This is a genomic window from Corallococcus sp. CA047B (assembly GCF_003612065.1).
Classification (GTDB): domain Bacteria; phylum Myxococcota; class Myxococcia; order Myxococcales; family Myxococcaceae; genus Corallococcus; species Corallococcus praedator.
Genome location: NZ_RAWD01000020.1, coordinates 1 through 54,616, shown reverse-complemented (window position 1 = coordinate 54,616; position 54,616 = coordinate 1). Strand labels below are relative to the sequence as shown.

The 54,616-nt window shown below is 68.3% G+C and carries 40 protein-coding genes and 1 pseudogene; 18 read left to right on the top strand and 23 right to left on the bottom strand.

Annotation, left to right across the window (positions count from 1 at the left end):
- Nucleotides 1-126, bottom strand: a pseudogene (locus D7X74_RS05835) (DUF2652 domain-containing protein); the annotation flags it as partial.
- Nucleotides 127-134: 8 nt separating this feature from the next.
- Between D7X74_RS05835 and D7X74_RS05830 the strand changes: the two are divergent.
- On the top strand, nt 135-908 hold the full coding sequence (locus tag D7X74_RS05830; RefSeq protein WP_233601987.1) for a sigma factor-like helix-turn-helix DNA-binding protein: 774 nt from the start codon (nt 135-137) through the stop codon (nt 906-908).
- A 284-nt stretch (nt 909-1,192) separates the two neighbouring features.
- On the opposite strand, the gene D7X74_RS05825 is transcribed toward D7X74_RS05830, so the two are convergent.
- The gene (locus tag D7X74_RS05825) at nt 1,193-1,918 is read right to left on the bottom strand and encodes a DUF2652 domain-containing protein (RefSeq protein ID WP_120531916.1); all 726 of its coding nucleotides are present in this window, start codon (nt 1,916-1,918) and stop codon (nt 1,193-1,195) included.
- An 18-nt stretch (nt 1,919-1,936) separates the two neighbouring features.
- Nucleotides 1,937-2,671: a TetR/AcrR family transcriptional regulator gene (locus D7X74_RS05820; protein ID WP_120531915.1), complete on the bottom strand. Its 735-nt coding sequence runs from the start codon at nt 2,669-2,671 to the stop codon at nt 1,937-1,939.
- 96 nt (nt 2,672-2,767) lie between these two features.
- Between D7X74_RS05820 and D7X74_RS05815 the strand changes: the two genes are divergently transcribed.
- The 3 genes from D7X74_RS05815 to D7X74_RS05805 all read left to right on the top strand — a co-directional run bounded on the left by D7X74_RS05815 (nt 2,768) and on the right by D7X74_RS05805 (nt 6,144).
- Nucleotides 2,768-4,324, top strand: coding sequence for an FAD-dependent oxidoreductase (locus tag D7X74_RS05815; RefSeq protein WP_199741774.1), 1,557 nt, complete (start codon nt 2,768-2,770; stop codon nt 4,322-4,324).
- A gap of 194 nt (nt 4,325-4,518) precedes the next feature.
- On the top strand, nt 4,519-5,913 hold the full coding sequence (locus D7X74_RS05810) for a hypothetical protein (protein WP_120531913.1): 1,395 nt from the start codon (nt 4,519-4,521) through the stop codon (nt 5,911-5,913).
- A gap of 45 nt (nt 5,914-5,958) precedes the next feature.
- On the top strand, nt 5,959-6,144 hold the full coding sequence (locus D7X74_RS05805; protein ID WP_233601986.1) for a hypothetical protein: 186 nt from the start codon (nt 5,959-5,961) through the stop codon (nt 6,142-6,144).
- A 10-nt stretch (nt 6,145-6,154) separates the two neighbouring features.
- On the opposite strand, the gene D7X74_RS05800 is transcribed toward D7X74_RS05805, so the two are convergent.
- Entirely contained in the window at nt 6,155-6,661 is a 507-nt protein-coding gene (locus tag D7X74_RS05800) for a DUF1993 family protein (RefSeq protein WP_120531912.1), read from the bottom strand.
- Nucleotides 6,662-6,801: 140 nt separating this feature from the next.
- A complete protein-coding gene (locus D7X74_RS05795; RefSeq protein ID WP_120531911.1) occupies nt 6,802-7,035 on the bottom strand; it encodes a hypothetical protein in 234 nt (77 codons plus the stop codon).
- 185 nt (nt 7,036-7,220) lie between these two features.
- Between D7X74_RS05795 and D7X74_RS05790 the strand changes: the two genes are divergently transcribed.
- Nucleotides 7,221-8,024, top strand: coding sequence for a LytTR family DNA-binding domain-containing protein (locus D7X74_RS05790; protein ID WP_120531910.1), 804 nt, complete (start codon nt 7,221-7,223; stop codon nt 8,022-8,024).
- A 20-nt stretch (nt 8,025-8,044) separates the two neighbouring features.
- Here the strand turns inward: D7X74_RS05790 and D7X74_RS05785 are convergent, their stop codons facing one another.
- Entirely contained in the window at nt 8,045-10,165 is a 2,121-nt protein-coding gene (locus D7X74_RS05785; protein WP_120531909.1) for a BTAD domain-containing putative transcriptional regulator, read from the bottom strand.
- A gap of 273 nt (nt 10,166-10,438) precedes the next feature.
- On the opposite strand from D7X74_RS05785, the gene D7X74_RS05780 reads away from it, so the two are divergent.
- Nucleotides 10,439-14,203 (top strand): VIT domain-containing protein, encoded by a 3,765-nt coding sequence (locus tag D7X74_RS05780; RefSeq protein WP_120531908.1) that lies wholly within the window; start codon nt 10,439-10,441, stop codon nt 14,201-14,203.
- A 56-nt stretch (nt 14,204-14,259) separates the two neighbouring features.
- On the opposite strand, the gene D7X74_RS05775 is transcribed toward D7X74_RS05780, so the two are convergent.
- Nucleotides 14,260-14,703 (bottom strand): OsmC family protein, encoded by a 444-nt coding sequence (locus D7X74_RS05775; RefSeq protein ID WP_120531907.1) that lies wholly within the window; start codon nt 14,701-14,703, stop codon nt 14,260-14,262.
- 33 nt (nt 14,704-14,736) lie between these two features.
- Nucleotides 14,737-15,597 carry a haloalkane dehalogenase gene (locus D7X74_RS05770; protein ID WP_120531906.1) on the bottom strand — a complete coding sequence of 287 codons (861 nt, stop codon included), beginning with the start codon at nt 15,595-15,597 and terminating at the stop codon, nt 14,737-14,739.
- A gap of 151 nt (nt 15,598-15,748) precedes the next feature.
- On the opposite strand from D7X74_RS05770, the gene D7X74_RS05765 reads away from it, so the two are divergent.
- Complete coding sequence (locus D7X74_RS05765; RefSeq protein WP_120531905.1) at nt 15,749-16,660, top strand: LysR family transcriptional regulator; 912 nt, start codon at nt 15,749-15,751, stop codon at nt 16,658-16,660.
- 144 nt (nt 16,661-16,804) lie between these two features.
- On the opposite strand, the gene D7X74_RS05760 is transcribed toward D7X74_RS05765, so the two are convergent.
- The 4 genes from D7X74_RS05760 to D7X74_RS05745 all read right to left on the bottom strand — a co-directional run bounded on the left by D7X74_RS05760 (nt 16,805) and on the right by D7X74_RS05745 (nt 19,693).
- On the bottom strand, nt 16,805-17,194 hold the full coding sequence (locus tag D7X74_RS05760; protein WP_120531904.1) for a hypothetical protein: 390 nt from the start codon (nt 17,192-17,194) through the stop codon (nt 16,805-16,807).
- A 164-nt stretch (nt 17,195-17,358) separates the two neighbouring features.
- Nucleotides 17,359-17,841, bottom strand: a complete 483-nt coding sequence (locus D7X74_RS05755; protein ID WP_120531903.1) for an SRPBCC family protein — start codon at nt 17,839-17,841, stop codon at nt 17,359-17,361.
- Nucleotides 17,838-18,197 carry a helix-turn-helix transcriptional regulator gene (locus tag D7X74_RS05750; protein ID WP_120531902.1) on the bottom strand — a complete coding sequence of 120 codons (360 nt, stop codon included), beginning with the start codon at nt 18,195-18,197 and terminating at the stop codon, nt 17,838-17,840. The genes D7X74_RS05755 and D7X74_RS05750 overlap by 4 nt, the downstream gene beginning before the upstream one ends.
- 71 nt (nt 18,198-18,268) lie before the next feature.
- Entirely contained in the window at nt 18,269-19,693 is a 1,425-nt protein-coding gene (locus tag D7X74_RS05745) for an RtcB family protein (protein WP_120531901.1), read from the bottom strand.
- A gap of 284 nt (nt 19,694-19,977) precedes the next feature.
- Here D7X74_RS05745 and D7X74_RS05740 point away from each other — a divergent pair, with 284 nt between their 5' ends.
- Nucleotides 19,978-21,819 carry a bifunctional UDP-sugar hydrolase/5'-nucleotidase gene (locus tag D7X74_RS05740; RefSeq protein WP_120531900.1) on the top strand — a complete coding sequence of 614 codons (1,842 nt, stop codon included), beginning with the start codon at nt 19,978-19,980 and terminating at the stop codon, nt 21,817-21,819.
- Nucleotides 21,820-21,920: 101 nt separating this feature from the next.
- Here the strand turns inward: D7X74_RS05740 and D7X74_RS05735 are convergent, their stop codons facing one another.
- From D7X74_RS05735 to D7X74_RS05725, 3 genes are all read right to left on the bottom strand, one after another.
- Complete coding sequence (locus tag D7X74_RS05735; RefSeq protein WP_120531899.1) at nt 21,921-25,016, bottom strand: efflux RND transporter permease subunit; 3,096 nt, start codon at nt 25,014-25,016, stop codon at nt 21,921-21,923.
- A 19-nt stretch (nt 25,017-25,035) separates the two neighbouring features.
- Complete coding sequence (locus D7X74_RS05730) at nt 25,036-26,226, bottom strand: efflux RND transporter periplasmic adaptor subunit (RefSeq protein WP_120531898.1); 1,191 nt, start codon at nt 26,224-26,226, stop codon at nt 25,036-25,038.
- 283 nt (nt 26,227-26,509) lie between these two features.
- Nucleotides 26,510-26,980 carry an Lrp/AsnC family transcriptional regulator gene (locus D7X74_RS05725; RefSeq protein WP_120531897.1) on the bottom strand — a complete coding sequence of 157 codons (471 nt, stop codon included), beginning with the start codon at nt 26,978-26,980 and terminating at the stop codon, nt 26,510-26,512.
- A 63-nt stretch (nt 26,981-27,043) separates the two neighbouring features.
- On the opposite strand from D7X74_RS05725, the gene D7X74_RS05720 reads away from it, so the two are divergent.
- The 3 genes from D7X74_RS05720 to D7X74_RS05710 all read left to right on the top strand — a co-directional run bounded on the left by D7X74_RS05720 (nt 27,044) and on the right by D7X74_RS05710 (nt 31,026).
- On the top strand, nt 27,044-29,161 hold the full coding sequence (locus D7X74_RS05720; RefSeq protein ID WP_233601985.1) for a M3 family metallopeptidase: 2,118 nt from the start codon (nt 27,044-27,046) through the stop codon (nt 29,159-29,161).
- 73 nt (nt 29,162-29,234) lie between these two features.
- Complete coding sequence (locus tag D7X74_RS05715; protein ID WP_255424365.1) at nt 29,235-29,777, top strand: endonuclease V; 543 nt, start codon at nt 29,235-29,237, stop codon at nt 29,775-29,777.
- A gap of 235 nt (nt 29,778-30,012) precedes the next feature.
- Nucleotides 30,013-31,026, top strand: a complete 1,014-nt coding sequence (locus D7X74_RS05710) for a hypothetical protein (protein WP_120531894.1) — start codon at nt 30,013-30,015, stop codon at nt 31,024-31,026.
- Between the two features lie 5 nt (nt 31,027-31,031).
- Here D7X74_RS05710 and D7X74_RS05705 read toward each other — a convergent pair whose 3' ends face one another.
- Entirely contained in the window at nt 31,032-31,859 is an 828-nt protein-coding gene (locus tag D7X74_RS05705) for an NAD(P)H-dependent oxidoreductase (protein ID WP_120531893.1), read from the bottom strand.
- Between the two features lie 74 nt (nt 31,860-31,933).
- Between D7X74_RS05705 and D7X74_RS05700 the strand changes: the two genes are divergently transcribed.
- From D7X74_RS05700 to D7X74_RS05690, 3 genes are all read left to right on the top strand, one after another.
- A complete protein-coding gene (locus D7X74_RS05700) occupies nt 31,934-32,278 on the top strand; it encodes a helix-turn-helix domain-containing protein (RefSeq protein WP_120531892.1) in 345 nt (114 codons plus the stop codon).
- A gap of 1,213 nt (nt 32,279-33,491) precedes the next feature.
- On the top strand, nt 33,492-35,516 hold the full coding sequence (locus D7X74_RS05695; protein ID WP_199741773.1) for an AAA family ATPase: 2,025 nt from the start codon (nt 33,492-33,494) through the stop codon (nt 35,514-35,516).
- A gap of 66 nt (nt 35,517-35,582) precedes the next feature.
- Entirely contained in the window at nt 35,583-36,065 is a 483-nt protein-coding gene (locus D7X74_RS05690; protein WP_120531891.1) for an N-acetyltransferase, read from the top strand.
- A gap of 80 nt (nt 36,066-36,145) precedes the next feature.
- Here the strand turns inward: D7X74_RS05690 and D7X74_RS05685 are convergent, their stop codons facing one another.
- The gene (locus tag D7X74_RS05685; protein WP_120531890.1) at nt 36,146-36,901 is read right to left on the bottom strand and encodes a hypothetical protein; all 756 of its coding nucleotides are present in this window, start codon (nt 36,899-36,901) and stop codon (nt 36,146-36,148) included.
- Between the two features lie 245 nt (nt 36,902-37,146).
- On the opposite strand from D7X74_RS05685, the gene D7X74_RS05680 reads away from it, so the two are divergent.
- Together D7X74_RS05680 and D7X74_RS05675 are read left to right on the top strand one after the other, a co-directional pair.
- The gene (locus D7X74_RS05680; protein WP_120531889.1) at nt 37,147-38,025 is read left to right on the top strand and encodes an SMI1/KNR4 family protein; all 879 of its coding nucleotides are present in this window, start codon (nt 37,147-37,149) and stop codon (nt 38,023-38,025) included.
- Between the two features lie 64 nt (nt 38,026-38,089).
- Complete coding sequence (locus tag D7X74_RS05675) at nt 38,090-38,536, top strand: hypothetical protein (protein WP_233601984.1); 447 nt, start codon at nt 38,090-38,092, stop codon at nt 38,534-38,536.
- Nucleotides 38,537-38,576: 40 nt separating this feature from the next.
- On the opposite strand, the gene rph is transcribed toward D7X74_RS05675, so the two are convergent.
- The 5 genes from rph to D7X74_RS05650 all read right to left on the bottom strand — a co-directional run bounded on the left by rph (nt 38,577) and on the right by D7X74_RS05650 (nt 51,310).
- Entirely contained in the window at nt 38,577-41,171 is a 2,595-nt protein-coding gene (gene rph / locus D7X74_RS05670; RefSeq protein ID WP_120531888.1) for a rifamycin-inactivating phosphotransferase, read from the bottom strand.
- Between the two features lie 268 nt (nt 41,172-41,439).
- On the bottom strand, nt 41,440-45,681 hold the full coding sequence (locus D7X74_RS05665; protein ID WP_158622189.1) for an ELWxxDGT repeat protein: 4,242 nt from the start codon (nt 45,679-45,681) through the stop codon (nt 41,440-41,442).
- Nucleotides 45,682-45,904: 223 nt separating this feature from the next.
- Entirely contained in the window at nt 45,905-48,784 is a 2,880-nt protein-coding gene (locus D7X74_RS05660; protein ID WP_233601983.1) for a PQQ-dependent sugar dehydrogenase, read from the bottom strand.
- A 236-nt stretch (nt 48,785-49,020) separates the two neighbouring features.
- The gene (locus D7X74_RS05655) at nt 49,021-50,163 is read right to left on the bottom strand and encodes a hypothetical protein (protein ID WP_120531885.1); all 1,143 of its coding nucleotides are present in this window, start codon (nt 50,161-50,163) and stop codon (nt 49,021-49,023) included.
- 277 nt (nt 50,164-50,440) lie between these two features.
- Complete coding sequence (locus tag D7X74_RS05650; protein ID WP_120531884.1) at nt 50,441-51,310, bottom strand: aldo/keto reductase family oxidoreductase; 870 nt, start codon at nt 51,308-51,310, stop codon at nt 50,441-50,443.
- A 57-nt stretch (nt 51,311-51,367) separates the two neighbouring features.
- Here D7X74_RS05650 and D7X74_RS05645 point away from each other — a divergent pair, with 57 nt between their 5' ends.
- Nucleotides 51,368-52,288: a LysR family transcriptional regulator gene (locus D7X74_RS05645; RefSeq protein ID WP_120531883.1), complete on the top strand. Its 921-nt coding sequence runs from the start codon at nt 51,368-51,370 to the stop codon at nt 52,286-52,288.
- A gap of 82 nt (nt 52,289-52,370) precedes the next feature.
- Here the strand turns inward: D7X74_RS05645 and D7X74_RS05640 are convergent, their stop codons facing one another.
- The gene (locus tag D7X74_RS05640; RefSeq protein ID WP_233601982.1) at nt 52,371-53,078 is read right to left on the bottom strand and encodes an AraC family transcriptional regulator; all 708 of its coding nucleotides are present in this window, start codon (nt 53,076-53,078) and stop codon (nt 52,371-52,373) included.
- A gap of 173 nt (nt 53,079-53,251) precedes the next feature.
- On the opposite strand from D7X74_RS05640, the gene D7X74_RS05635 reads away from it, so the two are divergent.
- On the top strand, nt 53,252-54,079 hold the full coding sequence (locus D7X74_RS05635; protein WP_120531882.1) for an NAD(P)-dependent oxidoreductase: 828 nt from the start codon (nt 53,252-53,254) through the stop codon (nt 54,077-54,079).
- Nucleotides 54,080-54,616: the final 537 nt, after the last annotated feature.

Below are 54,616 nucleotides of genomic sequence, written 5' to 3'. Positions count from 1 at the left end.
GTATTCCTTTACCGGCACGTCGTTCTTCAGCATCCGGTGCACGAGGATGACGTCCACCCCCGCGAGCTCGGTGAGGTGCTTCACCCGCTGGAAGGCGACCTCGCCGGCATGGGCCACGAACTTGAGCCGCGCGGGTGGCGGTGAACCTGTCGAGGGACCACCTGCGGCGGCGCCGTCGCGAGGGCTACGTCGGACCGTGGCTGCCGTCACTGGTGGAGACGGGGGACGAAGAGGTGCCGCCCTCGACGGAGGCGCGGCTTCCCGGAGGAGGCTCGACGGAAGGGCGCTATGAATTGCTGGAGAGCGTCTCCTTCGCCTTCCTGCTGGCATTGGAGGCGCTGTCGCCCAAGCAGCGCGCGGTGCTGCTGCTGCGCGACGTCTTCGACTACTCGGTGCGCGAGGTGGCCGAAGCGCTGGGCATGAGCGAGGTGAACGTGAAGGTGGTGCACCACCGCGCGCGGACGGCGATGGCCGCGTATGACCAGTCGCGCTGCGTGCCCACCCGGGAACTGCAGGAGCGCACCCGGGCCGCGCTGGAGGGTTTCCTGGGGGCGCTGCTGTCGGGGGACGTGGCGGCGGCGGAGGCCCTGCTGGCCACGGATGTCCGAGCCCTGACGGACGGGGGCGGCGTGGTGCGGGCGGCGCACGTTCCGCTGCTCGGAGCACAGCGGGTGCTCATCTTCTTCCGCCGGCTGCTGGAGATGCGCGGCGCGCCGAGGGCGGTGGCGGTGCGGATGCTCAACGGCCTGCCCGCGGTGGTGGCGGTGTTCGAAAAGGCGAAGGACCCGCTGGTCGCCGTGAACACCGTGATCCGGGTGGACGTGGACGCGAGCGGACGGATTCGCGAGCTGCACTCGGTGCTGGCGGACCGGAAGCTCGCGGGCCTGCGCATGCCCGAGGAGGCCTGAGCGCAGCGGGGCGGTCCCGGCGCGCAGCGTGCATTCGTCAGCGAGAGGCGTTGCGGCGGGCGGCGGACGCTTGCAGCCCCAACAGGCGGCAGGAGCGACAGCCTCTCGCTGTTCCAGTGGACCGGCTCCGCGTGGGAGAAGAAGGGCTGCTGCGTGAGCCAGCTCTCCGTCGGCTCGGACGGTGAGCCGTGGGCCACCAACGTGTGGGGCCTCAACGCCCAGGGGGTGGTCTACAAGTGGCAGTAGCGGACGCGTGAGCGCCGGCCGGTCCCTGAAGGCTGTCTTCAGGGGGCCTGGACGTCGACGATCTCCACGTTGCGGAAGTCCTCGCAGGGCTTCTTGAACCCGAGCACGTACTTCAGCGAGCGCAGCTCCAGCAGCAGCTTGGACCAGAGCCTGCGCGGCAGGCTGGGGCGCAGCGCCTGGGGGAGTGCCGCTGCGACTTCATGGAAGTCGATGTAGTGCGTCGCGGTGAGGCCCATGCCCTCGAAGTCGTGTTCCAGCCCCCGGGTGAGCTGGCGCAGCTCCGGCGCGAGCCCCTGGCGCACCGTGTCCGTCATCAGGACGTATTCCTTTACCGGCACGTCGTTCTTCAGCATCCGGTGCACGAGGATGACGTCCACCCCCGCGAGCTCGGTGAGGTGCTTCACCCGCTGGAAGGCGACCTCGCCGGCATGGGCCACGAACTTGAGCGTCAGGGCGTCCACCTGCATGCACCCGTCGCACCGGCACATGCGGTCGATGATGAGCCGCTCGCGCCGGGCGAGGAACGCGCGCCGGATGTCCGTGACCTGCTGGGCGAAGGACGTGGTGTCGTCCCCCACGGCGTAGAAGAAGGCCGCGTCCCCCTCCAGCTTCGCGAGCTTGAACCGGCCGGAGGCGTCGATGAGCGCCTCCAGCAACTGCGCCACCGTGTCCTGCGCGTGCGCGAGCCCGAAGCGGTGGTGCTTCATGAAGCGGGTGTACCCGCCGATGTCCGCGATGAGCAGCAGTGCCTTCTCAATCGCCATGGGAGCCCTCCTTTGCGTTCAGCGCGCGAGTCGCGCCGCGATGCCGTCGAGCACGCAGTCCAGGCCCTTGTCGAAGACGACCTCGAAGGAGGGGTGCGTGGCGTCCCGGAACACCCTGGCGAGCGTCGGGAAGCGGCCGGTGTCGATCATCCGGCGGATGTACGGCTCCGTGGCGTTCTGCCACTGCGTCTTGCTCATCCCGCTTTCGAGCGTGGCGCGCTGTTCGCTGGCCTCGCTCCGGAGCGCGCCGACCACGTAGGCGTTGACGGTGCCGACGGCCTGCATGACGGCGTCGATGTCGTCCTTGAAGCCCGGGGTGTTGCTCAGCGCGGCGAGTGACGCCTCCAGATGCGCCAGCGCGTTGGGGCCCAGGTGGGGACGGCCCACCAGCAGGTCGATGAGCCACGGGTGCTTCGCGGCGGCCTGCCGGGTGCGGTGGGCGATGGAGCGGAGCGCCTCGCGCCACGCGCCGCGAATCGGCCCTGCGGACACCATCTCCCCATAGACGGCGTCCACCATCAGCTCCAGCAGCTCCTCCTTGGTGGACAGGTAGCCGTACAGCCGCATGGGCCCCGCATCGAGCGCGGCCGCGACCTTGCGCAGGGACACCGACGCGAGCCCTTCCGCGTCCGCCAGCTCCAGCGCGGCATGGACGATCCGCTCCCGGCTCAGGGGGCCCGGCGCGGGACGGCTGGTGGGTTCGGGACGCTCCCAGACGAGGGCGGACTCCGGCGCACGCGGCTTCTGGGTCATCACGGAGGGTCTTGCCCCATCGACCCTGCATTGACAACGGGCCGGCCATTTATACACTGTATCTGTCGATGCGGTGTATAAATGGAGGTTCCCGAGATGGACTCGACTTCGGTGTTGGTGGTGGGCGGCGGCCTGGTGGGCCTGTCCGCTTCGATGTTCCTGGCGTGGCGGGGCGTGCCGACGGTGCTGGTGGAAAGGCACCCGGGCAGCTCGCCGCATCCCCGGGCGATTGGCTACACGCCGAGGACGATGGAGCTGTTCCGGGCGGTCGGGCTGGGGCAGCGCATCCCCCAGAGTCCTCCTGACTTCCGGCTGCGCCGGGCCCGGGTCGAAAGCCTCGCGGGGACGTGGTTCGAGGAGTCCGCGTGGACGCCCGGGAAGCCGGACGCGCCCGTCCTCGAATACTCGCCGTGCACGGGGACGGCGCTCGCGCAGGACCGCCTGGAGCCCATCCTCCGGGAGCGGGCCGTGGAGCTTGGCGCCGACATCCGGCTCGAAACCGAGCTGGTCCGGTTCGAACAGGACGCGGAAGGGGTGACCGCGTGGCTGCGCGAGCGCGGGGGACGGGAGTACACGCTGCGCGCGGCCTATCTCATCGCGGCGGACGGGCACCGCAGTCCGATCCGCGAGGCCTTGAAGATTGGCCGTGATGGCCGGGGCCACATGCGCACGGTGCGCAGCGTCCTGTTCCGGGCGCCGCTGGAGGAGTACCTCCAGGCGGGCGTCACGCAGTTCCAGATTGAGCAGCCGGGGTTCAGCGCGTTCCTCACCACCTATGGCGACGGCCGCTGGGTGCTGATCTTCTCGGATGACGAGGAGCGCGACGAAGGCACCTTGAGCGCGCTGGTGCGCAGGGCGGTGGGCCGGTCGGACCTGGAGGTGGAGCTCATCACCACGGGCCGTTGGGAGCTGAGCGCGCTCATCGCGGACCGCTTCTCTTCTGGCAGGGTGTTCCTGGCCGGGGATGCGGCGCACACCCTTCCGCCCAGCCGGGGTGGCTACGGCGCGAACACCGGCATCGAGGATGCCCACAACCTCGCGTGGAAGCTGGCCTCGGTGCTCTCCGGTGCATCGACGCCGTCCCTGCTCGACACCTACGACGCCGAACGCCGGCCCATCGCGTGGCTCCGACACCAGCAGATCTTCGCCCGGGCCGACTACAAGGCGGACGCGGCCGGGACCGCCGGGGACGCGCGGATCCTCGACGACGACGCGATGGAGTTCGGGCAACTGTACCGGTCCACGGCGGTGCTCGACGCCAGCGACACGCTCCCGCCCGCGGCGAGGCCGGAGCAGTGGGCCGGTCAACCCGGAACGCGCGCGCCGCATGCGTGGGTGTCCGACGGCGACGCGCGGCGCTCCACGCTCGACCTGCTCCAGCAGGGCTGGGTGCTGTTCGCCGGGGACTCGCGGTGGTGCGCCGCCGTGGAGCAGGCCGAAAGACAGCCAGGCCTGGGCCTCCAGTGTCTCCGCCTTGGCGTCGACGTGTGGCCATTGGACGCGGACGCCTTCCGCGAGTCGCTGGGCCTGGGGAAGGAGGGCGCCTCGCTGATCCGCCCGGATGGGTATGTGGCCTGGCGCTCGCTCGACCTGCCGGCGGATGCGGCTCGCGTGCTCACCGACGCGCTGAGGCGGGTGTCGTCCGCGCCGTAGCCTTCCCGTTGGGGCAGGTCATCCTTGCGTGTTTTGTATTACCTGAATGCCCGTGCAATCCGAGGTGGAATCCCAACACCGACCGAAGGCGCGTTGATTCCTCTCACCGCGCAAGAAAGTCATTTCGCTTAAACCTTCCTGAACGCTCGTCCGTTGACGGTGGGGCTGAATCCCCCCAACAAGGAATGTGAGCGATGTTGAAGAAGAGGTTCTTGCCCTGGATGCTGATGTTGAGTGGCCTGCCTTTGCTCTCTGCCTGCGACCGTGAGCCCAGACCCGTGGAGGTCATTGCCTCGCACGGCCCCGGGGAGCTGGCGCTGCTCATCGAGCGGGAGGGTGGCGCGGGCCCCTACGTGGAAGGTACGCCGGAGCGCTTCCGCATCGTCGCCTCGGGAGAGGCCTTCAAGTCGGTGCGCTGGAGCACCAACGCCGGGGTCATCGCGTCCGATGTGGAGCAGGTCACCTGGACGCTGCCTCCGGCGGGAACGGCGTCCCTGTCCGTCTCCGTGGAGACGGAGTCCGGGAAGACGGCGGAGGGGTCCTTCCACTTCAGCGTGGTGGCGTCTCCGCTCGCCACCAGCACGGGGATCGACCCGGGGCCGGACGTCACGGGCAGCACCTGCAAGCTCGCGTTCGACGACGCGGGCAAGGGACACGCCGTCTACACGAACGACACCCACAAGACCCTCTGGTACGCGAGCTGGGATGGCACGTCGTGGAAGACGGAGCAGATTGACGGTCCCGGCTTCAACACCGGTGGCATGTTCATCACGGATCCCGTGCTGGCGCTCGATGCGGCGACCGGCACGCCGCACGTCGCTTATCTCAAGAGCACCGGCCCCGTGGCGGTCGCCACGTTCCGCATCGGCTACGCCACGCGCGTCAATGGCGCATGGATTCGCGAGAGTGCGGACCTCGCGCCGACGACCCGCATGGGCATCGCGCTCAACCCCGCGCAGGGACAGCAACCGGTCATCGTCTCCGCCAACAGCAACCTCGGGACCGTCCGGGTCACGACCCGCACGGGGGCCAACACCTGGACCAGCTCGCTGCTGCCCCTCACCACGTCCATCCTCACGGCAGACCCGGTCTTCGACGCGACCGGGGCGCTGTATCTCCTGACCAACCAATTCGCCAGCGGCGTCTGGGGCAACTACCTGCGGGTCATCCGGGGCTCGGCCATCGAATCCTTCAAGGTGAAGGATGGCGGTTCCTCTGGTGCCTGGAACTCGCTCGTCTGGGGACAGGGCCAGCACCTGCTCTCGATGGCCAACGGCATCAATGACGGCGACCGGGTCGCCATCGAGGACATCACGGTGGGCACGCCCCTGTCGGCCAGCACCGTGAGCGCCTCCCCGGTCGACTACAAGTACGCGTCCTCGTCCCTGGCGTATGGCGGGGGCAAGCCGGCCGCCGTCCTGCGCAACGGGCCGGCGATGGAACTCGCCACGCCGGACGCGCAGGGGTTCTGGGCGTATACCCAACTGGGGACGGTGGATGAAGCCACGCGCCCGAGCGTGGCGATCCGTCCCACGGATGGCACGCCGCACGTCTGCTACCAGCGGGACGGCAAGGTGAGCTTCCAGTAGCCTTCCGTTCGCGGGTGCCAGCCTCGTGTCGTGGACCAGGACGGGGTGGCGCCGGTGCACGCGCGGGTGACGGTCGGCGGGGGTCACCACCCCTGCTATTTCGTCGAGGTGGTGGAAGGCACCCTCACGGCGGGCGGGAACACCGCGTCAACGCCGGGTGAGCGCCTGCGGGTCCCAGCGCGGCAACCGCTCCTGCTGGAGCTGGGACCCTGCGTCGTGGAGATTGAGTGAGCCGGACGGCTCAGGGCGCGCGGAGGCTGAGCGCGCCCAGATAGTCGGCCTTGCCCAGGTTCACGCCGTTGTGGCGGAGCAGCGCGTACACGTGGGTGACGTGGAAGAAGAAGTTCGGGACCGCGTGCTCGAGGAAGTAGTTGGCACCGGTCATCGTCTTTCCCTCCCAGCGCGGCTGGGTGATGACGCGCTCGGACACGCCTTCGAAGTCCTTGGCGGAGAACCCGTCCAGGTAGGCAATCACCGACCGGATGCGGGCGCTGAGCTGCTCAAGCGTCTGCTCGGTGTCGGGGTGCGAAGGGGCCTCCTTGCCGGTGAGTCTGGACGCCGCGAGCTTCGCGGAGTCACAGGCGATCTGCACCTGGCGCGAGAACGGAAGCTGGTCGGGCGCGAGCCGGAACCCGAGGTAGATGTTCGGGTCGAAGGACTTCGTCTTGGCGAAGGTCGCGGCCGTCTCCAGCCACTTGTCCATCTGCCCAAGCATCTTCTTCATCTGGGAAAAGGTCTCGAAGTACATGGCGCGCAACCTAACCCCGGGCCCCTCGGCGCACCACCTGAACTGAACCGCCGGCCGGAGGGGCTTGAGGCGGCGTGACGGGGCGGCGCCCGGGCCCCCTTTCCCGAACGCCGCCCGTCACGCCTCCGTCACGCCTGACGTCAGAAGGTGAGCGTCAGGTCATGCAGAACCGCCTCGCACCCCGTCCGTGTCCCGGCTTCGTTGCCGCTCGTGTCGCCCACGCAGGTGAGGGTCTGCACGATGCGCGTGTTCCCGGGGAGCTGCGGGAAGCCCCAGACGTCATTCGAGTGCCCCGTGTCCGTGTAGCTTGCCTCGGCGTGGCCGCCGCCCCGGTGAGCCGGAGCGCCTTGAGGAATACCGGCATCGGCGGACACGGGACATCGCCGTGCCGCCAGTGGCTCCAGGCGTGTGACGAAGCGGCCCACGGCGTCCGCGAGCTGGCCAACGCCAATGATTCACAGCGCGGTCATCCATCAACGTCAGTGGCGTGGCGTCCTGGACGTCATGCGCGCGCGGACGGCGGCCGGGCCGTCCGGCATTGGAGGAACAGGTGAGGGACATGGTTGTTCGAGAGGGATTGTTCGAGTCCAAGCCCATTCGCGTGATGGTGGTGGACGGGGATTCAGAGAACCGGCGGCTCGTGGGCTCGGTGCTGGACACCGATGCCGAGGTCGTCGTCGCGGGCATCCACGAAGGAGGGGGCCGGGCCGTGGAGGCCCTGCGGCGCGAGCCCGTGGACATCCTCTTCCTGGATGTGGCCCTGGAGGGCCTGGACGGCTTCGAGGTGCTCCGCGAGGCCGGCAGCACGTGCGCGGGCGCTGTCGTCTTCATGACCGCGAGGCAGGAGTACGCCCTGCGGGCCTTCGAGGCCCGCGCGCTCGACTACGTCCTCAAGCCCCTGTTCCTGGAGCGGTTCGTCCAGGTGCTGGACCGCGCGAAGGAGCATGTCCGCCGGGGACGCATCCAGCACCTGGTGCGGCAGCTCGCGGGCCTCGTGGAGACGCTGCCCGGACCGTACCAGGCCCCGCGCTACCTGGAGCGGCTGGTCATCCGGGAGGTGGGGCGGGTGACGCTGCTCTCCGTGGACGACGTGGACTGGATGGCGGCGGAGGACAACTACGTCCAGGTGCACACCGGGGCGAAGAGCCACCTGGTGCGCCAGCCCCTGCGCGACCTGGAGGCCCGGTTGGACCCCGCGCGGTTCGTCCGCATCCACCGCTCCACCGTCATCAACCTCCAGCGGGTCCAGGAGCTCCGCCCGCTGCTCCACGGGGAGTACCAGGTCATCCTCAGGGATCGCACCACGCTGAAGCTCAGCCGGGGCTACCGTGAGCGCCTGGACACGCTGCTGGCCCGGGGCTGACGCACGGCACCCCGGGCTAACTACCGCGCCTTCCCGGGCGGGGCCTGGACGGGCCTCAAGGGGCTGGCGGCGGCTGCCTGGAGGCGGCACCGCGCCTCGGCGGCCCGCGCCCGCGCGGCGTCCTCCTGCTGGCCCGTGGCCGACATGAGGGCCGCGGCCCGCGCGTAGTGCTCCGCTGCCTCCTCCGGGGGCAGCACCTGTTCGTCGGAGTGCGCTGACGCCAGCAGGTGTGGCAGCGCGCGCTCCACCCGTCCCGCTTCGAGCCAGTGATGCGCCAGGAGGATGGCGGGGGCTCCATCCTCCTCCAGCGCCGTGGCCAGCCGGCCGTGCAGCACGCGGACGTCTCCGGGCTCCATCGCGGCCCGCACGGCCTCCATCACCAGGTCATGGCTGAAGCGCTCTGCCATCAGGACCTGGGCCGACTCCAGCTCCGCGAGCGCTTCGTGCGCGCTCGCCGCCGTCACCTGGAGCACCCGGGGCACGAGCGACGTGCGGAAGAAGGCGCCCGCCAGCGCCGCGAGCCGGGCGCACTGGAGCGCCAGCGCGGACAGCCGCTCCAATCTCAGTTGGATGAGGGGGCCCACCCGTCCCGGAGGCGGCAGCCGCTGGGGCCAGTCCCGCTGCAGCGAGTCCGTCTCCAGCAGGTGCTTCAGGGTCTCCACCACGTACAGGGGATTGCCGCCCGTGTAGCGCGTGAGGTCCTCCGCGTGCGCCTCCGCGCCGGGCAGCCCCATGGCCGCCACCATGCGCTTCACCTCATCGCCCGTCAGCGCCTCCAGATCCACGATGCGTGCCAGCCCCGCGTCGAGGAGCCGCGCCACATGGTTCCGCGTCTGGGCGGACAGCTCATCCCGGCGGTAGCAGTCGATGAAGCGAAGGGGCTGGGCACCCCTGGAGACGGCTTCGAACATCCGGGGGAGCCCGTAGAAGAAGGCCTTGCTGCTGGCCGCGTCCCAGTACTGCACGTCGTCCGCGATGCTGATGTCCTCGTGCTCGTGGAGCAGTTGGAGCGCCACCGCGCCCGCGTCGTAGAAGCGCAGCATCCCGGTCTCGGAGTCCAACGGCGGCAGCAGCCGCGTCTCCCCCAGCTCGGGGAGGATGCGCGACAGCTCCGTGCGCACCCAGTCCGGCAGCTTCACGTCCGGCCAGCGCGCCATCTGCGTGCGGAACGCGCGAGCCTGTGAGGCGAACGGCACGTCGCTGTCGCCCACCCGCGCCTCGATGCGGCCCCAGCGTCCCTTCGAGCTCGCGAACTCCTCCGCGAGCCGCGTCTTGCCGCTGCCTGGGTCACCGGAGATGAACAGCATCTGGCCCGCCTCCCAGCCGGCCTCCAGCTGTCGCCACGCGGCATCCCGGCCCGCCAGCACCGGAGGGCGCAGCACGGACAGGGGCAGGGCCGTGCGGGTGACCGCGGTGGGGGAGGGGCGCTGCGTGCCCTTCTCCACCTCCCGCACCAGCGCCAGCGTCTCCGGCAGGGGGGGGACGCCCAGCTCGCGGGAGAGGACGCTGCGCAGTTGTTCGAAGGCCGCGAGCGCCGCGCCCCGGTCTCCCTGGAGGTAGTGCAGGCGGATGAGGTGGCGTCCCGCCTGCTCGGACTCGGGCTCCTGGCGTGCCCACGCCTGCGCGAGCCCCAGGGCGGCGGTCCAATCTCCTCCGGAGGTGAGGTGGCCGATGCGTGCCTCGCGCGCCTCGCGCACCCAGCCCTCGACGCCCGCGCGGGCCCCGTCCAGCCAGCGCGCGAGCTCCGGACCGTCATCGAAGTCGAAGCCCGCCAGCAGCGTGCTGCCTTCGGCCCCGACGGACTCCAGGGCCCGCTCATACGCCTGGGCCTCGATGGCGGCCTTGAGGCACGCGACGTCCACGTCCGACGGCGCCACCAATGCCAGACGTTCGGTGTCGCCCTCCACCAGGGCCTCCCCACCGCTGGCGAGGCGCAGGCGGCGCAGCAACTGCCGCATGTTGTTGCGCGCGGTGGTGGGAGAGGAGTCCGGCCACAGGAGGGCCGCCAGCGCGAACTTGGGCGAAGGCCCCTTCAATCCCAACCACGCCAGCAGCGCCGCCGCGCGCCGCTCCAGTCGGATCCGCTGTCCTTCAGGGCCCCACAGTTGCGCCAGCCCCAGCACCTGCACCCGCCATCGCATCCCAGCCACCTGCCGTCTCCCAAGACTTCCCGCGCACCCGCGCTTGTTGGTGCCCCGGAGTCTACGGGGAGCGCGACCGCCGATTTCTGTAAACTGCGCTCTCCGTGTTTTTCCAGCGTGAGCGTCTGGCAATGGAGCGACTGGAAAGACGTTGAACCTGGCGCGGTGGCGCACCGGGTCATGGGCCAGGGGCTTCGTCATCGTCGGGTCATGGATCGGCCATGTCCTGGCCGTGGTGCGCCGGCCCGGAACAGATGGGCTAGCGTCCCCTCCATGCAATTGCTCCGCACCGCCACGCTCCTGCTGCTGACGGGGTTTCTCGCCTCGGGTTGCAAGCGGGACTCCGAAGCTCCTGCGTCCAATCCGGCGACGCCCACCGCGCCGAAGTCCGCCTCGACGCCCCCCGCTCCGGGCCCGGCGCCCGCGCCCTTCGCCCAGGCGGGACTGGTGGCGCCCGTCACCGCGGCGGGACAGCCGGACACGGGCGAGGTGGACCTCGCGGCGCTGCGCGACTCCGTGGCGGACCCGAAGGTGCTCTCCGAGCAGGAGCTGTTGGCGCTCTCGGACCCCCATGGCCGCCAGGCCGAGGACCCCAGCGACGTCGCCATGGCGGTGCCAACGGCCGCCCCGCCGTCATCGGGGGCTGCCTACGAGGATGCACCCGGGCTGGGGGAGGACGCGGCCATGCTCCGGCAGGTGCCGCCACCGCCCCCGCCGCGACGCGCGATGCCTGAGAACCGACCGTCCCGGTCCGAGCGTCCCGCGCCCGCGGTTCGCGAGCCCGAACCCGACAGGCTGGAAGGCAGCGTCGCTGGGGGCGTGATTGGCGGTGTCGTCGGCGGTCAGCTCGGCAGCGGGGCCTCGGCGGGTGCGCCGCCGCCCTCTGCACCGGCCCCGTCCGAGGCCCGCGTGCTGGAGCAGAAGCGCCGGGAGATCATCCAGATCATCAAGGGCGGGCGAGGCGGAGGGAGCGAGGCGCTCGCTGGCCCCTCCCCCAGGGACGACGGTGAATACGAACGGGCGGAGCCCGCGAAGAAGGCGGTCGCCGAAAAGGCTGCCCCCACGCCGGTGCTTCCTCGCGTGGAGTCCGCGCCGCGTGCCGCCAAGGTGCTGGTGATGAGCGACGACGGTCGCTACCAGCCGCTCAAGGCGCGCGCCATCCGCGTCGTCACGTACATCCAGGGGTCGCGCGCGCGGACGGTGGTGGACCACCTCTTCGAGAACGACACCGGCCGCAACCTGGAGGGCACGTTCTACTACCCGCTGCCCGGAGGCGCGACGGTGGCCGGGTTCGCGCTGTACTCGGGGTCGGTGTCGGTGGACACGCCGTCGCTCTTCCAGTCGTCGGAGCTGCTGCCGCCGCTGGGCGACAACTCCACGGACTCCGCGCTGCTCACCGCCTCCGCGCCGCCCGCGCCGCAAGGGGCGAAGCGCTCCTGGGGCAACATCCAGGAGGCCCGCGTCGTGGAACAGAAGCGCGCGCGGGAGGTGTACGAGGACGTGGTGCGTCGCAACGTGGATCCCGCGTTGCTTGAATGGTCCGGCGCGTCCACCTTCAGCGCGCGCGTCTTCCCGCTGCCGCCGAAGTCCCTCAAGCGCGTCGTCATCGCGTATGAGCAGACGCTCCTCTTCGACGGACAGCGCCTGCGCTACACGTGGCCGCTGCCTCCGGGCGCGGGCCCGCAGGTGCGCGTCACCGCGCGCGTCCATGTGGATGCGCGACAGGCGCCGGAGATCACGGTGCAGCCGGAGTCGGGCGCGAAGGCCCGCAAGGTCGACGCCTGGCAGGTCTACGACTTCCCGAAGCTGGCGGGAGACGGGGCGCTGTCGGTGGCCCTGAAGCCGCGTCACGAGGACGCGGATGTCCTCGTGGGCGGGGACGTCGCGGGCCTTCCCGGTCATGCCTTCCACGCGCGCGTGCGACTGCCCACCCAGCTCACGTCGGGGGAGGAGGGCGCTCCCACGGGCCGCGCGGTGCTGGTGGTGGACACCTCGCTGTCCTCCGAGGACGGCAACGCCTGGGCCATCCAGGCGGCCACGCTGCGCGCATTGCTGGAGAAGGACCCGACGCTGAAGGAGTACGCGGTGCTCCTCTTCGACGTGCGCCCCCGCTGGCTGCACGGGCCGGGCTTCCGCGCGAACGACGCGAAGCACCGCCAGGAGAGCTTCGCGGAGCTGGAGCGCATCTACCTGGAGGGTGCCTCGCACGTGGACGGCGCGCTGGAGGAACTGGACCAGGCCGGACGCGAGTGGCTCAAGCCCGCTGCGTCCGGTGAGCGCGTGACGGCCTTCCTGCTCTCCGACGGCAACATCACCTGGGGACAGAGCCGCGTGGACGCGCTGCTCTCCCGGCACCCCAGCGTGGAGTCGCTGCGCTGGGTGACGTACCGCTTCGGCGAGGCCGCGGTGAACACGGAGCTCTTCGACGCGCTGGCGCGCTCCAGCGGGGGCCGCGTGGTGAGCGTCCTGTCCGCGGCGGAGGTGGACTCCGCGGCGAAGGCGCACCGCGCGGCGTCGGTGATGCTGTCGCGCGTGTCCGTGGTGGGCACGGACGTGAAGGACCTGGTGGTGGCGGGCAGGCCGCGCCTCGTGTTCCCCGGGCAGGAGCTGCAGGTGGCGGGGCGGCTGCCGGGCAAGGGGGACGCGGCGCTGGAGGTGGTGACCCAGGCGGGCACCGGGCCCGAGCGCACGCTGCGCATTCCCCTGCCGCGTGACGAGGAGAGCGCGTTCGCGCCCCGGGCCTGGGCGGAGCTGTTCGTGTCGCAGCTGGTGTCCCTGGACGACGAGCGGCTGGACCGGATGGTGGTGGCGCTCAGCCAGCACTACCGGCTGGCCAACGCCCGCGCGTCCATGCTCGTGCTGGAGTCGGAGGGGGACTACCAGTCCTATGCCGTCCGCGACGAGCAGGTGGACTTGCAGAACCTGGAGTCGCTGCGGCGCCGGGAAGAGGACCAGCGCCGGGACAAGCTGCTGGGCATCGCGCTGGACGAGGTGCCCGAGAGTGGCCGCGCGGTGGTGGCCCGGCTGGCTGAACAGAAGGCGGTGCTCACGCCGCTGCTCAAGCGTCAGCCGCTGCGGGATGCGCCCTACGCCGGCGGGGATGAGCGGCTCCAGGCCGAGTTGACCTATCGCAACGCACGGCGGGCGAACCGGGACGACGTGATGATCTACGAGGCGGTGGCCCGGAGGCGCGCCTTCTCGGGGGACACGTGGGGCGCGGTGCGGGCGCTGTCCTCGCCGGTGGAGCTGCGCTCGCAGGACGCGGAGGCGCTGCGGCTGGTGGGGTACGGCCTGCTGGCGCTGGGGCAGTACCCGGCGGCGGCGGAGCTGTTCGAACACGTGCGGCTCAGCCGTCCCTTCGAGGCGCAGGCGTTCCTGGAGGAGGCGCTCGCGCTGGACGCGGCGGGGCGCTATTCGGAAGCGGCCCGGAACTACGAAATCGTGCTGGCGCGCTCCTGGAAGCGGCATGGCTCCGAGGTCAGGACGGTGGCGGCCTTCCACTACGCGCGGCTGCTGGCGGGGTTGGAGCGGCAGACGCAGCTCAAGGATACGGTCGCCGTGCTGCGGGCGCGCCGCTCCGAGCTGTCGGGGTCTCGCGGGGTGTCGGGGTTCACCAGTGCGAAGGCCATCGACTACCAGCTCACCACGCACTGGAACTCGGACAGCACGGACATCGACCTGTGGGTCATCGAGCCGAACGGGGAGAAGTGCTTCTACCAGCACAAGGAGACGCGGCTGGGCGGGAAGCTGTTCTGGGACATCACGGACGGCCTGGGGCCGGAGCTGTACCACGCGCGCAAGGCGGCGCCGGGGCCGTACCACGTGGTGGTGCACTACTACGGCAACAACTCCGCGCGGTACGTGGTGCCCACGGCCCTGCTGCTCGTGAGCGACCGGGGTGTCTTCACGGCCAACGACATGGCCCAGCGCCGCTTCCAGGTGCGCATCCTGCCCAACAGCAACGCGCGTCTGTTGTTGCGGCGCGAGGAGCTGGTGGCCATGGGCAAGGACGGCGTGTCGGCGCAGTCCGCGCCCTGAGGGCGGCGGTTGGAGGTCCGTGCTCGCCGGGCCGTCGGGCCCGGCGGCACCTGGCCTCAGGTGGGGGTCGCGGAGCCGGGGGGCTCCGTGGACGCGAAGCGCGTGTCGATGTGCAGGGCCCGTGACAGCGTCAGCGTGACGGGCGTCTTCGCGGAGATTTCGAGCAGGCGGGCGCGCTGCTCCGGCGTCACGGTGTCCGCGCAGTCGAGGACCCGCTCGACGCGCTCACCCGCGGGCTCGCGAATCAGCTTGAGGCGCACGACGAGCTTGCCCAGGTCCCACTTCTTCTTCTCCGCGTACATCTTGAGCGTGATGGCCGTGCACGCGCCGAGCGAGCCCAGCAGGAGCTGGTACGGCGCGGGGCCCTGGTCCGCGCCGCCGCGTGCCACCGGTTCATCGGCGGTGAACTGGTGGTGTCCGGTGCGGATGTGCTGGGTGAGTCCTTCGCCGCCCTCCACCGTGGCGGCGGAGAGCAGGATGCTGTCGGGGGCATTGGCCATGCCCCCTTTCTACGTCAGGTCGAAGCCCGGCGCTCACAGTGCGTGGCGAACGAGCCAGGCGCGGATGGCGTGTGCGATCTCCTCGGGTGCGTCTTCCGGCGCATGGTGTCCCGCGCGGGCGAGTGGGACGACTTCGAGCGCCGGGAGCGTGCTTCGTGCCCACTCGACGATCTTCGGTGCGCTGAGCCCGGTGTCACCGAACGTCAGCAGGAGCGCGGGCTTCGCGGGCGTGCGTGTAAGCCACGCGTCGTAGGCCTCGATGACCGCGGCGACGTCGGCGGGCGCTCCGTCAATGGGAATCTCCCGAGGCCACTGCAGCACCGGCAGGCGCGAGGCCGGGTCGGGGTAGGGGGCGTAATAGACCTCCCGGTCGCTCTCCGACAGCCCGCTCAGGACGCCGTTCGCCAGCGACCGCGCCAGGAACGCGTTCTGCTCGAGCACCAGCTTCTCGCCGGTCCCTGGCGTGCGCAGCGCGCGGAACAGCTGCTCGCCCTGTGGAGGCCAGTCGCTCCAGTGCATGGGCCGGAGGAACGTCTCGAACACGACCACGCCGCGCACGCGGTCCGGGTGCCGCCGCGCCCAGTCAAGGGCGAGGACACCTCCCCAGTCGTAGCCCACGAGCACGACGTCGCGCAGGTCGAGCGCGGCGAACCACGCATCCAGGTAGCGCGTGTGATCCGCGAAGCGATAGGGGATGTCGGGCTTGCCTGAATGCCCCATGCCGATGAGGTCGGGCGCGAGGCACCGGTTGCGGTCGTCGAGCCGTGGAATCACGTTGCGCCACACGTGCGAGGACGTGGGGTTGCCGTGCAGGAACACGATGGGCGAGCCGGTTCCGGATTCACGGTATGCGATGAACGAGTCGAGGACTTGGAGTTGATGCGCCGTGGACATGGGAGTGCTCCGTGAAGGAAGGAGGGTGGGGGAGTGGCACGCGAGGAGCGCACCCGCGATGAGCCCGCCGAGCAATCTGTGCATGCCCACATGATGGGGTCGTCGAACCCTCCCTGGTAGTGATGGTTCGTGAGGGCTAACCTCACGAACCGTGAGCAATCCCATCACCGCCCTGGACCTCAATCTCCTCCTGGTGCTCCACACCGTGCTCACCGAGGGCAGCGTGGCGCGCGCGGCCAGCCGGCTCCACGTCACGCCCTCCGCGGTCAGCAACGGCCTGGCCCGCCTTCGCTCCGTGCTGGGGGATCCGCTCGTGACGCGCAAGGGCCGCGGCATCGTCCCCACGCCTCGGGCGCTCGCGCTCGCGCCCGCCATCGCGCGCGGCTTGCGTGAACTGGAGCTCGCGATTCACGAGGTCCCGTTCGATCCGACGGGCTGCACGCGTGCCTTCACCCTCGCCGTCGCGGATGCGGGACAGCTCACCTGGGTGCCACGCATCGTCGCGCTGATGACCGCGGAGATGCCCAGGGCGCGCCTCTCGGTGGTCGGCATCGACTCGCTCGTTTCACTCGGCGACCTGGCGTCGTCCCGGATTGATCTGCACATCGGCCTCGCCGGACGGGGCACGGGTCTGCACTTCGAGCCGTTGCTGGAGGAGCGCACCGTCCTCGTGGCCCGGGGGGGCCATCCCGCGCCTGGCGCACGCATGACCGCGCGCGTGCTCGGCACGCTCCGGCATGTGGGCGTGGAGATGGTGCCGGGCAAGGCCTTTCGTGATCTCGTCGGTGCTGCGTACGCGCGCGCGGGCATCCGCCGTGAGGTCGCGTTGACGGTGCCTTCATTCACGGCCGCTGCTGCGGTCGTGGCAGCGACCGACTTCGTCGCGACGCTGCCGGAGTCGCTCGTCGCAGCGCAGGGCACACGTCTGGGGGTGCGCGCCGTCAACGCTCCGTTCCCCGCGCACACCGTCAAGCTCGCGTTGTGCTGGCATGAGCGCACCCATGCCGACCCCGCGGCGCAATACCTGCGGGGGCTTGTCCGGCGCGCGGTCCTAGGGGCGTGAGGGTGGACACGGACGAAGCCCTCCATGCCCGGGTGCGGGTTCGGAGGGCTTCGAGTCGCTTCGCGGAGGTATGCCGGGTGGCCACGCCTCGGCGGACTTCAATGCCAGGCGCGGCTCACGCGGGAGGACTGCACGTGCCGTGGGTTACCAGGGGGCGATGCCCTGCTTCTCGTGCGGCGTCTGCGTGTACGTGGACTTGAACACGGAGCCCGCCGCGTTGAGCCCGGAGCCGAAGGCCTCGACGAGGGCCTGCTTCACGTGGCCCTGCTTCGCGCTCTGGAAGGCGTCGCGGCCGAAGTTCAGGGCCTCGCGCTGGTGCGCGTTGACCTCGCTGCGCTCTCCGCGCTCCACCTTGACGACGTTGTCCAGGACGCTGTTGCGGGAGCGGTCGGAGATGCCGATGCCGTTCTTGTCGAGGAGCTGGTTCACGCCACTGACCTGCTGGGCGTAGTCGCTCTTCTTGCCCTGCGTCGTCGAATCAATCTGCTTGCGCGAGGGATTCAGGAACGTGTGGTTGCTCTTGACCTTGAACATGGTTTTTCTCGCTCGGGGCGGCGGCCGCCCCTGGTAGGTGGTTCTTGAAGAAATTGTCGGGGCATGTGGGCTGAAGTTTCCTGGGACTTTCATTTCCCCACAAGAGCCGTGAACTCTCCACCCGCGAGAAGGGGCTGCGGCCACGCCGCTCAAGCCTGGACTTCCTAGGTCAGGCGCGCGGCGAAGGCGGCGAGCTGCTCCGTGACGGTGCCCCAGCCCTCGAAGAAGCCCAGCTCCTGGTGCTTGTCCTTGTCGGCGGGGGTCCTGTGCATCACGTGGACGGCGTAGTCGGTGCCCTGGGGGTGGTCCTTCAGCGTGATGCTCGCCGTCATGAACAGGAAGGGTTGTTCGGCCGGCCGCCATCCCCCCACCAGGGCGTTGGTGAAGACGAGCCGTTCGAGCGCGTCGACGGCGAGGAAGCACCCCGTCATGTGCGGCATGAAGTCACCGCTGTCCTCGCTGAAGTGGGTCACCAGGGCGCCGCCGGCACGGAGGTCCATCTCCACGACCTTGCAGCGCGCCGGCGCGGGCACCCACCACTGCTCGAAGCTCGCGGGCGTCGTCCAGGCCTTCCAGACGACGGACCGGGGCGCCTTGATGATCCGTGAAATCGTCAGGTCGAGTTCTGGATGGGGAGAAGGGCTCATCTGGATTCTTCCTTGTCTTGGGTGGCGGTGACGAACTGCTCGAGCCTGTCGGTGCGGCCTTCCCAGATGACGCGTTGGGTGGACAGCCACGTCTCGACCGCGGCGAACGGCTTCTTTTCCAGCGCACAGGTCCGGACGCGGCCTTCCTTATGCGTCCGGATCAATCCACTGCCCTCAAGCAGATGGATGTGTTTCATGAAGGAGGGCAAAGCCATGTCGAAGGGCTTCGCCAGGTCGCTGATGCTCGCGGGGCCCAGGCCCAGCCGTGCCAGGACGGCGCGGCGGGTGGGGTCTGCGAGCGCCTGGAAGATGCCGTTCAGCTGCTCTTGATACTGTTCCGATTGGCTAAGTATCATGGCCAGATACTTAGCACAAGGGCTAACCAATCGTCATGGGCCCGGCGTGGGCTGGAGGAGGTGCCTTCAGCTCAGGCCTTGAACGTCATCAGGGGGCGCAGCCTCGCCACCTCCCGCACGATGTCCGCCTCCACCTGCGCGCCCACCACCGAGCCGATGGGCTTGTAGGCCGCGGGTGCCTCCTCGATGCGGCGTTCGGCGCGGAGCGCGATGCAGTCCACCCCGGTGAGGCCCAGCGCCTCCTCACGGTGCTCCGCGCCGCCCCGCGACATGGAGAAGCGCGAGCGTGCCCGTCCCGCCCCATGCGACGCCGACGCCAGGGCCCGCGCGTTGCCCAGTCCCCGCATCAGGTAGGACTCGGCCCCCATGGAGCCGGGGATGATGACCGGCTGTTCGTCCTCCGCCGGGCACGCCCCCTTGCGCGCCAGCCACCCTCCCTCCCAGGGCAGGGTGATGTTGTGCGGCACGTCGTAGACGAGCGGCGCCTCCACGTCCCCGAACAGCTCGCGCAGCGTGTGCCGCACCAGCTCCGCGAGGAGCAACCGGTTGAGGAAGGCGTAGTTGGCCGCCGTCGCCTCGGCCTTCAGGTACTCGCGCACCTTCTCCGGGTCCACGAGCGGGAAGATTCCGCTCTCCGGGAAGGGGGTGCTCGCGGGCCACGCCGCCCGGACCCGCTCCTGCCACGTGCGTCCCACGTGCTTGCCCATGTCGCGCGAGCCGGAGTGCACCATGAACGCGAGCTGTCCCTCGCGCACGCCCCAGGCCCGGGCCCGCGCGCGGTCCACCACCGCCTCCACCCGCTGCACCTCCACGAAGTGGTTGCCGCCTCCGATGGTGGCGAGCCCCGGGTCGCGCACCACGCCCTCCCGCCGCAGTCCGGTGGGCGCCCACGACGGATCCCCTTCGAGCGCACCCCCCAGGTAGACGCGCGCGGACTCGCGGTCCAACTGGCCCAGGTCCGCCCGGGCCGACATGCCCAGGGGATTCTCCTGCGTCTCCAGGAGCCAGCCCGGCAGGCCGTCGCGCAGCAGGGCCTCCAGCGCGCGCGAGCCCTGGGCCACGTCCCGCGTGCCGAAGAAGCAGTGCCCCTTCATCCGCTCGACGAAGGCGTCGCGACGGGCGAGGAAGGCGTCCACGGGGATGTCCGCGACATGCAGACGCATGCCGCAGTTGATGTCCGTGCCCACCGCGCCGGGCACCACCATGCCCTCGGTGTGCACCACCGACCCGATGGCCACCCCGGAGTCACCCGGATGGAAGTCCGGCGTGGCGCGCACCTGCTTCACGCGACCGCCGTCCGGATGGTGGAGCGCGGCGAGCGCGGCGAGCTGCTGGAAGGCCTTGCCCTCCACGGGCAGGTCCGGTGGGAGGAGCACCTCGGCGGCGGGGGCGTGGGGATCCGCCAGGAGTCGAACGGTGTAGACACGACCGTCGTACGTGACGTCGAGCCCCTCGCGGGCAAGCGCCCGCAGGAGCCGGTTCAATTTCGGCTGCATGACCTTCTCGGAATCTGACCCGGTACGAAAAATCCGGGGGACGTGAGCGATGGGATGAGACCTCGGGTCAGCAGCCGCGGTCGGGACGCCGGAGCGTCCGCGGGCCCTGTGACGCCGTCATCCGCCGGCACCTGACAGTGGTGGCCCGCGAGGTGCCGCGCTAATGGGCGAGTCCTGCGGTGCGCATGACGCCGCGAGTGAATCCAGCAGCGTGTCGGAGGGAGACGGTAGGGTGGTCGGTCCCGGGCAGTGCAGCCCGGCAGCACCCTTCACCGAGGTCCCTGATGCATTTCCCCGTTTCCTCGCGCACGCTGCGCACCCTGTCCCTGGCGGGCGCCTGCTCGCTGTTCGCCGCCTGTGACTCCGACGACAAGCCGCCCGTCACGCCGCCGCCGCTGGACACCTCGCCGCGCACGCTGACGCTGCTGCAGACAAGCGACCTGCACACCAACATCTTCCCCTGGGACTACTTCACCGGGAAGCCGGACGCGAAGCGCGGCCTCGCCAGGGTGGCCACGCTCATCAAGCAGGAGCGGGAGAAGAACCCGGACTGCACGCTGCTCTTCGACACCGGTGACACCATCCAGGGCTCGCCGCTCGGCACCTACTACGCCATCGTGGACAACGCGCCCAAGCACCCCATGGCCACCGCCATGAACGAGCTGGGCTATGCCGCCATGGCCCTGGGCAACCACGAGTTCAACTACGGCCAGGACGTCCTCAACAAGTTCAAGAGCGAGGCGAACTTCCCCCTCCTCGGCGCGAACGTGCGCAAGAGCGCGGACGGCTCCGAGGCCTTCACCCCGTACGTGATGACCACGGTGTGCGATGTGAAGGTCGGCATCCTCGGGCTGGTGACGCCGGGCGTGGCGACGTGGGAGCGCAAGGACAACATCACCGGGCTGCGCTTCGACGACCCGCTGGAGACCGCGAAGACCTACGTGCCGAAGATGAAGCAGGCCGGCGCGGACGTGGTGGTGGTGGCCATCCACAGCGGTCCGGACAAGCAGCCGGTGGGCAGCGCGAGCAGCCCCGAGTCATGGCTCGCGGACTACGCGGATGCCACGAAGTGGACCGACCGGGGCAACCTCCCCGGTGAGAACGAGGCGGTGCAGATCGCCCAGCAGGTGGCGGACGTGGACGTGCTGCTCACCGGCCACACCCACCAGCCCATCCCGAAGATGCTGCTGAAGAACCAGGACGGCCGCGAGGTCCTCCTCACGCAGCCCAACCGCTGGGGCAGCCACCTGGCCAACGTGCAGCTCAACGTCACCTGGAACGGCGAGCGCTGGGGCGTGGAATCCCACGACTCACAGCTCCACGCGGTGGACGACAAGGTGGTGGAGGATGCCACCGTCAAGCAGCTCACCCAGGCCTACCACGACACCACGGTGGCCTACGTGAACCAGAAGATTGGCAGCACCACCGCGGCCTTCACGGGTGGCTTCGCCGGACGCTACGTGGACAGCGCCCTGGGGGACCTGCTCAACATCGTGCAGGAGGAGGCCGCGGAGGAGGCCGGCTTCACCGTGGACCTGTCCGCGACCGCCCTGTTCTCCAATGACGTCGCGCTGCCGAAGGGGGACGTCACCCTGCGCGACGCCTACAGCGTCTACATCTACGACAACACGCTGTACGTGATGGAGATCAACGGCTCCATCCTCCGGCGCGCGCTGGAGATGAACACGCTGTACTTCAAGCAGTTGGACGCGGCCAACCTGCCCGCGAAGCCCGAGGACGCGAAGGCCACCATGCCCGTCGTCGCGGACTACAACTGGGACCTCTACTCGCGCATCGAGTACGGCTACGACCTGACGAAGCCCGCGGGCTCCCGGCTCACGCACCTGCGCTTCCAGGGCGTGGACGTCCGGGATGACCAGGTCTTCCGCATCGCCGTCAACAACTACCGCGGCGGTGGCGGAGGCGGGTACAGCATGTTCAAGGAAGGCCGCCTGCTGTGGTCCTCCGCGGACGGCGTGCGTGACTACGTCGCGCGCTACATGCAGTCGCACCAGAACCTGTCGCCGGAGGCGGTGAACACCTGCAACTTCACGCTCGCCCCCGACCTCTACACGCCCTACTTCGCGTCCACGCTCGGCGCGGCGAAGTGCGTGCCCGCGAAGTAGCCGCGGGCGGACGTGCGTCGCGCTGAAGGACTCAGCGCGACGCGCGCACCCGCCAGGACGCGGAGCGACCACCGGGGGCCAGGGGCGTGGAGCCCCTGGCGTCACGGGGCTTCCAGCAGCCCGGCTTCCTCGCGGACGGGCGCGGTGCGCGTCCGGGCGATGAGCAGGTAGATGGCGGGCACGAAGTAGAGCGTGAAGAGCGTGCCCAGGGCCATGCCGGTCACCAGGACGAGCCCGATGCTGTTGCGCGCCGCCGCGCCCGGTCCCGACACGAGCACGAGCGGGAAGTGGCCCGCGACCGTGGCCACGGTCGTCATCAGGATGGGACGCAGACGCGCGGAGGAGGCTTCCCGCACCGCCTCCAGCTTCGTCTTGCCCTCATCCTGGAGCCGGTTGGCGAAGTCCACGATGAGGATGCCGTTCTTCGCGATGAGCCCCACCAGCGTCACCAGCCCCACCTGCGAGTAGATGTTGAGGGTGGTGGTGAAGCTGTCGGTGAAGTACGGCATCGTCGGGTTCGGCATCCGCAGGAACGTGGTCATCATCGCGCCGAAGAGCGCCAGGGGCACCGACCCGGCGAGGATGATGAGCGGATCCCGGAAGCTGTTGAACTGGGCCGCGAGCACCAGGAAGATGAGCACCACCGCGAGCATGAACGCCGGGAGGAACGTGTTGCCCTCCACGCGCAGCTGCCGGGACTCGCCCGTGTAGTCGATGCGGTAGCCCGCGGGCAGGATGCGCGCGGCCTCCGTCTCCAGGTAGGTGAGCGCCTCATCCAACGGCCGGATGGCCACGCCGCTCAGCTTCACCGCGTTGAGCTGCTGGAAGCGGTTGAGCGAACGGGGGGCCACCTTCTCGCGGAGCGACGCGATGGACGACAGCGGCACGAGCTTGCCGTCCGGACCGGTAACGTGGATGTCCTTGAGCTGCTCGGGGTTGAGCCGGGAGGTCCGCAGGACCTGCGGGATGACCTTGTAGCTGCGGCCGGCGATGTTGAACCGGTTGACGAAGTTGCCGCCCACCGCCGCGCCCAGGTCCTGTCCCACGCTCCCCAGGTTCAATCCCAGCTGCGCGACCTTCTCGCGGTCGACCTCCACCTCCGACTGGGGCTGGTCCATCTTCACGTCGATGAGCGGTGGGAAGGCGAACAGCCCGCTCTGCGTCGCCTTCTCCTGCAACTGCTGCGCGAACCCCAGCAGCTCCTCCGCCTCCGCCGTGGAGGCGATGACGAACTCCACCGGGAAGTTGCCGCCACCCGGCAGCGCGGCCGGCTGGATGGCGAAGGTCTGGATGCCCGGGAGGACATTCACCCGCTCCTGCGTCTCCGCCAGCACCTGCGCACCGGAGCGCTTGCGCTGCTCCCACGGCTTCAGCCCCAGGCCCCAGAACCCGTTGCCCGGGCTCATGACCTGGAAGATGAACCCGGCCTCCGGCATCGCCAGGAGCGTCTTGCTCACCTGGTTCACGGACGGCGCCAGCTGATCCAACGTGGAGTTGGACGGGGTGCTGACGATGCCGAAGACGATGCCCTGGTCCTCCGTCGGCGCAAGCTCGCGCGGCGACTGGGAGAACATCACGAGCGCGAGCAGGCTCAGCACCACCCACGCGGCGTAGACCGGTCCCCGGATCTCCAGCGAGCGGTCCAGTGTGCGGGCGTACCCGGCGCGCAGGCGTTCGAAGGAGCGGTTGACGACCCCGGCGAGGCCCTTGTCCTCATGGCCCGCCCGCAGGAGCGAGGCGGACATCATCGGCGAGAGCGTCAAGGCCACCACGCCCGACAGGGCCACGGCCCCGGCCAGTGTGAGCGCGAACTCCCGGAACAGCGAGCCCGTGAGCCCTCCCTGGAAGGCGATGGGCGCGTAGACCGCGGCGAGCGTGAGGGTCATCGCGATGATGGGGCCCACCAGCTCCCGCGCGCTCTTGAGGGCGGCGTCCACCGGGCGCAGCCCTTCGCGCAGGTGGCGCTCCACGTTCTCCACCACGACGATGGCGTCGTCCACGACCAGGCCTACCGACAACACCACCGCGAGCAGGGTGAGCAGGTTCACCGTGAAGCCGAACATCTGCATCAGGAACACGGTGCCAATGAGTGACACCGGGATGGCCACCACCGGCACCAGGATGGAGCGCACGGAGCCCAGGAACAGGAAGATGACCACCACGACGATGAGCAGCGTCTCCGCCAGGGTGCGCACCACCTCGTCGATGGCGTTCTGGATGTACTCCGTCCCGTCGAAGGCGATGCCGGCCTTGATCTGCTCCGGCATCTCCCGCTTCAGCGAGACCATCTCATCGCGGATGCGCTGCATGACCTCCAGCGAGTTGGCATTGGGAAGCGACCAGATGCCGATGAAGACCGCCGTCTTCCCATTGATGGTGACGTCGGTGTCGTAGTCCTCGGCGCCGAGCACCACGTCCGCGATGTCCGACAGCCGCACCACCGCGCCACCGTCCCGCCGCACGATGAGCTGCCGGAACTCATCCACCGAGCGCAGGCTGGTATTCGCCGTGAGGTTCACCTGGACGAGCGAACCCTTCGTCTGGCCCACGGCGGCCAGCGAGTTGTTGGCGGCGAGCGCCTGCCGGACCTGCGAGGGGCTGACGTTGAGCGCGGCCATCCGCTCCGGCTTCATCCACACCCGCATCGCGAACGTGCGCGCCCCGAGGATGTCCGCGCGCTGCACGCCCTCCACCGAGGACAGCCGAGGCTGCACCACCCGCACCAGGTAGTCGGACAGCTCGTTCTGCTGGAGGAAGTCGGAGGTGAAGTCGAGATAGGCGACGGCGAACTGGCTGTCCGCGGACTCGATGCCCATCACGGGGACCTGGGCCTCGGGAGGCAGGTCGCCGCGCACCTGATCGACCTTGGAGCTGATCTCACTCAAGGCGCGGTTGGAGTCGTAGTTGAGCTTGAGCCGGGCGCGGATGATGGAGACGCCCTGCAGGCTCTGGGACTCGACGTAGTCGATGCCGTCCGCGGCCGCGATGACGCGCTCCAGCGGGGTGGTGATGAAGCCGCGGACCAGCTCCGCGTTGGCGCCGACGTAGGCCGTCGTCACCGTGATGTCGGCGTTCTCGCTGCGCGGGTACTGCCGCACGTTGAGCGAGCGCAGGGCCTGCAGGCCCGCGATGATGATGAGGAGGTTGACCACCAGCGCCACGACGGGGCGGCGGATGAAAAGGGCGGTGAAGTTCATGGATTCGCCTTCCTCTGCCCTACGGGTTCACGGGCTGGGGCGCGGCCTCGACGGGCGGCGCCAGCGCGTTGTTGAGGACGACGGCCGCGCCGTTCTTCAGCTTGAAGACGCCGCTGCTGACCACGGTCTGCCCGGCCGTCAGGCCGGACGTCACCTCGACGAAGTCTCCCCGGCGCTCACCCAGCCGCACGAACTGCTGCCGCGCCAGGAGGGCCGCCTTGCCCGCGGCGTCCTTGCCCTCGGAGAGCGTGAACACCGAATCGCCGTAGGGGGCGAAGAGCACCGCGGTGGCGGGGATGGCCACCACGGGGTGGCTGGCCTCCGCGAGCACCTCCACGGTGGCGAACATCCCCGGCAGAAGCCGCCCATCCGCGTTGGGCACGGTGGCGCGCATGCGCACGCTGCGCGAAGACAGCTCCACCTCCGGGTTGATGGTGGTGAGCTCGCCCTCCCACGAGTTGCCGGGGAAGACGTCCACGCCCAGGCGCACCTTCTGCCCCTGCTTCACGCGGGCCAGCGCCTGCTGGGGGAGCAGGAACTCCACGATGGCGGGGGTGATGGACTGCAGGGAGGCGATGGGGTTGCCCGGGGAGACGAGCTGCCCCAGCTCCACCTGCCGGATGCCGATGCGGCCCTCGAAGGGCGCGCGGATGGTCTTCTTCGCGATGAGGGTCTGCAGGTGGGCCACCGTGGCCTCGGCCTGGACCGCCCGCGTCCGGACGGCGTCCAGCTCCGACTGGGTGTTGGCGCCCTGGGAGTGGAGCTTCTCCACGCGGTCGCGGGTCAGCCGCGCGAGCTGCGCGTCCGCCTCCGCCCCGGTCAGCTGGGCCCGCTCGCTGGAGGCGTCGAGCTGGACGAGCACCTGGCCCTTCTTCACCGACGCGCCGTTCTCGAAGCGGATGTCGCTGACGACGCCCGGCAGTTCGGCGCTCAGCGTCACGCCGCGCAGCGCGAGCACCGTGCCGACCGCGCCCTGGGTCGCCTGCCAGCCGAAGGACTCCGCCTTGGCCGACGTGACGGACTCGGGAGGCGGCACGAAGGTCTCACCCGCCTGGATCATCGCGACGATCTGCGCGCCCTTGACGCCGACGAGCAGCGCGAAGATCCCGAGCAGGAGCAGGACGCCGATGACCCACCGCTTGAGGCGGCCGACCGGACGCGAGGGGGAATCGGTCACTTCGTGGGAGGGGGCAGGGAGCGGTGCATGCATCGTGGGCACTCGAGCGCGGTGGGTCGCGCGGCCGTGTCAGGGATTGTTCCGCCCTGTAGCCGAAACCCCCGGTGTTTACGCTCTTGAAAATCCGTTTTTTGTCGTTGCCGAGCCGTGCGGGTGCCCAACTCGGTGGATTGTCCCGGGGAGACGTGACGAACCGGTGGCGGGAGCGCTCCCGGGGCCGCTTCGGAGCATGCCCGGGCGGACAGGCGGCCGGGGGCAAGCGCCCCTGCTGGCGTGTATGGGTTTCAGCGGGCACGGCCCGCGTTCGCGTCTGGTTTCAGGGCTCCTCGGGGGCGACCGGCAACCCTGAGCGGGTGAAGGAGAAGACCAGCGAGGTCTCGATGCGGCTCACCTCGGGGCGGCTGGTGAAGGAGCGGATCGTCAGGACCCGGAGGTGCTCGGTGTCCCGACACACCACGTGCACGAGGAAGTCCGTGGTGCCTCCCAGGCAGTAGACGGCCACCGTCTCCGGCAGCGACCGCAGGTGGTCGCCGATGTTGCCGAAGGCCTCGCCCACGTGGAGCCGGAGCTGCACCGCGATGAGGGCCTGGAGCCCGAGCCCCAGGGCGCGTGCATCCAGCTCCGCGCCATAGCCCTTGATGACGCCTTCCGACTCCAGCTTCCGCACGCGCGTGAGGCACGACGAGGGCGCGAGCCCCACCTGCGCGGCGAGTTCCTTGTTGGACAGCCGCGCATTGTTCTGGAGCGCGGCCAGAATGGCGCGATCAATTCGGTCGAGGGAGGTCATCCGGGGCTCCGTTACGAATTCCATTCGATGGAGTGGGCTGCGGCCGACTTCTATTCTGTCGGAATGCCATTCTACGGAATCCTGGCGGTCGCGGCGCTGGCGGTGACGAATCCCCTGCTGGAGCCCTGGGCCGGGCCGCACGGTGGGGTGCCTCCCTTCGACAAGGTGAAGGTCGAGCAGTTCCAGCCGGCGCTGGAGGAGGGGATGGCGCGCTACCGGCGGGAGGTGGCCGCCATCGTGGACTCGAAGGAGGCGCCGACCTTCGAGAACACGGTCGCCGCCCTGGAGGACGCGGGGCGCGCGTTCAACCAGGTCCATGAGGTCTACAGCGCCTGGTCCTCGGTGATGAACACGCCGGAGTTCCAGGCGGTGGAGCGCGACATGGCGCCCCGGCTGTCGGCGTTCTGGGACGAGACGCCCCAGGACCTGGCGCTCTTCCGGCGCGTCCAGGCCGTCCACGCCTCCGCCGACACGGCGAAGTGGACGCCCGAACAGCGCCGCCTCGTCTGGCTGACCTACCGAAGCTTCGTGCGCTCGGGAGCCCTGCTGGATGACGCGGGGAGGCAGCGCATGGCGCGGACGAACCAGCGGCTCGCCACGCTCTCCACGACGTTCGCGCAGAACGCGCTCGCCGACGAGTCACGCCCGGTGCTGCTCGACTGTGACGCGGACCTGGCGGGGCTGCCGGAGTCGCTGCGAAGGGCGGCGGCGACGGAGGCCGTGGCCCAGGGGCAGGAGGGCCGGTGCGCCGTGGCCAATGCGCGCTCGGCGGTGGCGGACTTCCTCACGTACTCGGACCGCCGGGACCTGCGCGAGAAGGTGTGGCGCAACTACGACAGCCGGGGTGACCACGGCGACGCGCACGACAACAACGCGCTCATCACCGAGATGCTGGCATTGCGAGCCGAGCAGGCCCGGCTCCTGGGCCACCCCACCCACGCGCACCGGAAGCTGGAGGTGTCCATGGTGAAGACGCCCGAGCGGGCGATGCGGTTGATGGAACAGCTGTGGACGCCCGCGGTGGCGCGGGTGCGGGAGGAGGTGGCCGCGATGCGGAAGCTGGCCCGCCGCGCGGGGCAGAAGGAGGACATCGCCCCCTGGGACTACCGCTACTACGCGGAGAAGGTCCGCAAGGCGAAGTACGACCTGGAGGAGGGCGAGGTGAAGCCCTACATGCAGTTGGAGAAGCTGCGCGAGGGCATGTTCTGGATGGCCGGTGAGCTGTTCGGCCTGGACTTCACGCCCGCGACACACGTGCCCGTGTATCACCCGGACGTGCGTGTCTTCGAGGTGAGGGAGCGCGCGAGCGGCCGACACGTGGGCTTCTGGTACTTCGACCCCTATGCGCGGCCGGGCAAGTACAACGGCGGGCAGACGGACGTGTACCGCATCCAGGAGCGGTTCCGGGGGGAGGTGACCGCCATCGTCTCCAACAACACGCCCTTCGTGAAGCCGGCTCCCGGGGAGCCCGCGTTGCTCGGCTGGCGCGACGCCCAGACGCTCTTCCACGAGTTCGGACATGCGTTGCACGTGCTGGGTTCGAACGTGGCGTATCCGTCGGTCTCCGGAGGCCGGGTGGTGACGGACTACGCCGAGTTTCCCTCGAAGCTGATGGAGCACTGGCTCGGGACGTCGGAGGTGCTGGGCCGCTTCGCGTTGCATCACCAGACGGGCCAGCCGATGCCGGCGGCGCTCGTGGCGAAGCTGCGCAAGGCGGCGACCTTCAACCAGGGCTTCTACACGGTGGACTCCCTGACCTCGGCCCTGGTGGAGATGAAGCTGCACCTGGAGGGAGGCAGGCCCGTGGATCCGGACGCGTTCGAGCGGGACACGCTGCGGCGGCTCGGCGCTCCGGAGGCCGTGGGCATGCGCTTCCGGATGCCCCACTTCGGACACGTCTTCGCGAGCGACGCGTACGCGGCGGGCTACTACCGCTACCTGTGGGCGGACATGCTGGCCGCGGACGCCTTCGAGGCCTTCACGGAGGCGGGAGGCCCCTACGATGCGAAGGTGGCGGCGAGGCTGCGCGCGAATGTGTTCTCCGTGGGCAACACCGTGGATCCGTTTGAGGGCTACCGCGCCTTCCGGGGCCGGGACGCGAGCCTGGGCGCGCTGCTGCGGGAGCGCGGCTTCCCGACGAAGGAGGCCGCGCCCGTCAGGGCGAAGTCCACGGCCCCGTGAGGGCGCGAGGGGCTGGCGGTGACGGCCGGCCTCGCGGGGCCGGGGCGCATGGCCTACCCTGGGCCCCGGGCAGGTGTCGCGTCAGGCCCGGAGGACCGGGTGCAACCCCGAGGAGGACCGGATGCTCGCCTGCGTGGATGTGGACTACCGGCCTGACGTCACCGTGGCCGCGTGTGTCCTCTTCCGTGGCTGGACGGACGCCAAGGAGGCCGCGCACCTGGTGGAGCGAGGCCCCGTCGCGGCCCCCTACGAGCCCGGCCAGTTCTACCGCCGCGAGCTGCCGCACCTGCTGCGCGTGCTCGCCGGGGTGCAGGAGCCGCTGGAGGCCATCATCGTGGATGGCTACGTGTGGCTCGGGGCGGACAAGCCGGGCCTGGGGGCCCACCTGTACGAGGCCCTCTGCCGCGCGGTGCCCGTCATCGGCGTGGCCAAGACGCCCTATGTCACCACCGGCCCTGCCCTGCCCATCGTGCGTGGCCAGAGCCTGCGGCCCCTGCTCATCACCGCCATCGGGATGGAGACCGCGACCGCCGCGGAGCACATCCGGCGGATGCACGGCGCCTCGCGCATGCCGTACCTGCTGACCCAGGTGGACCGGCTGAGCCGGGCGCCCTGACGCGGCGGAGCGGCGCGCGCACACCCTGGTGACCGGGGTCATCAGGTGGTGGATGCCGTCATCGCTTCACTCGAGGCTGGGAGCGGGGAGCGCTCAGCTCAAGTGCCTGATCTTCCGAGCGGAGGACCGGCCAGGCCCTGACGGGCGGCGGGGGAGGACGCTGGCATGCGTCCTGCTCTACGTCCCTGTGTTCCTTCCAAGGCTTGCCACCCCCTCCGGCCACCCTGAGTCTGAAATGTCCATCTCGCTCCTCAACCGCTCGTCGCTCTCCACTCCCCCTTCGAGCATCTCCAACCTCAAGCCGGTCACCTCCCCGGCCGAGAGCGTGAAGAGCACCCAGGCGCCGCAGCCGCGCAACGACCTGCGCCAGATGTTCATGACCGACTCCTTCGACCAGGGCGTAAGCCCGCCGGGTGGCATCGGGAAGGCGCAGGAGCAGGTGTCGCAGCTGCTGGGCGGGATCATGCAGTTGGTGAAGGCGCTGGAGACGCAGGCGTCGGGCGGGCAGGGCGATGACCTGGGCCTTGGGTCGCACGAGCTCGCGCCCAGCCTGGAGGATGGGGTGGACGGCGTGGCCCCGGCGGCGGCGCCCGTCGCGAGCAAGGCCAGCGGCGCGGTGGATCCGATGCACTCCAACCGCACCAGCGACGCGGGCCCCGGGTTCGGCGCGCCGTCTTCCGGCTCCACCGAACAGGTGAGCGCGAGTGAGCCGTGGTTGGCGAAAAACAACGTCGGCTCGCCCTACAACAGCAACATGCTGGTCATCGATCCGAGCAGGAAGGGTGACTACAAGTACACGAACACGTTCGCCAACAAGACGAACCAGCCGCAGACCGTGACGCTCTGGAACAAGACGGGGGAGAAGGGCGGCCCGAACGACGGGCAGCACTTCGATAAGAGCACCCCGAAGACGTTCACGTTGCAGCCCGGCGAGTCGAAGGTCGTGGCGTTCGACACCAACAGCAGCGTGGCGTGGGCTGTCTCGAAGGACGGCTCGTCGAAGCCCGGCGCGAACTCCGGTCAGACCTGGGGCGAGGCGACGTTCGCGAACGCCGGCACGGGTTGGAGCGGCTATGACACCAGCCAGATCAGCCCCGCGGGCCACAATGGCAAGATGTCCATCTCCAACGAGGCCAATGGCCACACCGTGACGGAGGCCAATGCCTGGCAGACGCCTTCGGATGATCCGGCGGGTCGCGATGTCGGCGTCCCCGCCGGTCCGCTGAACCTGACCACGGTCTTCAGCTGAGGGACTCAGGGCTCCGGGCGGGAGGGCGCGGGGACCGGCAGTTGTTCCGGCTCGCCCCGTTGAACCAGGTGGATGCGTGTGCCGGAGGTGCCCTGGCCGAGGTCGGGCTTGAGCACCTGCTGTGCATCGTAGTGCCCGCCGTTCTGCCTACGGAACGGGAGCGGGTCGTCCGTGAACAGGCCGTCCAGCCGCGCCTTGAACGCCTCCGCGATGGATGACCACTGCTCTGCCTTCAGGCGGTCGGACTGGTAGGCCGTGAACGGCGGCAGGACGTCCATCCCGGGATAGAAGAGCACCCCGTGCTGGATGGGGAAGAGGACGTCATCCAGGGCCCCGTTGACGCCGCGGTCGGAGTAGTGCGGCGCGCGTCCGCCAATCGTCACGGAGAGCATGGCGCGGCGGCCCATCAGCGAGCCCTCGCCGTAACGGTCGCCCCAGCGTTCGCCCTCGTGCACTCCGACGCCATAGGCGAAACCGAAGGCGAAGACGCGGTCCACCCAGCCCTTGAGGATCGCCGGCATCGAGAACCACCACATCGGGAACTGGAAGAGCACGGCGTCGGCCCAGAGCAGCTTCTGCTGCTCGGCGACGATGTCCGGGCTTTGCGAGCCGTGGGTGAAGGCGGTCTTCGACGCCCGCTCATAGAACAGCCGCTCCCCGGCATCGTGGTCCAGGAAATCCGCCCCGTCGGCATTCGCCTTCCAGCCCATGGCGTACAGGTCCGAGACGCGAACCTCATGGCCCCGGGCGCTCAGGTGGCGGACCGCGAGGTCCTTCAGCGCGCCATTGAGCGACTGCGGTTCGGGGTGGGCGTAGACAATCAAGGTCTTCATGGCACAGAGGTACGATTCCGGTTATTTCTTCGCAAGTACGCACAAGTTTGGGCAGTACGCACAAAGAGGTAACCATGACTCGCAAGCGCGACGACGACTCGAAGACGAACTGCGCGGTGGAATCGTCCCTCGGCGTCATCGGCGGGCGGTGGAAGGGCGTGGTGCTGTACTGGTTGCTGCACGGCACGCACCGCTTCGGCGAGCTGCGCAAGCGGTTGCCGAACTGCAGCCAGCGCATGCTGACCCTGCAACTGCGCGAACTCGAGGAGGACGGGCTGGTGAAGCGCACCGTCTACGCCGAGGTGCCGCCGCGCGTGGAATACGAGCTCACCCCCTTCGGCCGCTCCCTGGAGCCGGTGCTGTTGGGATTGCGCGACTGGGGTGAGAAGTACAAGCGCCGCTTGCAGCGCACGGGATGAGAGAGGACCTCGCGGTCACGAGTGAGAGGGGTCCTGTTTCAGTGGTTCCCACCTGGAATCGCTGAAAGCGGCGCTGGGGTGGTTGTGAGTCCGGCGCACCCGATGTTTCAGGAGCTTATGCATATCCCATACGAGGGGACGTGAAATGGGTGCGAAGGAGTTGGTACTTGGAGATGGCGGGCTGGAAGGGCTCAGGGAATGCTTGTTGATTGCGTATGCGCTCAATCGAGCGTCCCATGAGTTCGTGGTTGTCAGTGACTATTGGGAGGGGCGGGCTGCTGAACGACGGTCATTTGTCCGGCTTGTGTTCGAGGGGGTGGAGGACTTCAAGAGGGAGTCGGGATTGAACCCCGAGCTGCGAGCCTTCTGGGGGGAATACCGGATGGAGGGGGCGCCTGGAGGGGTCGTGTTCCAGTCGGTCGAGACCCATCCGGAAGGGGGCGGTACCCGTGCGAGTCTCTGGTTCGGTCCGTCGTTCGGCGGGTGTTCATTCTGGTATCGCGGTGTTCATGCGTCTGTTCGAAGGGCCCGTGTGCAGATGCGGGGACGGGATTGGGAGTACCGGGACGCAGAAGATGATGAGGTGCTGGATGTTCATGCGCCCTTCGGTGGGGGGCGCGGGTGAGTCCGCAGTGCTTCCGTCATCTGTACGAGCGAATGTTGCGAGACTTCGCGTCGGGAGTAGGCCCGTTTGAATGAGCATCTTGGTGTCCTCGCTGCTTCAGCGAAACAGAGGCCATTGAAACAGGTTGACGGTGGCGCTGCGCTCCTCTCGGCCGCGGAAGTGAGCCTGTCGGCAGGTCCCCATATTTGCCAGCTCCGTCGCGAGTTGGACGAACACGTCGGTTTCCCGTGTCTGCTCTTCGACGGCGGGCCCCACTGTATGAAGCACTCTCAGTCCAAGCGCGAGTTTTCAAGCCGAGAGCACTTTCAGATACTTCCAAATCCAGTTGTGGGAGTGGACCTGGCTCAATCATCGCGACTTCGATCGCAGATGGCCGCAAGGCTGGCGACAAGCCTGACTGCAAGAAACCACCGGTGAGCACTTGGCGGGTCAAAGCACACCCCTCCGAAGGGACTGGGCTACGTCAAGTCCTCGTCCCTGACTTGGGTTGATTACGCCAAGTGCGCTGGGCGCGAGAAGAATTCTCCTGCGTTACGTCGAGCAGCGCTGCTATCGTTCAGGCAGTTAATGGCTACCAGGAGGTCGCTTGTGCAGCTTGTTGCCGCAATCGTAGGCCCCTTCAAATCCATCAGCCAGCCGCAGACGGTGCCGATTGAACCGTCAGTAACGGTGTTTGTCGGCATGAACGAGGCTGGCAAGACGGTATTCCTTCAGGCACTCGAAAAATCGGATGATGCTGTCGGCCTCGCAGCGTTCGATCCAATTGAAGACTACCCTCGGAAAGACCTGTCTGCCTATCTCCGTGAGCACAAGCAGAAGCCCTCTACGGTGACGACGCTCACGTACCGACTCTCCAAGGGAGAACTGGACGAGTTGAATGGAGCGTTGCACACGAACCTGCCGGTGGATTTTGAATTTAAGATTGCGCGCGATTACGACAATAAATTGAACATGTATCTTGCCGTCGATGAGAAGCCAGTGCTCGCGACGCTTCGTGAAACTGCGGGTCTTAGCTCTGATACGAAGGCAGCGCTTGCGTCGGTGGTTGCGGTTCGAAGTATTCCCGGTGCGCTCGCGGGTCTTAGTCTCACAGAAAAAGACAAGGCTTGGCTTGAGGTGATCCAGGAGAGAGTCGAAAAGGCAAGGCGGGAGTCGGTTGTTGAGTCGGAAGTGCGTGATTGGCTTCAGCCGCGTGTGCCGAAGTTTGCATTCTTTGGAGAGTATGCGTTGCTCCCGAGTAAGGTGAATCTCGCGGATCTCGCTGAGCGAGTTCAACAGGCCCGGGGATTGAAGGCGCAAAGTCAAAGACCGCCTGTGAGGGCTGCGCAGAAGCAAATATTTCCGCAGCACCTGGGTGTGCTAGCACTACTCAGGATGGCAGATATATCAATCGATGATTTTACGAAGTCTGGCGGATATGAGCCGTTGAAGGCTCGTCTCGAAGCGGTATCCATCCGGCTGACTGATGAGATTTTTGAGTTTTGGAAGCAGAACGAGGATCTTGAAGTAGAAGTGGATATCAAGACTGACCCTGAAGATGTGGCGCCCTTCAACGAAGGGCCAAATCTCTACCTGCGCATCAAGAATCGGCGCCACCGGGGCGTCAGCACGCCCTTTCACCAAAGAAGCCGGGGCTTTACCTGGTTCTTTAGCTTTCTAGTTTGGTTCGATAGCGTTCAGCATCAACTTGCAGCCAGTGATGAATCTCGAGATCGGAGTGTGATCCTCCTTCTTGATGAACCAGGGCTAAACCTCCACGCGCTCGCCCAAGCCGACTTCCTTCGGTATATTGATGAGCTTTCGCGGCGACACCAGATCCTCTATACGACGCACTCGCCTTTCATGGTCAATTCCGACCGTCTCCATCAGGTCCGAGTGGTCGAAGATAGAATCAAGACAGGTACAGTCGTCTCCGACAATGTGACCAATTCTGATGAGCGAACAATCTTTCCGCTCCAGGCGGCGCTCGGTTGGAGTCTCGCACAGAACCTGTTCATCTCGGAGCGCAACCTTCTGGTCGAGGGGCCTTCGGATCTTCTGTTCCTCAAGGCAATGTCGTCAGTTCTAGAGGCGCAAGGGCGAATTGGCCTCCGTGAAGACGTGACAATCGTTCCTGCGGGCGGTCTCGATAAGGTGATCACATTTGTCGCGCTTCTCGGCGCGAGTGGACTCAAGTTGGCGGTCCTTCATGATTACCAAGGGCGACCTGAACAGAAGCTCGAAGACTTGGTGCGGCAGAAGTTGGTTGCGCCTAAGGCCCTTCTTGATGCCTCGCAGTTTCGTGAGGTCAGTAGCGTAGGCAAGAGGGGAAGACCCACGGATATCGAGGACCTGCTGTCACCCAGTCTTTACCTGGACTACTTCAATAAGGCTTTCGAGAAGCAGCTTGATGGTAGAAGAATTGCCGAAATTGACCTGCCGCCCGGGGATCGAATCCTTCATCGGATTGAGCGCTATCTCGCTGATGCCGACATTAAGTTGCGCCCCAATGGAGGGTTTAATCACTATTCCGTTGCTGCTGCATTGGCTGGCGCTCCACCTCTTCTCGTGGATTCCGAAACGGCCGCCCGCTTCGAGGAGCTTTTCCGAACCATCAACGGTCTGCTTGTATGAGGGATATGTGCTTCCTTGATGCGGAGCGGAACTTCGGATGAGTCGCGAGTGAAGGAGTGATCTTCTATGTATCCATTGGTGCCTGGTATTCAGATTCGGCATGCGATTCCACAAGACGCGGTGCATGTGGGGTTGGTGCTTCGCTCCGTGCTGTCACCGAATCAGTATCATTATGAGCGAAATATTGGTGCGCAGGGGTGTCTGAATTTTGTGGCTACGTCCGTGGATCATTCTGTCGTGGGTTTTTCATCGCTTCTGCTCGATGCTTCTCCTGATACGGGACCTGATGTCTGGCGGCAGTATCCACTCTATGTCGGCGTCATGGCAGTGGCGCCCGCATGGCAGCGTCGGGGTATTGGCAGTCAGCTTTTGAGGAGGACGATTGAAGAAGCGCGTCGTGAAAGACCGCACTATGCGTTCACGTACCTTGAGGTTGAGCACAACAACTCAGCCATTCGACTCTACGAGCGACTCGGATTCGAAAAGCTGGGAGAAAACAAGGGCAGTTGGTTGATGCGGCGATCCACCCAGCTATCGCACGACATCTAACACGGCAAGCACCCCAGCAGAACGCAAGAAGGCCCTGCCGGTTCAGGGCAGGGCCTTCAGGACGTGATCAGCGCGGCGAGCTACTCCGAATAGTCATACCGGTAGACGAGGCGCCAATTGCGGTTGTAGCTGTGGTGCCGGGTGAACCAGCCGCTGTGGCAGCTGCCGGTGTTGCCGGCGGTGTAGCCGTAGACGAAGCCGTTGTGGACGCGGGCCTCGAGGGTGGGCGAGCCGGGGTTCTCGCAGGGCTGGTGGACGCTGACGGCCTGGTAGGCGGCCTCGGCGGACACTTCTTCCTGGCCCTCGAAGTCGTAGAGGGAGTGGACGCGGTTGGCGGTGAAGGTGCCAATCTCGCTGGCCTGCTGGGTGTCGCTCTGCGTGAGGAAGGCCTGCAGGTGGGCCAGGGTGGCGGCCTCGGAGGTCAGCGAGCCGGTGAGGCGGTGCACGGCGCCGTCAGTGTCGGAGAGCGCGGCGCGCAGGGCGGTGATGCCAGCCGAGCCCTGGTAGACGGAGCTGTCGCCCCAGGTGAAGCTGAACGCGGTGCCGGCGGTGTAGGCATTGAGCGCGCAGGTGCCACCAGCGCCTGCGGGCTCCACGAGGATGATCTTGCGGAGGCGGTGCTCGGGGTTCAGGAGGGCAATGCACTCATTGCCAGCGACGCCGTCGTAGTTGGCGGCCGGGAGCACGGCCTCCACGATGTTGTAGACGCGGAACGTGGGATCCGTGGCCGATTGCTCGGTGGCCTGGAGGGTGTCCACGTCCGTCTCGGCGCCGAGACAGCCGGTGGCGAGGGAGGCGGCGAAGAGAAGCGACGAGAGGCGGAGAGGGATGTGCATGGCCTCCGAAGCTAGCACGCGTGATTTGCATGTTTTCCGAACATTTCTTTATGGCGCCGATACGGCCAGATCGGAAGCGGAGCCCGGCCGCATCATCACGCACTCGTCGCGGTGCTCCTGCTTGTTCATTCCGTCATCAGGGTTCTCCGAGGGGGACGCTTGCCAGAAAGGCTCGCGGTCCAATGCGAACGCAGTTGAATGGCAGTCGGCTGTTTCCGCGCGGCGTGGAGTAGGGTGCTCCTCCTATGAGCAAATACTTCGCCAAGCTGAAGGCGCCCAAGGGGCAAGTGGTTCCGCCGCTGCTCGCACGTTTCGCGAAGTGGCTCGCGAAACAGGAGTACGGAACGTTCGGGACGTTCGAACTCATCTCATCGCCGGTTCCCGGCGAGCTGCGCGATGCCTGGTGCTTCCTCTCACTGCCAGAGGGCTCGCTGCTGGCGCTGGTCTCGACGGTGGCGCCGGCGCCCGTGGTGCTGTTCGCTTCGGAGTCCGACGCCCTGAAGGTCGTCGCGCCCAGTCTCGAGGCGTTCCTGCTCGCGCTCGGCGCGGGCAAGACGCGCCTGGATGACCTCGATGAGGGGGACGACCGAGACGCCCTGCGCGTGTGGCTGGCGAATGAGAAGGTCAAGGCGCCGAAGCCCGCGAAGTTCAACGTGAAGGCGTACCAGCGTGACGCCGCGCCCGCCCCCGTCGAGAGCGAAGGCGTGAAGAAGCTCCCGCCCCTGCCGCGCGGCCTCGTGGCGCTGCTCGGCAGGAAGGTGTCCGACACGAAGCTCCCCGCGGAGTTGAAGAAGCTGAAGTTGCCGGCGAAGCTGCCGAAGACGGGAGGAAAGCTGCAGGACAAGAAGCGCGGCATCACCGTGAGCGTCGGGCGCAACGGGGTGATCTCCGAGGTGCATCTTGGTGAGAAGTACGACGGACCCCTTGCGTTCAAGCTCCCCTCGGGCGTGAACGACTTCACCGCGACGAAGCTCCTCGGGAAGCCGACGGGGACGCTGAAGAAGAAGGACGGGGGCAAGGTCTGGGAGAAGGTGCTCGACGCGGAGCGTGGCCTCTATTTCTCGCGCAGCCGCGGCCACTTCGACTGGTGGTCGGAGCACCGGTTCTTCCTCAAGACGAAGTGAGCTTCGCGCTCCCCGGCTGGTAGAATCCGCTCCGGCCCTGCCCAGGCCTCAGGTGGAGGAAGACATGCAATCCCACACACTCTCCGACGCGGACCGTACCTTTCGCACGGCATTCGAAACCTGCGCCATCGCGCCCGCGGCATTCAGCCACGAAGCGCATGTGCGCCTGGCCTACGTGTACCTGTCGGAGCACGGCACGGAGGAGGCGATCGCGAGGATGCGCAACGCCCTCCAGCAGTTCCTCGCGCACAACGGAATCCCCGCAACGAAGTTCCACGAGACGCTGACCCGGGCATGGATCCTCGCGGTCGGGTACTTCATGGGCAAGGCTTCCAGTACGTCGTCCGCGGACTTCATCGAGAAGAACCCCGAGCTGCTCGACAGCGGAATCATGCTGACCCACTACTCAGCGCAGGTCCTGTTCTCGCCCGACGCCCGGGCGTCCTACGTCGAGCCTGACCTGGATCCCATCCCGGTGTCGGACAAGGCGGCCCGGGGAGGGGCGGCCTGACCGACCACGTGCCGCCCGGCTGCCTGTCGGGCTGGCCCGGTCAGGACAGGATTTCGACGTACCCGTCCGTTCCATGCACGCGGATCCGCTGGCCATCCCGGATCCGCCGGGTGGCATGCTCCACCCCCACGACGGCCGGCAATCCGTACTCCCGGGCGATCACCGAGCCATGGGTCATCAGGCCCCCGACCTCCGTCACCAATCCCTTGAGCGCGACGAACAGGGGCGTCCAGCTGGGGTCCGTGTAGGCGGTGACCAGGATGTCGCCCGCTTCGAGATTGGCCTCCGCCATGTCCAGGATGACGCGGGCCCGCCCCTCGATGAGCCCGGCGGAAACCGGCAGGCCGACCAGCGCGCCGGCTGGCAAATCGTCGCGTCGGTATGCCCCGGCGATGACCTCGCCATCCGATGTGAGCACCCGGGGCGGCGTGAGTGCTTGATGGGACCGGAACGTGTCCTTGCGCTGGCGGATGAGCTGTTCATCCACCGGGTTCGCGCGCACGACGTCGTTGAGTTCCTGGAACGTGAGGAAGAAGATGTCTTCCTTTTCACGCAGCACGTGGGCCTGCACGAGGCGCTCGGCTTCATCCAACAAGGCCTGCTTGTAGACGAAGTAGCGGTTGACGATGCCGTACTTCGGATACTCCCGGTATCCGATGAAGGTCCGGACCCGGTCGATCATCCGTTTGGCCTCTTCGGCCTTTTGTTCCCCGTCCGGCAAGGCCCGCAGGCGCTCCAGCACCTCCTGTTCCTTCTTCCAGGCCTCCTGCCGCCCCTGCTCGAAGCGCCGCGCGCCGGCGCCCGGCTCGAAGTTCTTGATGTTGCCGAGGATGATGGGCACGAGCGTGGTGGGGCGTTCGCTCCAACGCGGCCTCGTGATGTCGATCTCTCCGACGCCGCGCATGCCGTACGTGTCGAGGTAGGCCCGGATGGCGTCTCGCGCTTCCCGCCCTCCCGCGAGCCTGGGCAGCTCGTCCAGGAAGCCCTCGTCCTCGACGTGCTGCAGGAAAGCCACCACCTCCGGATGCGGGCGGATGACATCCGCGACGTCCAGGAGCGCCAGCCCCATCTCCGACGTGACGTTGTGGGGGACGGACTGCGTGAGCGTGTCGGCCGCGTTCTTCTCACCCAGCCACGCCTGCAATTGCTCGTTGAGCCACCAGGTGGCCTCCATCCCCGCCATGATCACCTGATGGCTCCGCGGATCGAACAAGAGCCGCTTCAGCTCCTGGATGTCCGCCAGGATGAAGTCGAGCAGCGCCGAGCCCGACTTCGTCTGGATGTCGCGCTTCAAGGCGGCGAGGGAGGCCTGGCTCTGTCCGATCAGCTCGTCGACGATGGCCGGGTCCGTCTTGAGCGGGGCTGGCGCGCCGCCGGCCGGTGCCCTGCCGGGGCCCTCGTCCGCGAGCAACCGGATGAAGTCGCCGCGTCCCAGGAGGGTCTGCAGCGCGTCCGTGATCAGCGGATCGGATTTACCCAGGACATCCAGGAGGCCCGCGCGCCCCGCTGGCGAAGCCAGGACCTGGGTGACGTCGACGAACAGCCTCCCGCCGGCCTCGTACATCGGCCGCAAGGCCGTCAGCTGGAACAGGGAGAGCCCCAGGGGCTTGATGGCGTCGGTCATCATCTGCTGATGACCGACGGAGACGTAGACATGGTTCTCCCGGTCACCGGCCGTGGGGATGGGGAACAGCGTGGTGATGGGCCGGCTCTGGACGAAATGGAAGCCATCGTCGACCAGGCACCATTCGATGTCCTGGGGGCGGCCGAAGTGCGCTTCGATCCGCCGGCCCAGCTGCGCGAGCCGCACGACCTGCGCATCCGTCAGCGCTGGCTGCTGGCGTCGCTCTGGCTCGATCGCCTGTTCCTGCGTCCCGCCTGCCGGTAAGGCGTGGATGGCCATCTGCTTGGTGGCGACCGTCTTGGCGATGACCTCGCCGTCCCGCACCTTGTAGTTGTCCGCGTTCACCAGGCCGGAGACCAGGGCCTCTCCCAGGCCGAAGCTGGCCTCCACGGAGGCGACCTTCCGGTTGGAGGTGACGGGGTCGGCCGTGAACAGGATGCCGGCCGCCTGCGGGAAGACCATCTGCTGCACGACCACCGCCATGCGGACCTTCCGGTGGTCGAAGCCGTTGCGCAGGCGGTAGGTCACGGCCCGCTCGGTGAAGAGCGAGGCCCAGCACCGGCTGACGTGCTGGAGGATCGCCGCTGGCCCCACGATGTTCAGGTACGTGTCCTGCTGGCCCGCGAAGGAGGCCGTCGGCAGGTCCTCCGCGGTCGCGCTCGAACGGACGGCATAGGCGGCTTGTTCGCCAAGCCGGGCGAGCGCGCGGGTGATTGTCGCCGCCAGCTCGTCAGGAATGGCGGTCCCTTCGAGGGTCCGGCGGATTTCAGCGCTGAGCGTGCGGATCTGCTCCCGGTCGCCCGGCTTCAGGCGCGACAGCCGCTCAAGGAGATCGTCGAGTGACGGCGCTTCCGCCATGATCCGCTGGAAGGCGTCTGTCGTCACGCAGAAGCCAGCCGGCACCCGGATGCCTTCGATCCGCGAAAGTTCCCCCAGATGCGCGCCCTTGCCGCCAACGACCGCGACCTGCGTCTGGTCGAGCTCCTGGAGACCCAACACGTAGCAGTCCATCCGCTCACCTCCCTTTCGGCTACCGATTCGCTGGCGCCACCCATTCTCGCCAATGGCTACCGTCCCACGACAGGAGGTCTTCGTCGGACCCAGACCTTGTTATCGAAGCAGCGGACATTGGCCAGGTTCTGGTTTGTTGGCGAAGTGCATGCACAGATGCCCGAACTTCTTCTCGGGGTTGCCGGTGCCACCCATCGCGGTGCGCTCGATGCGCGGATTCGAGTCCGGGCCCCATGACGCAGCGACCGGATTTTGGATGGGCAAGGAGTCAAGCGTGCCCGTTGGAACGACGGCGGGCGGAGGCCCACGCAAGCAGCAGCAGTGCGCCCCAACCCAGGCCGCGCGGGGCGTCCGTGCCGGCGTCGCAACCACAACCGAATGGCTCATCGGGTTCGACCTGCACGGACCGCGCATCCACCTTCACCTGGAAGGTGCAGGATGCCGCGTTGCCCGCCGCGTCCGTGGCGGTGACGGTGACGGGCGTGATGCCGGGCGCGAAGAGGGTGCCAGAGGCGTGGCTCGAGGTCAGCGTCGCCGGGGACACGGCATCCGAGGCGGAGGCGGGCGCATAGGTCACGCTCTTGCCCTGGGGGGCGGACGTCGTCACCGCCAGGTCGGCCGGGCAGGTGAGGGTGGGCGGGGTGGTGTCATGCACCGTCACGGTGAAGGCACACGTGCCCGTGTTGCCCGCCGCGTCGGTGGCGGACACCTGGACCTCCGTGGCGCCGAGTGGGAACCGACTGCCCGGCGCGTGGCTGTGCGAGAGGATGGGCGCGAGCGTCACGGCATCCCGCGGCGCGGCCGACGCGAAGACGACGTCCGCACCCGTGGCGTCCTGCGCTTCGGCGGTGAGTGGACCCGGGCAGCCCACGTCAGGCGGTGTGGTGTCGCGCACGGTGACGGTGAAGGCACACGAGGCCGGGTTGCCCGCGCCATCCGTGGCGGTGGCGGTGACGGAGGTGGTGCCGAGCGCGAAAGCGGTGCCCGACGCGTGGGTGTACGTCACGGACGCCCCGGTGGCGGAGTCCTGGGCCTCGGCGGGCGGGTACTCCACGGAGGCGCCCTGGGGGCTCGTGGCTTCGGCCACCACGTCCGCGGGACAGGCGAGGGCGGGCGCGGTGGTGTCGCGCACGGTGAGGGTGAAGGCGCAGGTGGCGCTGTTGCCCGCCGCGTCCTTCGCCGTCGCCGTCACCGTCACCGTTCCGACGGGGAACAGCGCGCCGCTCGCGTGGCTGTAGGTCAGCTCGGGCGAGGGGGTGACCGTGTCGGTCGCGGTGGCCTCGGCGTAGCTGGCGTGCGCGCCCCCGGTCTGTGTCGCTTCCAGCGTCACATCCCCTGGGCACGTGGGGATGGGCGGCGTGGTGTCGCGCACGGTGAGGGTGAACTCACAGGTGGCGCTGTTGCCCGCCTCGTCCGTGGCGGTGGCGGTGACCTTCGTATCCCCGAGGGGGAAGGCGTCCCCGCTGGCATGGCTGTAGTCCAGCGAGGGCGTCGCGGTCTCGTCATCGGTGGCGGTGGCGGCCGGGTACTCCGCGAGCGCCCCCGTGGCGCCGGTGGCCTCCACGATGACCGGCGCGGGGCAGGTCAGCGTGGGGGGCGTGGTGTCCGGGAGCTTGGGGACGAGCTGCCACGGTTCGTAGCTGTGCACCCCGTCGTCGAAGGTGAAGTACAGCGTGTCCCCGACGCCCAGGAACAGCCCCAGATACGACGCGCCCGGGCCCGGCGTGAGGTCCAGGAGCATCCGCGTTCCCTCCTGTGTTCCATCGCTGATCCACGGCTCCTGGCCCACCCCGGGCGACCCGGCCTTGAAGACGAGCCACCCGTCGACCGCCGTGAGCGACTCGGGAAAGGAGCTGCCGAGACCGGGATAGATGTCCTTCAGGCGCACGGTCCCGACTTCGGTGCCGTCGCTCTTCCACAGCTCACGGCCACTGGTGCCGTCGTCGGCCGTGAAGAAGAGCGTGTTGCCCACGGCCGTGAACGACCGGAGCGAGGCGCCGCTGGTGCCCGGGCGGATGTCCTTGACGAGGGCGGTGCCGGCCTGGGTGCCATCGCTCTTCCACAACTCGTCACCCGTGATGCCATTGTTGGCGACGAAGAACAGCGTCTGGCCTACGGCCGTGAGGAGTGTAGGAGACGTGTAGCCCGGGCGGATGTCCTTGACGAGGACGGTGCCGGCCTGGGTGCCATCGGTCTTCCACAGCTCCTCGCCCGTGGTGCCATCGTTGGCGACGAAGAACACCGTGCCACCGACCCGCGTGAGCTGCCTGGGACGGCTCCCCCCGCTTCCAGGCGCGATGTCCTTGACGCGCACCGTCCCTGCCTCGGTGCCGTCACTCTTGAAAAGCTCATCATCGAAATTGGCGCCATCCCTGGCGGCGAAGAAGAGCGTGCCGTTCACGTCCACGAGGGCGTTGGGGGTGGAGCCCTCGGCGCCGGGCCGGAGGTCCTTGACGAGGACGGTGCCGGCCTCGGTGCCATCGCTCTTCCACAGCTCGGGCCCGGACACACCGTCGTCGGCGACGAAGAAGAGCCGGTCGCCCGAGCTCGTGAGCAGGGCCTTGTAATTGTAGGGGTCGATTCCCGGCGCGCCCGGTTTCACGTCCGACAGCCGCACGGTGCCAGCCTCGGTGCCGTCGCTCTTCCACAGCTTGAAGCCGTGGGTCCCGTCGTCCGCCAGGAAGTACAGCGCGTCCTTCACCACGACGGGGAAGCTGTAGTGGTCGAACGCGCCTCCCCGGCCCGGCATGATGTCCGTGACGCGAACGGTGCCGTGCTCGGAACCATCGCTCTTCCATAGCTCCCTGCCGTGGAGCCGGTCCTCGGCGTGGAAGAAGACCGTGGTGCCCATGCGGGTGAAGGCCTGAGGGCTGCTGCCCAGCTCCGTCGTGTTGAGGTTCTTCACCATCCGGGTGCCGGACGTGGTGCCGTCGCTCACCCAGGGCTCCAACTCGTGGACGCCATCCTGCGCATAGAAGATGCAGCGGTTTTCGCCCAGCCGGACGGAGTTGGTGGGGAAGCCCGCGTCGGGGCCTGGCCAGAGGTCGCTCACCAGGAAGGTGCCGGCTTCGGTGCCGTCGCTCCTCCACAGCTCATAGCCGTGCGCGCCGTCGTTGGCGGCGAACAGGAAGAAGTCTTTCAAACCCAGCATGAAGTAGGGCGTGGCACTGTCGGTGCCGGGCAGGATGTCGCGGACGAGCCCGGTGCCGGCCTCGGTGCCATCGCTCTTCCAGAGCTCCTGGCCATGGAGGTCATCCATCGCGACGAAGAGGAGCATCCCGTTCCATTCGCGCATCCGCACCGGGGAGCCGCCCGCGCTGCCCGGCAGGATGTCGCGGACGAGGACGGTGCCCGCCGCGGTTCCGTCGGTCTTCCACAGCTCGTGGCCGTGGGTGCTGTCGTAGCCCGTGAAGAAGAGGGTGTTCCCTACGACGGTGAGGCCCTGGGGCGTCCTGACGGTTTCTCCAGACTCGACGCCCCGCACGTGCAGGGTCCCGACGTAGGTCCCGTCGCTCTTCCACAGTTCATCTCCGTGGATGGCGTCGTAGGCCGAGAAGAACAGTGTGTCGCCGAGGACCGTGAGCGCCCGTAGCTGGGAGCCCTCGCTGCCGAACCGGATGTCCCGGACCATGAAGGTGCCGGCCGCCGTGCCGTCGCTCTTCCACAGCTCACGGCCGTTGAGGCTGTCCTCGGCCGTGAAGAAGAGCGTGTTGCCCACGGCGCGGAGCGAATCCGGAGTGGACGTGGCGGCGCCAGCCCAGATGTTCTTGACCATGAAGGTGCCGGCCGCCGTCCCATCGCTCTTCCACAGCTCGCGGCCGTTGATGCCGTCGTCGGCCGTGAAGAAGAGCGTGCTGCCCACCACGGTGAGGAAGGCGGGCGCGGGGCTGATGAAGTCGGTCCGGAGGTCCTTGACGAAAAGGGTCCCGGCCTCGGTGCCGTCCGTCTTCCAGAGAGCGGGCCCCGTGGTGCCGTCATCGGCCATGAAGAAGAGCGTGTCGCCCACGACCATCAGCGGGAGCGGGGAGGCGCCCGAGAGGCCGGGGCGGATGTCCTTGATGCGCACCGTGCCCTGCTCGGTGCCATCGGTCTTCCAGAGCTCGGAGCCGCTGGTGCCGTCGTTGGCCGCGAAGAGCAACAGGTCGCGCAGGGGCGTGAAGTAGGCCGCCTCGGAGCCCTGGCTCCCAGGCCGGATGTCCTTCAGGAGCAGGGTCCCGGCCTCGCTCCCGTCAGTCCTCCACGGCTCGCTGCCGGTGGCGGCGTTCCCGAAGACACTGAGGAGGACCTGGCTGTTCAGCGCGTAGGGCCCCCCAGCCCAGGAGAAATCATCCCCATCCCGGATGTTCTTGAGCATCCGCGCGGTCAGGGGGCCGCCCAGATCGAGCCGGGCCGACGAGGTGCTCTCCCCGAGCCGTGGCTCCTGGGCAGCGCGCTTCGCGGACTCGCCACATCCCCCCACCACCGTGAATGCCAGGGCCAACCACGCCAGCAGTCGCTGCTCAGCTCTCATCGATTCCCCAGGTGCCGTCGTGCTCCGGATGCGTGAGCGGGCGAGCGCTCGTCCTGCATACGGAGCCCTTCGCCGGAACAGGCTCACCATCCCCGAACAGCGGCGCTGGGAGCAACGGGGGGGCGGGATTTCTCCCCGGGTCTGAAAAGCAAAAAGCCCTGCCAGTTTCTGGCAGGGCCTTCTCTTTGCTCCCCGAACGTTACGCGAAGAGCTGCTCAGGTCGTCATCGTCCCGCCGCCGGGCAGGTCGCGGGCTCGAGGTAGAATGCCTCCCACGCGCCAACGTCGGTGGGATTGCAGATGCCCACGTTGCCTCCGTTTCCGCTCTGGATGGGCGCGCCGGAGGTGGTCTCCTTCCAGTTGCGCGCGTTGCCCGTTGACGACTCGAAGCCATAGCGGTTGCGGCCGCCGTGGACGCCGCAGTCGTAGCGGGTGAACGGCTCCGCCGTGTTGAGCGTGGCGCTCACGGTGAGCTGGTCCGCGACCACCGCCAGGTATGCGCCGCTCGCTCCCTTGAGCTTGTACTTCGCGCCGCTCGTGACGAGCTCGAAGATCGCGCCGCCGGTCTGCGTCGTGCTGATGGCGGCCACCTTGCCCGCGCCGTCGACGGTGAGCCACTGGTCGCTGCGCTCGCTCTGGATGCGGAAGCAGCCCGCGCCGCCGCCCGTCTCGCTGTGGCACGTCGCATCGCAGCCATCGCCCGACTGGGTGTTGCCATCGTCGCATTGCTCGCCGCTCTCGACGGTGCCGTTGCCGCACACGGGGCCGGTGCCGCCGCCACCCGGGCAGGTCACCGGTTCGAGGTAGAAGCCCTCCCAGGCGCCGCCATCGGTCGGGTTGCAGGCGCCGCCATTGCCGCCGTCACCGCTCTGGATCGGCCCGTCCGGCGTGGTTTCCTTCCAATGGGGCGCGCTCCCCGACGAAGCCTGGAAGCCGACACGAGTGCGTCCGCCATACCCGCAGGGAAGCTGCGTGAACGACTCCCCGCTGGAGAAGTTGGCGCTCATCGCGAGCTGGTTCGCCACCACCGCCAGGAACGCGTCGCCCGAGCCCTTGAGCTTGTACCGGGTGCCGTTCGGAACGAGCTGGAAGATCTGCCCTCCTGCTTGCGCCGCGCTGCCAGCGACGACCTTGCCCGCGCTGTCGACGGTGAGCCACTTGTCGGAGCGCTCGCTTTGAATCTGGTAGCAGCTCCCGCCCGAGGTCTCGACGAACGTGGCCGTGTAGGTGGCCGCACTGCCAGGCGTGGTGACGGTGTGCGATTGCGCGCCGCCGTCCGACCACGACGAGAACGCCCAGAATCGCCCGTTCGCGTACTGCGGCGACTCGACGCCCACCGAGCGGACGACGCCGACCACGCCGGTCGTTTCATGCGGCGCGGCGAATGGCCGACCGTCCATCAGGACCTGCAGCCCGCTCGGCAGGCTGGTCACCGTGAGCGGTACCGTGACCGGGAGTACGTCGCGATACGTCGTGTGGGTGAGGCCGATGGAGTCCCGCACCGTGAGCCGCAAGCGATACCAGACGTTGGCCGAGCTCTCACCGGCGCTCGGAATCGGCCAGCTCCCGCTCGCGATGCCGGTGGTATCGGTCATGGCTGGATGCGTGTGGGTATCGTGATGGAAGGTGATGCTCCAGGTCATCGCGCTCGGCGGCAGCGCGCCATCCTCCATGTCGCTGGCCGAGCCGGAGAACATCAGGTTGCTGGCCGCGGTGTAGGTCGCTCCCGCGACCGGCGTCGCAATCGTGGCCACCGGCGGCTTGTTGGACGTCACCGTCAGCACCGCCTCGGCGCTGGTGGTCGAGCCAAGCCCGTTGGTGACGACTGCTCGGAAGCGCGCGCCGCTGTCGGCGAGCTGCGCGGCGTTCAGCGAGTAGCTCGGCGAGGTCGCGCCGGCGATGTCCACGCCGTTCCGCTGCCACCGATAGGTGAGGGGCGGCTCGCCGCTCGCCGACACCGTGAAGGTCGCCGGATTGCCGACCGATACCAGGGTGCTCGCCGGTTGCTGCGCGATGCTCGGCGGCAGCGAAGCCGTGTAGGCGATGCGGCCCACCTGGCCCGCGCCGCGTGACAGATAGTAGAGCGCGCCGTCAGGCCCCACATCGAGGTCCACGGGCCCCGCGGCGGCCGTCGCGAACAGCGACTGCGCGCCGGAGTTCGGGTCGATGCGCGAGATCCAATTGTTGGTGTAATCCGCGAAGAAGTACTGACCGACGTACGCGCTGGGAAACGCAGGGACAGGTGGGTTGTAGAAGGCACCCCCGGCGATGCAGTTGCCGGCGGCCGTGCCGGCGCCATGCGGGTACGCGAAGAACGGCTGCGTGAGCCCCGGGCGATTCGTGAAGTAGCCTTCAGTCATCGGCCAGCCGTAGTTGGCACCGGCCTGGCCGCGGTTGATCTCTTCCCAGCCGCCTTCGCCCACGTCGTTGATGAACAGGGTCCCCGTGCCGGGTTGAACGTCGAAGGTGAAGGGGTTGCGCAGCCCCATCGCCCAGGTCGCCTTCGCAAGCCCGGTGGCGGTCGCGTAGAACGGATTGTCCGTGGGAATGCTGCCGTCCGGGTTGAGGCGCAGCAGCTTTCCGAGTGGCGTGTTCAGGCTCTGCGAGTTGGAGGAGACCGCGTTTTCGCCGACCGAAACGTAGAGCTTGCCGTCGAGTCCGAAGCGGACCGTGCCGCCGTTGTGGTTGGCGGCGTCGAGGGTCGGAAGGTCCGCGAGCACCAGCTCGCTTCCGGGAACCGCCACATTGCCGTTGGCGGTGAAGCGGCTGACCCGATTGTGGATGTTGCCGGCGATCGACGTGTAATAGACATACAGGTAATGGTTGCTGGCGAAGTTGGGGTCGAACGCGACGCCCATCAGCCCACGCTCGTTGTCATTGTCCACGGCGAGCGTCACGAACGGAGTCGCCACGAGCTGGCCGTTCTCGACGATGCGCAGCGAGCCGTTCTTCTCCGAGACGAACAGGCGCCCGTCGGGCGCGAAGGTCATGGTGGTCGGTCCCTGGAGGCCACTGACGAAGACGGAGTCAGCGAAGTTGGCGTCTTGGATGACCGCGCCCGCGCGCGCGACCGCGAGCTCCAGGGGCTCCGGCGTCGACGGCATCGAGCAGCCTACGACGAGGGAGAAGACCGCGCACACAGCGATGAGCGGTCTGGGACATCCCGCTCGTGCACTCGTTCTCATCTGTGATTGCATCGCTGCTTCTCCCGGTTGGACAGGCTCACGCGGCCCGTGGGCCGCGTGAGTCTGTTGGTGGTGCTGTCCGGTATTACATCGAAAGCACGTTGACCGGGAAAACATATGGATATGAATGCCTGATGGGGCAGGCGCAGGGCATGTCAGGCCGTGTGGAAGGCCTTGGCGAAGAAGTTCTCGATGCGCGACTTCTCGGGCGCGAGTGCGTTCGCGGGCGAGGCCACGCTCGTGGCGTTGGCGAGGGCGGGACGCAGGCCCGACGCGATGCCCGGCTTGATGTGGTGACGGAGGTCGACCGCGAGGTCGGACTTCAGGTGGGTGCCCACACCCGCGGCGGTATGGACGTCCGCGGAGTGCTTGAGGAAGCCATTCTCCAGCCCCACCTTGCCGCCCGCCTGGGCCGCAGCGCCCGCCACCGCGCCCGCGGTGACCGAGCCGTGCAGCCGGCCCACGTGCCCGCCCGCCGTGGCGTACGCGCCCGCCGTGGCGGCCGCGCCCACCTGGCCCGAGAGCATCGCCGTGGCCGTCTTCGGGTCCAGGCTGGCCACGCCCTCGGCGTAGGCGGTGGCGGAGGCCTTGGCCTCGCCCTTGACGTACCCGCCCACGTGCCGGTTGAAGTCATGGCTCGCGCTCGCCGCGACGCCCACGCCCGTCTCCGCCTTCGCCGTCAGCGCGCCCGTGTAGGCGTGCGCGTTCCTGTCGAGCGACACCCCGGCCTGGGCCTGCCCCTTGAAGGTGTTCGCCTCGGCGGTGAGCTGGCCGCTCGTCACGCCCAGCCGTCCCGCGTGCGTCTTCTGCAATTCGTAGGCGGCGTGGGGGCCGTTCACCTCGGCCTGGGCCGAGTAGTGGCGCACGCCACCGCCGCTGTAGCTTGAGGTGGAGGCCTGCATCGAGCCCACGTTGCCGCTCACCTTGCCGCCAGCGAAGGTGTCCTTCTGGAAGGGGTTGCCCGGCCTGTCGACGAGCATGTTCTGGCGGGCTCCCGGGGGCGGCGTGAGCTTGTTGGCACCGCCGCTCACGCTCACGTCCGAAGCCTGGCCCGTCGTCTTCTCCCAGGGGCTGTAGGTGGGGCCACCCTCGGGCAGGCCCGGGTGCTTCAGGGGCTTGGACTCCGGGGCCGTCGGCGCGCTCGCGGCGGGCCTGGGCGCCGCGGGCCTGATGGCCTGCGAGGAGGGCGCCGAGGCGGGGAGCGTGGCGGCGCGCGCCGGAGGCCTGGGCTTGGGCCCCGCGGAGGAGGGGAGGGTCGTGGAGCGAGACAAGGTCGAACCGAGGCGGGAGGTACGCATGGCAGGCTCCTCAAGAGGTGCGGCGGAGGGGGGCGGTGCAGCGATGCCCTGTCCGACTGCATCCGACATGCCATGCTCAAGTCGAGCGATGTGGACAAGGCACCTCCCTGGTTTCAAAGGGTTGGCGGGAGGGGGCCCCGAAGGCGGTGTGAAGGCCCTGGTGACTGCGGTCATCAGCGCTGGGACAGCAGTCATCCCCCTGCGCTTGAGGAGAAGGGCAGGGCGTCGTGGCTGAGGGACGCGATTGCTTCGCGCAGGCACGGACGACCGGGTGCCTTCAACGCGCGATTCCGTCGAGCGCGGCGATGCTCCTTGCCGGCAGCACGAGTGACGCCGCGGCCACGTTCTCGCGCAGGTGCGCGACCGACGACGTGCCCGGGATGAGCAGGATGTTCGGCGCGCGGTGCAGCAGCCACGCGAGCGCGACCTGCATCGGCGTCGCGCCCAGCTCGTTCGCGACTTCCGACAGCGTCGAGGACTGGAGTGGCGTGAAGCCGCCGAGCGGGAAGAACGGCACGTAGGCGATGCCCTTCTTCGCCAACGCGTCGATGAGCGCGTCGTCTCCGCGGTGCGCCAGGTTGTAGTGGTTCTGCACGCAGACGATTTCGGTGAGCGCTTGCGCCTGCTCGACCTGACGCGCCGTCACGTTGCTGAGGCCGATGTGGCGAACGAGCCCCTCGCGCTTGAGCTCGATGAGGACGGCGAGCTCCTTGTCTAGCGGGCCTTCCGTCGGCGTCATGCTCATCATGCGCAAGTTCACGACGTCGATCGCGTCGAGCCCGAGGTGGCGCAGGTTGTCCTGGAGGTCCGAGCGGATCTCGGCGGGCGATAGCGCCGGGAGCCATGACTTGTCCGCGCCCCGCCGCCCACCCAGCTTCGACACGATCACGATGTTCCTGGGATACGGGTGCAGCGTGGCGCGAATGAGCTGGTTCGTGACGTGGGGCCCGTAGGCGTCGCTCGTGTCGAAGTGGTCGATGCCAATTGAGATCGCCTCGCGCAGCACCGCCGCGGCCGCTTCGGGATCCCGCGGCGGTCCCCAGACGTGCGGACCCGCGAGCTGCATGGCGCCATAGCCCATGCGGTGCACCGTGAGCGATGTGCCGGGGAACGTGAATCGACCGCCGAGTTTGTCTGTGTTCGTCATGTGTTCGAATCTAACGATGGCCACACTTCACACCAGCAAATAGGATGCATGCCAATCATGAACGTTGTTCGTGCCAGGGATCTCGACCTCAACCTGCTGCGCGTGCTCGTCGCCGTCTCCGACACGGGCTCGGTCACGAAGGCGGCCGCGGGGCTCTACCTCACGCAGTCAGCGGTGAGCGCGGCGCTCGCCCGGCTCAGTGAGTCGCTGGACACGCCGATGCTCGTGCGCCACGGCCGCGGCGCGATTCTAACGAGCCGGGCAGCACGCCTCGTGACCGAGGTCCGGCCGCTGCTCGAGGCGATGCTCCAGGCCGCGCTCGCACCGGCGCGCTTCGATCCGCGCACGAGCGAGCGGATCATCCGCCTCGGGCTCTCCGACTTCTCGGATGAGTGGCTGCTGCCGCCGCTGCTACGCCGGCTCGGACGCGACGCGCCCAGGATGCGGCTCGTCTGCACGCCGGTCCAATTCCGCACGGTGGTCGATGCGCTGGCGACCCGTCGCGTCGACCTCGCGGCCACGGTCATCGACAAGCTGCCGCAGACCCTTCTGCGCACGCCGCTCATCCGCGGCCACTTCGTCTGTCTGTTCGACCCGCGCCACGTGCGCCTCGGTGCGCGACCGAGCAAGCGCACGTATCTGGCGCAGGAGCACGTCATCGTCTCCTACAACGGCGACCTCCGCGGCACGGTCGAAGACAGGTATGGCGTCGAGCGGCGCGTCCGCTGCTCGGTCGCGAGCTTCAGCGCGATTGGCGCCATCGTGGACGGCAGCCCGCTGGTGGCGACCTTGCCAGAAGTCTTCGCGGCGCAGCTCCTGCGGCAGCGGCCGCACCTTCGCAGCGCGCCCTTCCCCTTCGCGCACCGCGCGGGCGGCATGGACCTGCTCTGGCCCGCCGCGCTGGATGAGGACGACGCGTGTGCCTTCGTCCGCGCCGCGATCATTGATATCGCCAGGCAGGTGCCCGCCACTTCTTGACGAACTCGCATTGCGGAAATGCTGACTGGGGGACAACGGCTTCGAGAGCGCGGCGAGGATGGATTGTATGGCGAGCCCGGCGTCAGGCGATCAACGGAGCCGCGCGGAGCTCGCCGAGAAACCCCTGCGGCGTCACGCCCGTGATCGTGCGGAACTCGGCGATGAGATGCGCCTGGTCGTAGTAGCCGGCGTCGGCGGCGATGCTCGCCCAACTGGCGTGAGCGTCCTCGCGCGCGGCGCGTAGCGCGCGATGGAAGCGTACAAGCCTGGAGAACGCCTTGGGGCTCACGCCGACGGTTTCACGGAACACGCGACGGAGATGCCGCTCGCTCACCCCGATGTCGACGGCGACGGCGTTCACATTGGCGCTCGTCAGCCTCTCGGCGGCATCGAGGGCGAGTTGCGAGCGGGCGCGGCGTCCGTCCGCGAGCGCGAGGCGTTCGGCGATCGCGCGCTCCAGGATTGCAGCCGCATCGATCGTGTCGCGGGCGTCGCCGAGCCGATCGCGGAGCCGCCGGGTCGCGGCGTCGCCCCACAGATCCTCGAGCGCGACGATGCCTCCGGCGATTTCGGAGGCCGGCACGCCGAGCACCGCCTCATGCGAGCCCAGGTGAAGACGGGCCGTCACGGTCCGCTGCCCGCTGCGAATGACCTTTCGATGCACCCTCTGCCTTCCGCCCAACGCGTGTGCGTCGAGACCCCTTCGCGCCAACGGCCCGAACCGGACGACGAGCTGGACCTCCGGACGCGGAATCAAGACGCCCGGCACGTCGCGGTCGCGCTCGTCCACGAACAGCGCCGCTACGGCGGACGCGGTGGATGCGCTCGGCGCAACGCGACTGTGGTGAGCGGGGCTTGCGTGCATGAGATGACTTTGGCGTGCGCGCGACGGTCGCGCAAGAAGCGGTGAGCGTGTCCGTTTTCTCCAATCCTCGACGCGTCGCGGATGGTTACGGTCCACACATGAAAATCCTTGTCACCGGAGCGACCGGAAAGGTCGGAAGTCGACTCACCAGGCGACTCGCCGAGCGCGGCCATCAAGTGCGCGCCCTCGTGCGCGATCCGAAGCGCGCTGCCGCCCTGAACGAAGCTCGTGTCGAGCTCGTCCAGGGCGATCTGCTCGATGTGGCCTCGCTCGCGGCCACGGTGCGCGGCGTTGACGCCGTGGTCCACTGCGCAGCGTTCTTCCGCGGCGCGACTCCCGAGCAGGCGCACGCGGTCAATGACCTCGGCACGCAGCACCTCGCGAGCGCCGCCCGTGCCGCCTCCGTGAAGCGCTTCATCTTCACGAGCACCGGCCTGGTCTACGGTTCGAACGGTGGCCGCCTCGCCCGCGAGGACGACCCCTGCGCACCGACCGCAGCATACCCGGTGAGCAAGCTTGCCGCCGAGCGCTTCCTCCTCGCGCTCGAAGGGCTCGACGTGCGCGTGCTTCGTCTGCCGTTCGTGTACGGCGACGGCGATCCACACATCGAGGAGGTGATACCGGTGATGCGCAGTTTCCCGCCGGCCCAACGCCTGTCGATCGGCCACCACGCCGACGTCGCACAGGCCGTCGCTCGTTTGCTCGATGCGCCTTCGCCTGCGCATCGCATCTACAACGTCGTCGACGACGAGGCCCCCGAACTCGCCACGCTGTTCGCGTCGGTGGGCGCGCCGCCGCCTGACGGATCGAACGCTGAGTTCGCGCGCAATTTCGACACGCTCCTCGACGGTCGCCGCATCCGCGAAGACCTCGGCTTCAAGCCCATGTTCCCCCGCCTCGCGGACGCGCTCGCCGCAGGCGCATAGGCGAGACACTGCTCGGATGCCCCAGGGAAATGGCCCCCTCCCGAGAGGGCTGTCTTGAACGAACCTTACCGATGGGCTCCTGACCGAAGCAGGGCGCCGATGACGCCCCGCTGTTCAGCCCGCCATCCTGGCGAATGCGCCAGGCGTGATGCTGGTCATGCGCTTGAAGTGTCTCGTGAGACGACTTTGATCCGAGAACCCTGCAAGGTCCGCTACCTCCACCCGCAGCGCGATGAGATACGCATGCGGAGGGAGACCGGTGGCGCCACCAAACGAACGGAGCACCTGGGGCTCGGAGACACCCAATCGACTGCCTCCAGGGCGGGGGCAGTCCAGAACTTCACCTGAGTCTCATTCGCGCCTGCGGACGCCATTGAAACCCCGTTCTGATGATACGGAGCCGCCCCGCTCTAGCAGGCTGTTGAAGAAGCCCGGTTTGCTGGCACGAGGCCGGGCTTCTCGTTGACTTCAATCTCAACCTTGTCTTCGGGGGGAGGCAGCGGGCGCAGAGCGCCTATGCGGCGGCCAGCCGCGCCA

What these genes read in the sequence shown, in the direction of transcription:
- D7X74_RS05825 (WP_120531916.1), bottom strand. Translation starts at nt 1,918, where the DNA reads ATGGCGATTGAGAAGGCACTGCTGCTCATCGCGGACATCGGCGGGTAC.
- D7X74_RS05820 (WP_120531915.1), bottom strand. Translation starts at nt 2,671, where the DNA reads ATGACCCAGAAGCCGCGTGCGCCGGAGTCCGCCCTCGTCTGGGAGCGT.
- D7X74_RS05815 (WP_199741774.1), top strand. Translation starts at nt 2,768, where the DNA reads ATGGACTCGACTTCGGTGTTGGTGGTGGGCGGCGGCCTGGTGGGCCTG.
- D7X74_RS05810 (WP_120531913.1), top strand. Translation starts at nt 4,519, where the DNA reads ATGTTGAAGAAGAGGTTCTTGCCCTGGATGCTGATGTTGAGTGGCCTG.
- D7X74_RS05800 (WP_120531912.1), bottom strand. Translation starts at nt 6,661, where the DNA reads ATGTACTTCGAGACCTTTTCCCAGATGAAGAAGATGCTTGGGCAGATG.
- D7X74_RS05790 (WP_120531910.1), top strand. Translation starts at nt 7,221, where the DNA reads ATGGTTGTTCGAGAGGGATTGTTCGAGTCCAAGCCCATTCGCGTGATG.
- D7X74_RS05785 (WP_120531909.1), bottom strand. Translation starts at nt 10,165, where the DNA reads ATGCGATGGCGGGTGCAGGTGCTGGGGCTGGCGCAACTGTGGGGCCCT.
- D7X74_RS05780 (WP_120531908.1), top strand. Translation starts at nt 10,439, where the DNA reads ATGCAATTGCTCCGCACCGCCACGCTCCTGCTGCTGACGGGGTTTCTC.
- D7X74_RS05775 (WP_120531907.1), bottom strand. Translation starts at nt 14,703, where the DNA reads ATGGCCAATGCCCCCGACAGCATCCTGCTCTCCGCCGCCACGGTGGAG.
- D7X74_RS05770 (WP_120531906.1), bottom strand. Translation starts at nt 15,597, where the DNA reads ATGTCCACGGCGCATCAACTCCAAGTCCTCGACTCGTTCATCGCATAC.
- D7X74_RS05760 (WP_120531904.1), bottom strand. Translation starts at nt 17,194, where the DNA reads ATGTTCAAGGTCAAGAGCAACCACACGTTCCTGAATCCCTCGCGCAAG.
- D7X74_RS05755 (WP_120531903.1), bottom strand. Translation starts at nt 17,841, where the DNA reads ATGAGCCCTTCTCCCCATCCAGAACTCGACCTGACGATTTCACGGATC.
- D7X74_RS05750 (WP_120531902.1), bottom strand. Translation starts at nt 18,197, where the DNA reads ATGATACTTAGCCAATCGGAACAGTATCAAGAGCAGCTGAACGGCATC.
- D7X74_RS05745 (WP_120531901.1), bottom strand. Translation starts at nt 19,693, where the DNA reads ATGCAGCCGAAATTGAACCGGCTCCTGCGGGCGCTTGCCCGCGAGGGG.
- D7X74_RS05740 (WP_120531900.1), top strand. Translation starts at nt 19,978, where the DNA reads ATGCATTTCCCCGTTTCCTCGCGCACGCTGCGCACCCTGTCCCTGGCG.
- D7X74_RS05735 (WP_120531899.1), bottom strand. Translation starts at nt 25,016, where the DNA reads ATGAACTTCACCGCCCTTTTCATCCGCCGCCCCGTCGTGGCGCTGGTG.
- D7X74_RS05730 (WP_120531898.1), bottom strand. Translation starts at nt 26,226, where the DNA reads ATGCATGCACCGCTCCCTGCCCCCTCCCACGAAGTGACCGATTCCCCC.
- D7X74_RS05725 (WP_120531897.1), bottom strand. Translation starts at nt 26,980, where the DNA reads ATGACCTCCCTCGACCGAATTGATCGCGCCATTCTGGCCGCGCTCCAG.
- D7X74_RS05720 (WP_233601985.1), top strand. Translation starts at nt 27,044, where the DNA reads ATGCCATTCTACGGAATCCTGGCGGTCGCGGCGCTGGCGGTGACGAAT.
- D7X74_RS05710 (WP_120531894.1), top strand. Translation starts at nt 30,013, where the DNA reads ATGTCCATCTCGCTCCTCAACCGCTCGTCGCTCTCCACTCCCCCTTCG.
- D7X74_RS05705 (WP_120531893.1), bottom strand. Translation starts at nt 31,859, where the DNA reads ATGAAGACCTTGATTGTCTACGCCCACCCCGAACCGCAGTCGCTCAAT.
- D7X74_RS05700 (WP_120531892.1), top strand. Translation starts at nt 31,934, where the DNA reads ATGACTCGCAAGCGCGACGACGACTCGAAGACGAACTGCGCGGTGGAA.
- D7X74_RS05690 (WP_120531891.1), top strand. Translation starts at nt 35,583, where the DNA reads ATGTATCCATTGGTGCCTGGTATTCAGATTCGGCATGCGATTCCACAA.
- D7X74_RS05685 (WP_120531890.1), bottom strand. Translation starts at nt 36,901, where the DNA reads ATGCACATCCCTCTCCGCCTCTCGTCGCTTCTCTTCGCCGCCTCCCTC.
- D7X74_RS05680 (WP_120531889.1), top strand. Translation starts at nt 37,147, where the DNA reads ATGAGCAAATACTTCGCCAAGCTGAAGGCGCCCAAGGGGCAAGTGGTT.
- D7X74_RS05675 (WP_233601984.1), top strand. Translation starts at nt 38,090, where the DNA reads ATGCAATCCCACACACTCTCCGACGCGGACCGTACCTTTCGCACGGCA.
- rph (WP_120531888.1), bottom strand. Translation starts at nt 41,171, where the DNA reads ATGGACTGCTACGTGTTGGGTCTCCAGGAGCTCGACCAGACGCAGGTC.
- D7X74_RS05665 (WP_158622189.1), bottom strand. Translation starts at nt 45,681, where the DNA reads ATGAGAGCTGAGCAGCGACTGCTGGCGTGGTTGGCCCTGGCATTCACG.
- D7X74_RS05660 (WP_233601983.1), bottom strand. Translation starts at nt 48,784, where the DNA reads ATGCCGTCGACGCCGGAGCCCCTGGAGCTCGCGGTCGCGCGCGCGGGC.
- D7X74_RS05655 (WP_120531885.1), bottom strand. Translation starts at nt 50,163, where the DNA reads ATGCGTACCTCCCGCCTCGGTTCGACCTTGTCTCGCTCCACGACCCTC.
- D7X74_RS05650 (WP_120531884.1), bottom strand. Translation starts at nt 51,310, where the DNA reads ATGACGAACACAGACAAACTCGGCGGTCGATTCACGTTCCCCGGCACA.
- D7X74_RS05645 (WP_120531883.1), top strand. Translation starts at nt 51,368, where the DNA reads ATGAACGTTGTTCGTGCCAGGGATCTCGACCTCAACCTGCTGCGCGTG.
- D7X74_RS05635 (WP_120531882.1), top strand. Translation starts at nt 53,252, where the DNA reads ATGAAAATCCTTGTCACCGGAGCGACCGGAAAGGTCGGAAGTCGACTC.